43 protein-coding genes, 1 tRNA gene and 4 pseudogenes (2 of these 48 cut by a window edge) are annotated in these 57,671 nt (G+C 62.5%); 15 read left to right on the top strand and 33 right to left on the bottom strand.

Features of this window, described 5'->3' with window-relative positions; genetic code table 11:
- The 5 genes from fmt to rpoZ all read right to left on the bottom strand — a co-directional run.
- Nucleotides 1–543: the 5' portion of a methionyl-tRNA formyltransferase gene (gene fmt / locus BPSG_RS02920; protein ID WP_026643371.1), read on the bottom strand. Its footprint begins 426 nt before the window's first position; only the first 543 of its 969 coding nucleotides appear in the window; its start codon is at nt 541–543; the stop codon falls past the left edge of the window.
- A gap of 91 nt (nt 544–634) precedes the next feature.
- Nucleotides 635–2,842 carry a primosomal protein N' gene (locus tag BPSG_RS02915; RefSeq protein WP_026643372.1) on the bottom strand — a complete coding sequence of 736 codons (2,208 nt, stop codon included), beginning with the start codon at nt 2,840–2,842 and terminating at the stop codon, nt 635–637.
- 19 nt (nt 2,843–2,861) lie between these two features.
- A complete protein-coding gene (locus BPSG_RS02910) occupies nt 2,862–4,145 on the bottom strand; it encodes a class I SAM-dependent methyltransferase (RefSeq protein WP_026643373.1) in 1,284 nt (427 codons plus the stop codon).
- A gap of 54 nt (nt 4,146–4,199) precedes the next feature.
- Nucleotides 4,200–5,426: a methionine adenosyltransferase gene (metK, locus tag BPSG_RS02905; protein ID WP_026643374.1), complete on the bottom strand. Its 1,227-nt coding sequence runs from the start codon at nt 5,424–5,426 to the stop codon at nt 4,200–4,202.
- A gap of 160 nt (nt 5,427–5,586) precedes the next feature.
- A complete protein-coding gene (rpoZ, locus tag BPSG_RS02900; protein ID WP_026643375.1) occupies nt 5,587–5,871 on the bottom strand; it encodes a DNA-directed RNA polymerase subunit omega in 285 nt (94 codons plus the stop codon).
- A gap of 180 nt (nt 5,872–6,051) precedes the next feature.
- Between rpoZ and ilvD the strand changes: the two genes are divergently transcribed.
- Complete coding sequence (gene ilvD, locus BPSG_RS02895; protein WP_026643376.1) at nt 6,052–7,911, top strand: dihydroxy-acid dehydratase; 1,860 nt, start codon at nt 6,052–6,054, stop codon at nt 7,909–7,911.
- Between the two features lie 97 nt (nt 7,912–8,008).
- Here the strand turns inward: ilvD and gmk are convergent, their stop codons facing one another.
- The 6 genes from gmk to efp form a co-directional block, all read right to left on the bottom strand.
- Nucleotides 8,009–8,572: a guanylate kinase gene (gene gmk / locus BPSG_RS02890; protein WP_051591982.1), complete on the bottom strand. Its 564-nt coding sequence runs from the start codon at nt 8,570–8,572 to the stop codon at nt 8,009–8,011.
- 32 nt (nt 8,573–8,604) lie between these two features.
- The gene (pyrF, locus tag BPSG_RS02885) at nt 8,605–9,522 is read right to left on the bottom strand and encodes an orotidine-5'-phosphate decarboxylase (protein ID WP_026643378.1); all 918 of its coding nucleotides are present in this window, start codon (nt 9,520–9,522) and stop codon (nt 8,605–8,607) included.
- Between the two features lie 15 nt (nt 9,523–9,537).
- The gene (gene carB, locus BPSG_RS02880; protein ID WP_026643379.1) at nt 9,538–12,921 is read right to left on the bottom strand and encodes a carbamoyl-phosphate synthase large subunit; all 3,384 of its coding nucleotides are present in this window, start codon (nt 12,919–12,921) and stop codon (nt 9,538–9,540) included.
- Entirely contained in the window at nt 12,908–14,146 is a 1,239-nt protein-coding gene (gene carA, locus BPSG_RS02875; RefSeq protein ID WP_026643380.1) for a glutamine-hydrolyzing carbamoyl-phosphate synthase small subunit, read from the bottom strand. Before carA ends, carB begins: the two co-directional genes overlap by 14 nt.
- Before the next feature lie 81 nt (nt 14,147–14,227).
- A complete protein-coding gene (gene nusB, locus BPSG_RS02870; protein WP_022857766.1) occupies nt 14,228–14,656 on the bottom strand; it encodes a transcription antitermination factor NusB in 429 nt (142 codons plus the stop codon).
- Nucleotides 14,657–14,682: 26 nt separating this feature from the next.
- Nucleotides 14,683–15,246, bottom strand: a complete 564-nt coding sequence (gene efp / locus BPSG_RS02865; protein ID WP_022857767.1) for an elongation factor P — start codon at nt 15,244–15,246, stop codon at nt 14,683–14,685.
- Between the two features lie 267 nt (nt 15,247–15,513).
- Between efp and BPSG_RS02860 the strand changes: the two genes are divergently transcribed.
- Both BPSG_RS02860 and BPSG_RS02855 read left to right on the top strand, forming a co-directional pair.
- Nucleotides 15,514–16,065, top strand: coding sequence for a hypothetical protein (locus tag BPSG_RS02860; RefSeq protein WP_099309734.1), 552 nt, complete (start codon nt 15,514–15,516; stop codon nt 16,063–16,065).
- Between the two features lie 183 nt (nt 16,066–16,248).
- A complete protein-coding gene (locus tag BPSG_RS02855) occupies nt 16,249–16,929 on the top strand; it encodes a Pr6Pr family membrane protein (RefSeq protein WP_026643381.1) in 681 nt (226 codons plus the stop codon).
- 86 nt (nt 16,930–17,015) lie between these two features.
- Here BPSG_RS02855 and tuf read toward each other — a convergent pair whose 3' ends face one another.
- The 4 genes from tuf to rpsL all read right to left on the bottom strand — a co-directional run bounded on the left by tuf (nt 17,016) and on the right by rpsL (nt 21,394).
- Nucleotides 17,016–18,215: an elongation factor Tu gene (gene tuf / locus BPSG_RS02850; protein ID WP_022857769.1), complete on the bottom strand. Its 1,200-nt coding sequence runs from the start codon at nt 18,213–18,215 to the stop codon at nt 17,016–17,018.
- A gap of 168 nt (nt 18,216–18,383) precedes the next feature.
- Entirely contained in the window at nt 18,384–20,513 is a 2,130-nt protein-coding gene (gene fusA, locus BPSG_RS02845; protein ID WP_026643382.1) for an elongation factor G, read from the bottom strand.
- A gap of 33 nt (nt 20,514–20,546) precedes the next feature.
- Complete coding sequence (gene rpsG / locus BPSG_RS02840) at nt 20,547–21,017, bottom strand: 30S ribosomal protein S7 (RefSeq protein WP_003813834.1); 471 nt, start codon at nt 21,015–21,017, stop codon at nt 20,547–20,549.
- Nucleotides 21,018–21,022: 5 nt separating this feature from the next.
- A complete protein-coding gene (rpsL, locus tag BPSG_RS02835; protein ID WP_004269067.1) occupies nt 21,023–21,394 on the bottom strand; it encodes a 30S ribosomal protein S12 in 372 nt (123 codons plus the stop codon).
- 689 nt (nt 21,395–22,083) lie between these two features.
- Here rpsL and BPSG_RS02830 point away from each other — a divergent pair.
- Together BPSG_RS02830 and BPSG_RS02825 are read left to right on the top strand one after the other, a co-directional pair.
- Nucleotides 22,084–22,159: transfer RNA gene (locus BPSG_RS02830), tRNA-His, on the top strand.
- Nucleotides 22,160–22,358: 199 nt separating this feature from the next.
- On the top strand, nt 22,359–23,384 hold the full coding sequence (locus tag BPSG_RS02825; protein WP_026643383.1) for a threonine aldolase family protein: 1,026 nt from the start codon (nt 22,359–22,361) through the stop codon (nt 23,382–23,384).
- A 16-nt stretch (nt 23,385–23,400) separates the two neighbouring features.
- Here the strand turns inward: BPSG_RS02825 and BPSG_RS02820 are convergent, their stop codons facing one another.
- Nucleotides 23,401–24,588, bottom strand: a complete 1,188-nt coding sequence (locus BPSG_RS02820; RefSeq protein ID WP_026643384.1) for a glycosyltransferase — start codon at nt 24,586–24,588, stop codon at nt 23,401–23,403.
- 108 nt (nt 24,589–24,696) lie between these two features.
- Between BPSG_RS02820 and purT the strand changes: the two genes are divergently transcribed.
- The 4 genes and pseudogenes from purT to BPSG_RS02800 all read left to right on the top strand — a co-directional run bounded on the left by purT (nt 24,697) and on the right by BPSG_RS02800 (nt 31,251).
- The gene (purT, locus tag BPSG_RS02815) at nt 24,697–25,944 is read left to right on the top strand and encodes a formate-dependent phosphoribosylglycinamide formyltransferase (protein WP_026643385.1); all 1,248 of its coding nucleotides are present in this window, start codon (nt 24,697–24,699) and stop codon (nt 25,942–25,944) included.
- A 102-nt stretch (nt 25,945–26,046) separates the two neighbouring features.
- Nucleotides 26,047–26,798: pseudogene (gene purC, locus BPSG_RS02810) on the top strand (phosphoribosylaminoimidazolesuccinocarboxamide synthase).
- A 69-nt stretch (nt 26,799–26,867) separates the two neighbouring features.
- Nucleotides 26,868–30,599: a phosphoribosylformylglycinamidine synthase gene (locus tag BPSG_RS02805; protein WP_026643387.1), complete on the top strand. Its 3,732-nt coding sequence runs from the start codon at nt 26,868–26,870 to the stop codon at nt 30,597–30,599.
- Nucleotides 30,600–30,750: 151 nt separating this feature from the next.
- Nucleotides 30,751–31,251 (top strand): pyridoxamine 5'-phosphate oxidase family protein, encoded by a 501-nt coding sequence (locus tag BPSG_RS02800; protein WP_026643388.1) that lies wholly within the window; start codon nt 30,751–30,753, stop codon nt 31,249–31,251.
- A gap of 224 nt (nt 31,252–31,475) precedes the next feature.
- Here BPSG_RS02800 and BPSG_RS02795 read toward each other — a convergent pair whose 3' ends face one another.
- The 5 genes from BPSG_RS02795 to BPSG_RS08625 form a co-directional block, all read right to left on the bottom strand.
- Nucleotides 31,476–31,994, bottom strand: a complete 519-nt coding sequence (locus BPSG_RS02795; protein ID WP_026643389.1) for a hypothetical protein — start codon at nt 31,992–31,994, stop codon at nt 31,476–31,478.
- A gap of 27 nt (nt 31,995–32,021) precedes the next feature.
- Complete coding sequence (locus BPSG_RS02790) at nt 32,022–33,230, bottom strand: SPFH domain-containing protein (RefSeq protein WP_026643390.1); 1,209 nt, start codon at nt 33,228–33,230, stop codon at nt 32,022–32,024.
- Nucleotides 33,231–33,267: 37 nt separating this feature from the next.
- Entirely contained in the window at nt 33,268–33,846 is a 579-nt protein-coding gene (locus BPSG_RS02785) for a hypothetical protein (RefSeq protein ID WP_034878990.1), read from the bottom strand.
- Nucleotides 33,847–33,933: 87 nt separating this feature from the next.
- Nucleotides 33,934–35,361 carry a DUF308 domain-containing protein gene (locus BPSG_RS02780; protein WP_026643391.1) on the bottom strand — a complete coding sequence of 476 codons (1,428 nt, stop codon included), beginning with the start codon at nt 35,359–35,361 and terminating at the stop codon, nt 33,934–33,936.
- Nucleotides 35,362–35,561: 200 nt separating this feature from the next.
- On the bottom strand, nt 35,562–35,705 hold the full coding sequence (locus BPSG_RS08625) for a hypothetical protein (RefSeq protein WP_155266372.1): 144 nt from the start codon (nt 35,703–35,705) through the stop codon (nt 35,562–35,564).
- Between the two features lie 319 nt (nt 35,706–36,024).
- On the opposite strand from BPSG_RS08625, the gene BPSG_RS02775 reads away from it, so the two are divergent.
- The gene (locus BPSG_RS02775; RefSeq protein WP_026643392.1) at nt 36,025–36,654 is read left to right on the top strand and encodes a hypothetical protein; all 630 of its coding nucleotides are present in this window, start codon (nt 36,025–36,027) and stop codon (nt 36,652–36,654) included.
- A 124-nt stretch (nt 36,655–36,778) separates the two neighbouring features.
- Here BPSG_RS02775 and BPSG_RS02770 read toward each other — a convergent pair whose 3' ends face one another.
- From BPSG_RS02770 to BPSG_RS02750, 5 genes and pseudogenes are all read right to left on the bottom strand, one after another.
- The gene (locus BPSG_RS02770) at nt 36,779–37,429 is read right to left on the bottom strand and encodes a hypothetical protein (protein ID WP_051591964.1); all 651 of its coding nucleotides are present in this window, start codon (nt 37,427–37,429) and stop codon (nt 36,779–36,781) included.
- 352 nt (nt 37,430–37,781) lie between these two features.
- Nucleotides 37,782–39,005: a GTPase gene (locus tag BPSG_RS02765; RefSeq protein WP_051591965.1), complete on the bottom strand. Its 1,224-nt coding sequence runs from the start codon at nt 39,003–39,005 to the stop codon at nt 37,782–37,784.
- Nucleotides 39,006–39,070: 65 nt separating this feature from the next.
- Nucleotides 39,071–39,655 carry a DUF6591 domain-containing protein gene (locus tag BPSG_RS02760; protein WP_026643393.1) on the bottom strand — a complete coding sequence of 195 codons (585 nt, stop codon included), beginning with the start codon at nt 39,653–39,655 and terminating at the stop codon, nt 39,071–39,073.
- Between the two features lie 372 nt (nt 39,656–40,027).
- Nucleotides 40,028–40,216: pseudogene (locus BPSG_RS08965) on the bottom strand (hypothetical protein); the annotation flags it as partial.
- Nucleotides 40,213–41,754, bottom strand: a complete 1,542-nt coding sequence (locus BPSG_RS02750) for a Y-family DNA polymerase (RefSeq protein WP_026643395.1) — start codon at nt 41,752–41,754, stop codon at nt 40,213–40,215. The gene BPSG_RS02750 and the pseudogene BPSG_RS08965, both read right to left, overlap by 4 nt.
- Nucleotides 41,755–41,996: 242 nt before the next feature.
- On the opposite strand from BPSG_RS02750, the gene purF reads away from it, so the two are divergent.
- The 3 genes from purF (at nt 41,997) to purD (ending at nt 46,011) form a co-directional block, all read left to right on the top strand.
- On the top strand, nt 41,997–43,547 hold the full coding sequence (gene purF, locus BPSG_RS02745; protein ID WP_022857792.1) for an amidophosphoribosyltransferase: 1,551 nt from the start codon (nt 41,997–41,999) through the stop codon (nt 43,545–43,547).
- A gap of 108 nt (nt 43,548–43,655) precedes the next feature.
- The gene (gene purM, locus BPSG_RS02740; RefSeq protein ID WP_026643397.1) at nt 43,656–44,690 is read left to right on the top strand and encodes a phosphoribosylformylglycinamidine cyclo-ligase; all 1,035 of its coding nucleotides are present in this window, start codon (nt 43,656–43,658) and stop codon (nt 44,688–44,690) included.
- 55 nt (nt 44,691–44,745) lie between these two features.
- Nucleotides 44,746–46,011 (top strand): phosphoribosylamine--glycine ligase, encoded by a 1,266-nt coding sequence (gene purD, locus BPSG_RS02735; RefSeq protein WP_026643398.1) that lies wholly within the window; start codon nt 44,746–44,748, stop codon nt 46,009–46,011.
- Between the two features lie 90 nt (nt 46,012–46,101).
- Here the strand turns inward: purD and uriT are convergent, their stop codons facing one another.
- From uriT to BPSG_RS02720, 3 genes are all read right to left on the bottom strand, one after another.
- Entirely contained in the window at nt 46,102–47,532 is a 1,431-nt protein-coding gene (gene uriT / locus BPSG_RS02730) for a uridine transporter UriT (protein ID WP_026643400.1), read from the bottom strand.
- 52 nt (nt 47,533–47,584) lie between these two features.
- The gene (gene uriH / locus BPSG_RS02725) at nt 47,585–48,526 is read right to left on the bottom strand and encodes a uridine-preferring nucleoside hydrolase UriH (RefSeq protein WP_026643401.1); all 942 of its coding nucleotides are present in this window, start codon (nt 48,524–48,526) and stop codon (nt 47,585–47,587) included.
- Between the two features lie 217 nt (nt 48,527–48,743).
- Complete coding sequence (locus BPSG_RS02720; protein WP_026643402.1) at nt 48,744–50,813, bottom strand: LTA synthase family protein; 2,070 nt, start codon at nt 50,811–50,813, stop codon at nt 48,744–48,746.
- A 273-nt stretch (nt 50,814–51,086) separates the two neighbouring features.
- Here BPSG_RS02720 and BPSG_RS02715 point away from each other — a divergent pair, with 273 nt between their 5' ends.
- Nucleotides 51,087–52,502, top strand: coding sequence for an alpha/beta hydrolase (locus BPSG_RS02715; protein WP_236822934.1), 1,416 nt, complete (start codon nt 51,087–51,089; stop codon nt 52,500–52,502).
- Between the two features lie 62 nt (nt 52,503–52,564).
- Nucleotides 52,565–55,161: pseudogene (locus tag BPSG_RS08915) on the top strand (bifunctional lysylphosphatidylglycerol flippase/synthetase MprF).
- A 2-nt stretch (nt 55,162–55,163) separates the two neighbouring features.
- Here BPSG_RS08915 and BPSG_RS08810 read toward each other — a convergent pair.
- The 4 genes and pseudogenes from BPSG_RS08810 to BPSG_RS02690 form a co-directional block, all read right to left on the bottom strand.
- A pseudogene (locus BPSG_RS08810) lies at nt 55,164–55,556 on the bottom strand (Fur family transcriptional regulator); the annotation flags it as partial.
- Between the two features lie 28 nt (nt 55,557–55,584).
- A complete protein-coding gene (purK, locus tag BPSG_RS02700) occupies nt 55,585–56,748 on the bottom strand; it encodes a 5-(carboxyamino)imidazole ribonucleotide synthase (RefSeq protein ID WP_026643404.1) in 1,164 nt (387 codons plus the stop codon).
- Nucleotides 56,732–57,229 (bottom strand): 5-(carboxyamino)imidazole ribonucleotide mutase, encoded by a 498-nt coding sequence (purE, locus tag BPSG_RS02695; protein ID WP_022857801.1) that lies wholly within the window; start codon nt 57,227–57,229, stop codon nt 56,732–56,734. The genes purK and purE overlap by 17 nt, the downstream gene beginning before the upstream one ends.
- A gap of 105 nt (nt 57,230–57,334) precedes the next feature.
- Nucleotides 57,335–57,671, bottom strand: partial view of a zinc-binding dehydrogenase gene (locus BPSG_RS02690; protein ID WP_026643406.1) — the 3' end only. It continues 665 nt past the right edge of the window; the window shows 337 of its 1,002 coding nt (coding positions 666–1,002); the start codon falls outside the window, past its right edge; the stop codon is at nt 57,335–57,337.

Here is a 57,671-nt window from a genome sequence, read left to right as displayed (position 1 = left end):
CGAGGCCGCCAGCAGGTTCGCGCCATCTTGCGCCAGACGCTCGAGCAGTTCGCCGGCGTTCTCGTGCGCACCGATCTCCACGGTGGACTGCGCGAGCACCGGGCCTTCGTCCATGCCCTTGGTGATGCGGAAGACCGAAGCGCCCGTCAACGATTCCCCGGCCCAGATCGCGCGCTGCACCGGCGCCGCGCCACGCCATTGCGGCAGCAGCGAAAAATGCAGGTTATACCACCCCAACGGCAATGCGTCGAGCACCGGTTCCTTGAGCAGACGTCCATATGCCACGACCGCGCCGGCTTCGGCACCAGTGGCCTTGAGCGCCGCGAGGAACGCCTCTTCGCCCGGATCGCATTCCATGACCGGCAGTCCCAGTTCCAACGCGGCCTGCTTGACCGGGCTCGGCATGAGCTTGCGTCCACGCCCCGTGGGGGCATCAGGGCGGGTCAACACCGCCACCACTTCGAAATGCTCCGTGTCATGCGCCAGCTTGCGCAACGAAGGCACTGCCGCCTCAGGCGTTCCCGCAAACAGCACTCGTACCATACCAGTTCCTCCTCGTTCGGTTTCCTGGCCGTTGCCACGGCCGACGGTCTACCATCGTAGTCCACTGCCCTGCCGTGCCAGCCCGTTCATGTCACAGCAAATCCTTGGGATCCAACCGACAGCGCAATTCACCGCCGGCCCGCGATGCGACATGTCGGGCAAGCGCCACGCGCACCCGCTTCGCTAATTCGGCACGCCGGGAGTGCGGCACACGCACCACGGCCTTCACACGGTCGCCCATCTCCTCGATCTCGCGCGCATCCACCGTGCGCGCCTGCGGAATAGGCACCGGACCGAGCACACTGTCGATCTGCTGCCCCTGCCACTGCATCGTCGCCCAATCACCGCCGCGCACACCGATCTCATGCAACATCCACGTCACGGCGTCGTTGCGCCCCCATACGCATGCCGCGCTCAACGCCGGCGGCAACGCGGTCTCCTCACGCTCATGCAATTCCCGACTGGACAGCGCCCGCGAATCCCACGTCATCAGCGCCTGTGCAATAAGCGGATCGGTCTCACCAAGCAGCAGGCCGACCCCGCCGTCCACGCGCGCACTGCAATACGACATCGTGCGCATCCACGTGCGCAGCACATCGACGCGCGCATCCATGCGCTGCGAGTACAGACTTGTCCACGCGTCCAGGATCGCCACGGCCCGGTAACGTCCCCCGGACGCGCCACCCGGGCGCACGCGCGGCTCAGCGCCGGGCGTCGCGATCACGATGACCGGCGCGTCCGCGACCTGCTCAATCACACCTTCGGGCTGGTGCGGGCTCGACAGCACCATCGGCATCTCACGGAACAATCCGCGCAACTCGCGCGCGGTGCCGGCTGCCCCCACGCGGATCACGCGCAGCCGCTCCCCACCGCACCGCACGCAGCGCCAATGCACCGCCGCGGCCCCGCACCAGCGGCACCGCGGCGTCTGGTTCGCCCCCACACGCTCAAGCGGACCCGTGCAACGCACGCACCGCGCGAGCGTCAAACACTGCGCACAACTCAACGACTCGCTCACCCCGTCGCCCGGAATCGCCAGCAGCACCGGCCCCTGCTCAAGCGCTTTCGACAACACGCGCACCGCGGTGTGCGGCACGCGCGCACCGACGCTCGCGTCCGCAAGACGCATCAATTCGTCGCGATTGAGCCAACGCACCGGCGGCCTACTCGCCGCAAGCGCATCACGGTAGCCGTGGACCGCGGCGCTCGGGCCGCACACGCGCAACCCCACCGACTCCGCGCGCTCGCACTCCCATTGGCTGAGCACACTGCGCGCCTGCGCGTAGGCCACGAACACACCGTCATGCAATTGCGCACGCAGACGGCACACGCCGCGCGCGTTCGCATACGGCGCCAACCCGTCGGCGTACTGGTACGCGGCGTCGTCAAGCACCGCAAACAGCGCAGGCCCCTCGACCGGCGCATACATCGCCGCACGCAGGCCGACCACGCACCGCACCTGGCCCGCCAGCACGGCCCGGTACGCGCGGTAGCGTTCCGCCGGGCTAAGCGATGCGCTCAACACAGCCACGTCGCCGCTGAAGCCGCCGGATTCGTCGGGCGCCCACGCGCGCAGCCCCACGGCGTCCAACGTGTGCATGAGCGCCCACACCTCACGCATCGTCGGCACCACGAGCACCGCGGATTTGCCTGAGGTGAGCGCGCGCAACGCCATCCATGCGAAGTCCTCGCGCCACCGGCCCTCCCCCGGCAGCCCGTCGATGACGAACGAGGCGAATCCGTCCGCGGCGAGCGCCTCGTCGACAAGACGCGCCTGCTCGTATCCGCGCGCGAACGCCTTGTAGGCGTGGGCGGCGGACTGCGCACAGCGTTCGCGCAGCTCGGCGCCGTCCGCCGGTGCGAACGATTCACGGTCCACGGCTGCGACGCGCGTGGGCACCGCCACGCGCACGATGTTCGCGCGCGTGCCGCCGTAGGCGTACGCGATCGCCGTGATGTCGTCGCGCATGGATGCGGACACGATGGGGTGCGGTGAAAGCACGCGTTCGATGAACCGCAACGCGGATGGTTCGGTTTCACTCGTCTCGCCGCGCGACCAGATGATGCCCGACACACGTTGTCCGCCGAAGCGTACACGCACCAGGCAGCCGGGCTGCGCGGACGTGGACTGCTTCTCGTCAATCAGGTAGTCGAAGGGCTGGCCCAGATGCGCCGCCTGGATGTCAAGCACCACATGGGCGACAGGCAGATGCGCCGCAGCCGTGCGTTCCGTCTGACGGCGCCGGCGGTGGCGGGGTTCGAGCCCTTCGAACGCGGGTTGTTGTGCATCGGTCGTCATGCTGTACGAGGGTACACGCTCAGTGCCGCGGCCACCACGGGCGCAGCGGATACACGTCGGTCCCGGTCCTGTCCGGCTTGGCACACAGGAACTGGTGGATCTGGATGTTGTTGTGCTCGAAGTTGTACGCGCAGCCCGCCATGTACAGGCCCCACAGGCGCGCCTTCGGTTCGCCGACCATCGCCACGGCCTCACGCCAGTGGGCCGAAAGGTTCTCGTTCCAGCGGTGCAGTGTGAGCGCGTAATGCTGCCGCAGGTTCTCCTGGTTGATGACCTCGAAACCGGTGTCCTGGATCGTCATCTCGATTTCGGCCGGGCTCGACAGCTCGCCATCGGGGAAGATGTAACGGTCGATGAACTCGCCCGCCTTCTTGCCCTGATGCGAATTGCACCGCGTAATCTGGTGGTTGAGCAGCATGGCGCCGGGCTTGAGCTTGTTGTAGATCTCCTGGAAATACGCCGGGTAATGCTTGTAGCCCACATGCTCCATCATGCCAAGCGAGCAGATGCCGTCGAAATCGCCTTCCGGCACATCTCGGTAATCCATGAGGCGCACTTCGGCGAGGTCCTGCAGGCCTTCTTGGCAAATCCAGCGCTGGCCCCATTCCACCTGCTCTTCGGACAGTGTGACGCCGAGCGTATGGATGCCACGTTTCGCCGCCTCGATTACCATCGATCCCCAACCGCACCCGATGTCGAGCAGCCGGTCGCCCGGTTTGAGCGCAAGCTTGTCCAGCACCAGGTCGAGCTTCGCCTTCTGCGCCGCTTCGAGCGATGTGTCGGGCGAATCGAACACGGCGCATGTGTAGGTCATGGAGGGGCCGAGGAACAGCACGTAGAAATCGTTGGACTGGTCGTAGTAGTAGCTGACCGTGGCCGCATCGCCTTTGCGCGTATGCGGCAGCAGGCCCTCACTCATGCGGCGCATGCGCCCCGGTCCTTCGATCGCCGGCGGTTCGGGCCGGCGGATGCCATGCGAGGCGACCGACGCGAGCGCCTTCGCCAATTGCGCCGGGTTCGGCGTGCGCAGGTACGGCTTGACGTCCACGAGCTTGCCGAACAACGCGTACGGGTTGCCTGGGTCGAGTTGCGGCGAATCGATGTCTCCCTGCAGGTAGGCGCGGGTCAGGCCGAGTTCGCCCGGGGCGTTGACCAGATAGTAGATCGCCCGTGAATTCCTGATGACCAGGGTCACCGGGGCATCTTCACTGCCATAGGTGGAGCCATCGAAGGCCTTGACATATATCGGGGCTCCCGGCTTCACAAACAGTTCCACCATCTGTCCCACACTCATTGCCGCCATACCTGCCTCTTTCCATTGCGGTCCGGCCGGCCATGTGTGGCCGGCCGGTCAAGCTCAGGCCTCATCTTCGGCAATCGCGGCCTTGAGCTGTGCGACTTTGTTGGTGCGCTCCCAAGTGAAGCCATCTTCCTCGCGGCCGAAATGGCCGTAGGCAGCCGTCTTGGCATAGATCGGGCGCAGCAGGTCGAGCTCGTCCACAATCGCCGCAGGACGCAGGTCGAACACTCGGCGCACCGCACGCTGGATCTGGTCTCGCGTCACACCATCCATCTCGGTGCCATACGTCTCCACATTAATGCTCACCGGTTCGGCTACGCCGATTGCGTACGCAACCTGCACTTCAACTTTGTGTGCAAGCCCGGCGGCCACGATGTTCTTGGCCACCCAACGCGCGGCGTAGGCGGCCGAACGGTCCACCTTACTTGGGTCCTTGCCGGAGAACGCGCCGCCACCATGGTGTGCGGCGCCGCCGTAGGTGTCGACGATGATCTTGCGGCCGGTCAGGCCGGCGTCGGCGGCCGGCCCGCCCATGATGAACGATCCTGTCGGGTTCACGAGCACACGGTAGTCGTCGTGGCGCACACGGTCGCCCAACACCTCGTCGAGCACCGGCGTGATCACATGGTCGTTGAGCTGCTCACGCAGCCAGTCCTGGCGCACGGCTGGGTCGTGCTGGGTCGACACGAGCACGGTGTCCACACGCTGGGGCACATCATGCTCGTTGTATTCGATTGTCACCTGCGTCTTGCCGTCGGGGCGCAACGACGGCACCTCGCCGTTCTTGCGCACCTCGGTCAGACGCCGGGCGAGTTTGTGCGCCAAGTGGATCGGCAGCGGCATGAGCACATCGGTCTCGTCACTTGCATAGCCGAACATCACGCCTTGGTCGCCGGCGCCCTGCGACTCATAGCGTTCCTCGCGTGAGGCCGCGGTCTCCTCGTCGCGCGACAGACGCGACACACCTTGGTTGATTTCCGGGCTCTGCTCGGTGATCGCCACGAGCACGCCGCACGAATTAGCATCCAACCCCACTTCGGAGCTCGTGTAGCCAATGTCACGCGCCACAGAGCGCACAATGTGCTGGATGTCGCTGTAGCCTTCGCTCGTCACTTCACCGAACACAAAAAACTGGCCTGTTGTGGCTGAAGTCTCCACCGCCACATGCGAATGCGGGTCCTGTCGCAGCATGTCGTCGAGAATCGCGTCGGAAATCTGGTCGCAGATCTTGTCCGGGTGGCCTTCGGTCACCGATTCCGCGGAAATCAATTTGAGCTCTGCCATGTGTTTCTCCCCTTGGTACTCAATCAGTCACGTGTGTGCGTTGTGCGCAGGCGCATAAATGACCGGGGCCTGCGCTCCCAAGTGCGCATAAGTGCGGCGATGCCCCGGCACACGCAGGCAGGCGCCTCGCGTGCCGGGGCATCGCCAACGGATGCGCCGGTCAGTTGCCTTCGCTCAGGTCGTCTTCGCCAAGGGTCTCTTCGAGCAGGCCCTCGTTGATTTCACGGAACGCGATGGACAGCGGCTTTTCCTGGCTCTCGTACTCCACGAGCGGGCCCACGTTCTGCAGCAGGCCCTCGTTGAGCTGCGTGAAGTAGGAGTTGATCTGACGTGCGCGCTTCGCTGCGAAAATCGCCAGCGCGTACTTCGAATCAGCGTGCTCCATAAGATCGTCAATCGGCGGATCTGCAAGTCCGGTTGGTGTAGGCTCGGTGCCGAATACCATAGTAGAGATCTCCAAATCACTCGCAAATGCTTGTCTCAAAGAGTTCAGTCTACCGTAAGCCATTGATTTGCGCCACGGCAACAGACACCACGCATGCAATTGTCAAGATTTGTCAAATATTGCCCACCATGTGGCCCACGGTACTGACTTTTCGTCGGTATTCCGGTTGAATGGTGTCTTATGGAAATGCGATCTGCAAAAATCATGAATGGAAGAATCTTCGCCGGCGCGCGTGCGCTCTACCGTGCGGCCGGCGTGGACGGCAAGGACTTCGGCAAGCCGATCGTCGCCATCGCCAACTCGTTCGACGAATTCGTGCCTGGGCACGTGCATCTGAACAAGGTGGGACGCCTCGTCTCCGAAGCGGTCAAGCAAGCCGGCGGCATCCCGCGCGAATTCAACACGATGGCCGTCGACGACGGCATCGCCATGGGCCACACCGGCATGCTCTATTCGCTGCCGAGCCGCGAGATCATCGCCGACACCGTGGAATACCAGGTCAACGCGCACTGCGCCGACGCGCTCATCTGCATCTCGAACTGCGACAAGATCACGCCGGGCATGCTCATGGCCGCGCTGCGCCTCAACATCCCCACCGTGTTCGTCTCCGGCGGTCCGATGGAGGCCGGCACAACGGTGCTGCCCGACGGCACCGTCAAGGAGAACACCGACCTGATCGATGTGATGTACGCCTCGGCCGACGACAATATGACCGACGAGGACCTGCTCGCCTACGAACGCACCGTGTGCCCCACGTGCGGCTCGTGCGCCGGCATGTTCACCGCCAATTCGATGAACTGCCTCAACGAGGCGATCGGCCTCGCGCTGCCCGGCAACGGCACCGTGCTCGCCTCGCACGGCTACCGCAAGCAGCTGTTCGAGCGTGCCGCGCAGACCGTGGTCGACATCGCGAACCGCTACTACCAGCACGACGACGAGTCGGTGCTGCCGCGTTCGATCGCCACCAAGCACGCGTTCGAGAACGCGATGACGATGGACGTGGCGATGGGCGGCTCCACCAACACGGTGCTGCACATCCTCGCGATGGCGCAGAGCGCCGACGTCGACTTCACGCTCGACGACATCGAGCGCATCAGCCACACCGTGCCGTGCATCTGCAAGGCCTCCCCCTCCGGTGAATGGGAGATCTCCGACGTGCACCGCGCCGGCGGCATCACCGGCATCCTCGGCGAGCTCGACCGCGCGGGCAAGCTGCACCGCGACGTGCATTCGGTGGATTACCCCTCGCTTGAAGCCAAGCTCGCGGACTGGGACATCATGCGCGACACATGCACCGAGGAGGCGCGCGACTTCTTCAAGGCAGCGCCCGGCCACATCGTCTCGCCCGAACCGTGGACGCATGAAACGACGTTCGAGTCGCTCGACACCGACCGCGTCAACGGCGCGATCCACGACATCGACCACCCGGCGGTGACCGAAGGCGGCCTCGCCGTGCTGCGCGGCAACCTCGCGCCGGACGGCTGCGTGGTGAAGACCGCCGGCGTGCCGAAGGAGATCTGGACGTTCCGCGGACCGGCGCTCGTCGTCGAATCGCAGGAACAGGCGATCGAAGTGATCCTCAACGACACGCTCAAGCCGGGCCAAGCGCTGATCATCCGCTATGAGGGCCCCAAGGGCGGCCCGGGCATGCAGGAGATGCTCTACCCCACCTCGTTCGTCAAGGGCAAGGGCATCGGCAAAGAGGTCGCGCTCATCACCGACGGCCGCTATTCCGGCGGTTCCTCCGGCCTGTCAATCGGCCATGTGGCGCCGGAGGCGGCGAGCGGCGGTCCGATCGCCCTCGTCGAAAACGGCGACATGATTGTGATCGACATTCCGAACCGCACGATCAACGTGGAGCTGAGCGACGAGGAACTCGCCGAGCGCCGCGCCAAGCTCGAGGCCGGTGACGGCTATGTGGCGCACCGCGACCGTCAGGTGAGCCAGGCGCTCAAGGCCTTCGCCGCGTTCGCCCGCTCGGCGGACAAGGGCGCCACGCGTGACCCGGAGCTCATCAACAAGCTCTCCGGCCTCGCCTAATCGCGTACTCTGTGCAGATAAAGCCGTGGGGTTGGCCCGGAATGGTTTCCGGGCCAACCCCACACTGGTATATATGGCCAGACGGCCTATGCGGCAATCAATCGAGACCGTATTCCGCTGCGATGACGTTCCATAGGTCGTCGGCGGCCTGTTCGACGGTGTTGTTCACAATCGTCACATCGAACTCGGGCTCGGCGGCGAGTTCCACCTTCGCAGTCTCCAAGCGCTTCACCTGCTGTTCCGGCGTCTCGGTGCCACGCCCGACGAGCCGCTTCTTCAGTTCGTCGAAGCTTGGCGGGGCCAGGAACACATAGACCACGTCGAGGCCGAGTTCGCGCGCACGTTCCTTGACACGGCGCGCGCCCTGCAGGTCGATTTCGAGCACGGTGGGCACATTCGCCGCCAGATGCTCCTCTACCGGGGCAAGCGGCGTGCCATAGTGCGCCATGCCGTGCACAAGCGCCGTTTCAAGGAACTCACCGGCGCGCTCCTTGGTTTCGAACTCGTCTTCGCCCATGAACCAGTAGGTCACACCGTCCACTTCGCCGGGCCGAGGCGCGCGCGTTGTCGCGGAGACCGAGACCCACACCTCGGGATGCTGCTTGCGCAGCGCCGCCTCCACAGTGCCTTTGCCGACTGCGGTGGGGCCGGTCAGCACCATGAGACGGCCCCCTGTGCGTTCCTGCTGATTCGTCACGATTCGTCTCCTTCGAGCGTTGCCATCAATGCGCGCCGAATGTCGAGTGAAATGCTTTCGGTGGCTTGGATGAGATCCTGGATTCGCGGACCATGTTCCGAAATCGCGCGCGACACGGTCACGAGAACGTTGCCGTGTGTGCCGCGGAACACCGTGCGCAGGTCGTCCGCTTCGGCGCCTTGCCAGCCGTAGCCCGGCGACAGGATCGGACCGGTGAAGCTGGCGGGCGCCACGCCGCTTTCCTGCAACCACTGGCCGATGGTGGCACCGATGATCAGGCCGACGGAGCCGAGGCCCTTGACGTCCTCATTGTATTTCTGTGCGGTGTTGGCGATGCCGTAGGCCACGGTCTTGCCTTTGTATTCGCCGGTCTGGCGAATCGCCGTCTGCAGGCTCGCGCCTTCCGGGTTCGAGGTGAGCGACGCGATGAACACGCCACGTCCATGGTCGAGCGCGTCATTGATCACGCCGCCGAGCGAGCGAGCGCCATAATACGGCAGCAGGGTAATCGCATCCGCAAGCATCGGTGCGCCCTGCTTGAAATAGGCGTCAGCGATTGCGGAGATCGTGGTGGACAGACCGCCGTGCAAGCAGTCGACAATCGTGATGATGTCCATCTGCCGTGCGGCATAGAGCACACGCTCCAAGGCGGCGTAGCCTTTGGCGCCGTACCGTTCGAACATCGACGACTGGAATTTGACGGCGGCGGCGCGGCCGCTGGCCGCCTGCAGCATGCGCATGGCATACAGTTCCGCGCCTTCCGCGTTCACCTGATAACCCCACTCGGAGAGCACCTTGCGATGCGGATCGATGCCCACGCACAGTGGGCCGTTCTGCTTCATCGAATTGCTCAATCGCAGACCGAAATCGGACCGCAACGCAAATTGCTCTTCTGGAGTGAGACCGGAACTCATCGCTTCACCGCCTTGCTATGCCTGCTTGCTCTCCAATGCGAACAGTTCACGGGCATGTTCCTGAATGCTCATGACCTGGTAGTCATTGGCTTTGACTGCTTCGATAGCCAATAGTACCGCAGAGAATTCGGTCATCGTGGTGAACTGGGGCACATCGGCGGCAATGGCCGCGGCACGGATCGAGTATCCGTCGGAGCGCGAGCCGCGCGAGTTCGGCGTGTTGAGGATCAGGTCGATCGTGCCTTCCTCGATGAGCTCCACCACGTTCTTGCCCACGCTGCCTTCGGCCTTGTCGATCTGCACGGGGGCGTCCGGGTCGGAGTCCACGCGGGCCGTGATCTTGTCGACAATCTTCGATTCGATGCCATAGCGGCGCAACACCGAGGCCGTGCCTTCCGTGGCCCAGATCTGGAAGCCGAGTTCCACAAGGCGCACCGCGAACAGTGGCAGCTGGCGCTTGTCGGTGTCGTTCACCGAGATGAACACATTGCCGCTTGTGGGCAAGCCGCCTTCGTATGCGGAGAGCTGGCTCTTCGCGAAGGCGTGCGGGAAGTCGCGGTCGAAGCCCATGACCTCGCCTGTCGAGCGCATTTCGGGACCGAGCAGGATGTCGACGGTCTTGCCCACGGGCGTGCGGAAGCGCTTGAACGGCAGCACGGATTCCTTGATGGCCACCTGCTGGCCCAAGCGCACATCGCCACCGTCGCCGTGCGGCAGCAGCAGGCCGTTGGCGCGCTGCTGCGCGATTGTCTCCCCCGCCATGATGCGCGCGGCGGCCTTCGCGAGGGCCACACCGGTGGCCTTGGATGCGAACGGCACCGTGCGCGACGCGCGCGGGTTCGCCTCGATCACGTACAGCGTGTTGGCCATGAACGCGTACTGCACGTTGATCAGGCCGCATACGCCGCAGCCCTTGGCGATCGCGTAGGTGGCTTCGCGCAGGCGGCGAATCTGGTCGTCGCTCAAGGTGCTCGGCGGCAGCGTGCACGCGGCGTCACCGGAATGCACGCCGGCCTCTTCGATGTGTTCCATGATGCCGCCGATGTACAGCTCGTCGCCGTCGAACAGCGCGTCGACGTCGATTTCGATGGCGTCCTGCAGGAACTTGTCGATGAGCAGCGGCGAAGGCAGGCGCCCAGACACCACGGTGTCGGCCTTGGCTTCGTTGAGTGCGCGGTTCACGTACTTTTCGAGCTGCGCGTCGTCGTAGACGATCTCCATGCCGCGGCCGCCGAGCACGTAGCTCGGGCGTACGAGCACCGGGTAACCGATGGAGTGCGCGGCGTCGAGCGCCTCCTCGAGGCTGAGCGCGGTACCGAAACGCGGTGCGTTGAGCTTCTCCGCGCGCAGCACCTCACCGAACAGTTCACGGTTTTCCGCCAGGTCGATCGATTCGGGCGTCGTGCCCAGGATCGGCACGCCGGCGGCCTTGAGTCGCGCGGCGAGCGAAAGCGGCGTCTGGCCGCCGAGCTGCACGATCACACCCTTGATCGGACCCATCTTCTTTTCGGCTTCGTAGATCTCGATCACGTCTTCGAACGTGAGCGGCTCGAAGTAGAGACGGTCCGACATGTCGTAGTCGGTCGAGACGGTCTCGGGGTTGCAGTTGACCATGATTGTGTCGCAGTCCTTGCCGAGTTCCTGCACGGCGTGCACGCACGTGTAGTCGAACTCGATGCCCTGCCCGATGCGGTTCGGGCCGGAGCCGAGGATGATCACGGCCTCGCGGTCGCGCTTGCGCAGTTCGCTCTCGTCGGCGTAGCACGAGTAGTAGTACGGTGTGACCGCGTCGAACTCGGCGGCGCATGTGTCGACGGTCTTGTACACCGGGTGCAGCCCATAGTTCCAGCGCAGTTCGCGCACGGTGTTCTCCCCGGCGTCACCCAGTCCGCGCAGGCGCGCGATCTGCAGGTCGGACAGGCCGGCGAGCTTCGCCTTCTTGAGCAGGCGCGGCGAAAGCGTTTCGGCGTCGCGCACCTGCATCGCGGTGTCGTTGATGAGCATGAACTGCTTGACGAACCACGGGTCGATCTTGGTGGAGGCGAAGATCTGCTCTTCGGTCGCGCCGCCCCAGATGGCGCGCATGATCTGCAGGTAGCGGTGCTCGGTCGGCACCTTCATCGCTTCGAGCAGCTCGGCGACCTCCTGCTCGCCCGGCTTCTCACCGCTCCATGAGAATCCCATGTCACGTTTGTCGATGGAACGCATGGCCTTGCCGAGTGATTCCTGGAAATTGCCGGCGAGGGCCATCGCCTCGCCCACCGATTTCATCGAGGTCGTCAGTGTCGGGTCGGCGCCCGGGAACTTTTCGAACGCGAAGCGCGGCACCTTGGTGACCACATAGTCGATTGTCGGTTCGAAGCTCGCCGGTGTGGACTTGGTGATGTCGTTCTGGATCTCGTCGAGCGTATAGCCGAGCGCGAGCTTCGTCGCGATCTTCGCAATCGGGAAGCCCGTGGCCTTCGACGCCAGCGCGGACGAGCGCGAGACGCGCGGGTTCATCTCGATGACGATGATGCGGCCCGTGGCGGGGTGCATCGCGAACTGGATGTTGCAGCCGCCGGTGTCGACGCCCACACCGCGGATGATCGCGATGCCGATGTCGCGCAGCTTCTGGTATTCGCGGTCGGTCAGTGTGAAGACCGGCGCCACGGTGATCGAGTCACCGGTGTGCACGCCGACCGGGTCGACGTTTTCGATTGGGCACACGACCACCACGTTGTCGTTGCGGTCGCGCATGAGCTCGAGCTCGTATTCCTTCCAGCCCTCGATGCCCTCTTCAATCAGCACCTCGTCGGTCGGGGAATAATGGATGCCGGCGCCGGCGATGCGGTGCAGTTCCTCGGTGTTGTGCGCAATGCCCGAACCGAGGCCGCCCATCGTGAAGCTGGGGCGCACCACAAGCGGGAAGCCGAAGCGTTCGGCGATTGCGTCCACCTCCTCGAGCGTGTGCGCGATGTCAGAGCGTGCGGATTCGGCGCCGGCCGCCTCGACGACCTCCTTGAACGACTCACGGTCCTCACCGCGGTCGATGGCTTCGAGCGAGGCGCCGATGAGCTCCACGTTGTACTTCTTCAGCACGCCCGCCTCACCGAGGGCCACCGCAGCGTTGAGCGCGGTCTGGCCGCCGAGCGTGGGCAGCAGTGCGTCTGGGCGTTCCTTGGCGATGATGCGTTCGAGGATCGGCGTGGCGATCGGCTCGATGTAGGTGGCATCCGCCATCTCCGGGTCGGTCATGATTGTGGCCGGGTTGGAATTCACGAGGATGACACGGATGCCTTCTTCGCGCAGCACGCGGCACGCCTGGGTTCCCGAGTAATCGAACTCGGCGGCCTGACCGATGACGATCGGGCCCGAGCCGATGACCATGACCGACTTGATGTCGTTACGCTTGGGCATTCGTGGATTCCTCCTTGGCATTCTTTGCATTGGCGTCGTTCATCATCGCGACGAAGCGGTCGAACAGATATGCGGCATCGTGCGGGCCGGCCGCGGCCTCGGGATGGTACTGCACCGAGAACGCGGGAATGTCGACGCACTGCAGGCCTTCCACAACGTCGTCGTTGAGGTCGACATGGCTTACGAACACCTTGCCGAATGCGCCATCCTGATAGGGGGCGTCCACGGTCTGGCCGAGCGGGGCGTCCACGGCGAACCCGTGGTTGTGGGCGGTGACCTCCACCTTGCCGGTCGTCACGTCCTTGACCGGCTGGTTGATGCCACGGTGGCCGAACTTGAGCTTGTAGGTGCCGAAGCCAAGGGCCCGGCCGAGCAGCTGGTTGCCGAAGCAGATGCCGAAGAACGGGTAGCCGGCGGAAAGCACCTCACGCAGCATGGCGACCATGTCATCGGCCTGTTCCGGATCTCCCGGGCCGTTCGAGAAGAAGACGCCGTCGGGATTGAGTTGCTCGATTTCCTCGAACGTGGTCGTCGACGGCAGCACGACCACGCGGCAGCCGCGCTCGGCGAGGCGCTGCGGGGTCATCGCCTTGATGCCCAGATCAACCGCGGCCACCGTGGCCACCGGTTCCTTGCCTTCGAACGCGCCGGCGGGCTCGACCACGTAGCGTTCCTTGGTGCTCACCTCGTCGTAGAGGCTCATGCCCTTCATCTGAGGGGTCTGGCGCACGTCGTCGAGCAGCGCGTCGATGCTGCGCGGCTCGCCTTGGCCGTCGAGCAGGGCGTCGCCCGAGAAGATGCCCGCGCGCATCACGCCGGCCGTGCGCAGATGGCGCACAAGCTTGCGGGTGTCGATGTGGCTGATGCCCACGATGCCGTTGTTGACGAGCGCGTCATCGAGGCTGCCTGTGGCGCGCCAGTTGCTCACATTGACGCTGGGGTCGCGCACCACATATCCAGCGACCCAAATGCGCGAGGACTCCGGGTCGCTGGGGTTCACACCGGTGTCGCCGATGTGCGGGAAGGTCTGCACCACGATCTGGCGGTCGTAGCTCGGATCGGTAAGCGTCTCCTGATAGCCGGTCATGGCCGTGGAGAACACAATCTCTCCACGGGTGGCCCCAACGGCGCCGTATGGTTCACCGATGTAGACCTGCCCATCTTCGAGGACGAGCACAGCATCCTGTGCGGTGTAGTTGTCGGTTGCCGAGTCGAGCTGGTTCACCCAAACCCCCAATTCATCAAGGTAGTTGTACCGTGGATAGCGGCCGGTTGAGACTCGCGACCCGGCCTAACGCGCTTGAATTCAGTTGGTCTGATCGGTAGGTGCCCCATGCGGCTTGCTTGCGCAGATGGCGCTGAGCAAACCATGGATGAAGGCGGGTGCGTCGTCGTCGCACAATTGCTTGGCGAGATTCAGCGCCTCATCGATGGCCACCTTGTCGGGCACATCGTCGTTGTAGACGATCTCCCATACCGCAATACGTAGAATATTACGGTCGACCACGTGCATGCGTTTGACTTTCCAACCTGTGGAATGCTCATTGAGCAGGCCGTCGATGTCTCGCCGGTTGTCCGCCACCCCACGCACGATTTCGATGGCGTATTCGGGGAGGGGTGTCTGTGCGCCGGGTTCGGCGATGCGCTCATCGAGAAGGGACAGGATGCTCTGCCCCTTCTCGTCAGCTTCATACAGTGTGTTCAGAGCCCGTTTGCGAGCGGTGGAACGTGCCATGGAACAGTGGGTCCTTTATCTGCGCGTCAGTTCTCGCGGCCCAGGTAGGAACCGTCTTCGGTGTTGACCTTGACCTTCTCGCCTTCGCCGATGAACAGCGGCACCTGGATCTCGGCGCCGGTCTCCACGGTCGCGGGCTTGGTGCCGGCGTTGGAGCGGTTGCCCTGCAGGCCGGGCTCGGTGTGGGTCACGGTCAGCACGACGGATGCCGGCAGTTCGACGGAGAGCGGGGTGCCGTCGTGGAAGGAGACGATGCAATCGGTGCCTTCGAGCAGGTACTTCGCCTTGTCGCCCACGAGGCTCTTCGGGATCATGATCTGGTCGTAGGTCGTCATGTCCATGAAGACGAAGTTGTCGCCATCGTCATAGGAATACTGCAGCGTGCGGTTGTCGACGGTCTCGAAGTCCATCTTCATGCCGGCATTGAAGGTCTTGTCCACGATCTTGCCGGACAGTACGTTCTTGATTGTCGTGCGTACGAAGGCGGGGCCCTTGCCCGGCTTGACGTGCTGGAACTTGATGACCTGCCACAGCTGGCCGTCCAGATTGAGGATGGATCCGTTCTTGATGTCGTTGGTAGTCTGTGCCAAAATACTCACCTATTCGTTCGCTCGTTGGAAAGCTATTGTGTTGAAAGCCATATAGAGCCTACGACATTATGCCAGAAGCCCCCTACAGCTGCAACCACGCCGTCATATCGTGCGCGATTGCCGCCATGCAAGCCTGTTCGCTCTTGACATCATTTGCGCCCACGCTCCTCCACTCCCCCCATGTTTTGCGGTATATCGGAAAGTGTTTGCGGTCGGCGCGTTTCGTGTCCGACCGCCCAGACCGCATGGATTGCATAGGAGGAAACCATGAACAATCCAATGATCACCGACGCGCTGCTCGACGGCCGTTCCATCATCGTCGTGGGCCACGCGCCGCTCGACAGCAAGGTCACCGCTTTCCAGTCGCTCGTCGACGCCTTGGCGAACAAGCGCAAGCTCGGCGTGATCGATGAGCACCATGTGCTGCCGACCGTGCCACCGTCCGCGACGGTTATCGATGCCGATGGCAAAGGTGTCGACGCGATCCACCACACCATCCGCGAGGATAACATCACCGCCGTCGCGTTCCCCACGATGCGCCGCGGCGACATTGTGCGCATGCTCATGGATTACGCCGGTCAGGAGAACGGGCAGGTGCTGATGATCAACGAGGGCATGTCCGACGCGGTGCAGACCCTGCGCGGTGACCTGCCGATGATGCTGCTCAAATCCTCGCCGTCAGGGCATACCGAGTTCTCCGATGCTGCGATCAAGGCCATGGACCCGGTTGTGGTGACGCTGGACCGCAACGGCAATGTGGAGTCGATCATAACCGTCGACAAGCATGCCGAAGGCATTGTGGCGATGCCGATGCAGTGACGGGCACGCTCTACGCGGCACTTGGCGATGGCACGGATTTGTGGCGTTCCACAAGTCCGTGCCATCGATTTCTTCGGTATGCACATGGCGCGCACCACATGCCATTGCCGTAGACTGGTGCTTGCGGCCCGTTGCCGCCCAGCGGCGGCAACGGGCCTTATCGTCTGCCCACGAAAGGTGATTATGGTACGCAGCAGAACAGCCCAACTCATATTCCAATCGTTCTATGTGGCGATCGGCCTCGTCGGCATCGTCGGCAGCCTCGGTTTCTACGAGCATTCGTTCGACGATGTCTTCTACGTGTATTTCACGAATCTTTCCAACTACCTGTGCATCGCGGTCATGCTGCTTGAGCTGATTCAGACCGCGCAACGCAAGGCCGACGGATTCGTCACGCTCAGCCCAGCGGTCAAATTCATCAGCGTCACAGCGATCCTGCTGACATTCTTCGTGTTCAACATCCTGCTCGCCGGGGCGCCTGACCGCGATCCGGCCCAGAACTTCACGATCACAAGCATCTCGTTCCATGTGGTACTGCCGCTGCTGTTCGTCTTCGACTGGATTCTGTTCTACGAACACGGCCGTGTCAAGTGGACGTATCCGCTGTATTCGACGATCTTCCCTCTCATGTATCTGGCGTTCGTCTACATCCGTGCATGGATGGTGGGATTCGACCTCAACGTGCCCAAGCTCTATCCTTACTTCTTCATCAACCTTGACGAGCAGGGTGTGGCGGGCGTTGTACGCTGGGTGGTCATCCTGCTTGTCGCGTTCATCGTACTCGGCTATGTGCTGATGGGCATCGACCGCGCGCTCGGGTCGGCCAAGCGCAACGGCGGCATTGAAGTCACGGCCAACGTCTGATTTTCCCCGCATATACCAAGAGGGGGCTTCCCATCTGGGAAGCCCCCTCTACGCTAGTTCAGCGTGTCAGATCGCGTCTGATGAGATCAGGCGAGGATCTTGGTGACACGGCCCGAGCCGACGGTGTGGCCGCCTTCACGCACTGCGAAGGTGAGGCCCTCTTCCATAGCGATCGGCTGGATCAGCTCGACCGTGAAGGTCGCGTGATCGCCAGGCTGAACCATCTCGACGCCTTCCGGCAGCGTGATGACGCCGGTGACGTCGGTGGTGCGGAAGTAGAACTGCGGACGGTAGTTCGAGAAGAACGGCGAGTGGCGGCCACCCTCGTCCTTGGTCAGAACGTAGACTTCGCCCTCGAACTTGGTGTGCGGGGTCACGGAGCCCGGAGCAGCCACAACCTGACCACGCTCCACGTCGGTGCGGCCGAGGCCACGGAGCAGCAGACCGGTGTTGTCGCCAGCCTCGCACTCATCCATCTGCTTGTGGAAGGTCTCGATGGAGGTGACGGTGGTGGTCTGGGTCGGGCGGATGCCGACAATCTCAACGTTGGTGTTGATCGGCAGCTTGCCACGCTCGACACGACCGGTGACGACGGTGCCACGGCCGGAGATCGTGAAGACGTCCTCGATCGGCATCAGGAACGGCTTGTCGAGGTCGTGGACCGGGGTCGGGATGTAGTCGTCGACATCGTTCATGAGTTCCTTGACGGTCTCGACCCACTTCTCGTGGTCCGGAGCGTCGTCGTGCAGCGCGCCGTAGGCGGAGGTGTGCACGACCGGGCAGTCACGGTCGAAGCCGTTCTCGTCGAGGAGGTCGCGGACCTCTTCTTCGACGAGCTCGATGAGCTCCTCATCGTCGACCATGTCGCACTTGTTCAGGGCGACGAGGATCTTCGGGACGCCCACCTGACGGGCGAGCAGCACGTGCTCGCGGGTCTGAGCCATCGGGCCGTCGGTCGCGGCCACAACCAGGATGGCGCCGTCCATCTGAGCAGCGCCGGTGATCATGTTCTTCACGAAGTCGGCGTGGCCCGGGCAGTCGACGTGAGCGTAGTGACGCTTCTCGGTCTGGTACTCGATGTGGGCGATGTTGATGGTGATACCACGCTGCTGCTCTTCCGGAGCGGCATCGATCTGGTTGAAGTCATACTCCGGGTTGAGATCCGGGAACTCATCGTGCAGCACCTTGGAGATGGCTGCGGTCAGGGTCGTCTTGCCGTGATCGACGTGACCGATGGTACCAATGTTAACGTGCGGCTTAGTACGCTCGTACTTTTCCTTTGCCATGTGTGTTGTCCTCCTGGACGTTTCTCGTAGTAAGCCTTGAGCGATCAAGGCACTTGCTACATTTTACTGGGTTTCTGGGTTGTCGCCACTTATCGAGCCCGAACCCAGTCAGCGCTACAAAATATTAGCGCTGACTGGAGACAGGTTCAAGTCCGGTGGCGGCGCGTGTCACTCGCCGCGCTGGGCCTTGATGATCTCGTCCGCGACGGCCTTCGGGACCTCCGCGTACGAATCCATCTGCATGGTGAACATCGCACGGCCCTGCGTCTTGGAACGCAGGTCGCCGATGTAGCCGAACATCTCGCTCAGCGGCACCTTCGCGTCGATGACCTTGACGCCGGTGGCGTCGTTCATCGACTGGATCTGGCCACGGCGTGCGTTGAGGTCGCCCATGACGTCGCCCATGTACTCTTCCGGAGTACGGACTTCGACAGCCATGATCGGCTCGAGGATGACCGGCTTCGCCTTCGGCGCGGCCTCCTTGAAGCACATGGAGCCTGCGATCTTGAAGGCCATTTCCGAGGAATCGACGTCGTGCACCTGGCCGTCGACGACCGTTGCCTTGACGCCCACGACCGGGAAGCCTGCGAGGATGCCGGATTCCATGGCCTCCTGCACACCAGCATCGATCGAAGGGATGAATTCCTTCGTGATGTGGCCGCCGGTGACCTCGTTCGCGAACTCGTAGACCTCGCCGTTCTCGGTGTCGAGCGGCTCGAAGTTCATGAGCACCTTTGCGAACTGGCCGGAACCGCCGGTCTGCTTCTTGTGCGTGTATTCCTGGTTCATGACGGCCTTGCGGATCGTCTCACGGTAGGCGACCTGCGGCTTGCCGACGTTGCACTCGACCTTGAATTCGCGGCGCATACGGTCGACGATGATGTCGAGCTGGAGCTCGCCCATGCCCGAGATCAGCGTCTGGCCGGATTCCTCGTCGGTCTTGACCTGGAAGGTCGGATCCTCGTCGGAGAGCTTCGCGAGGGCGATGCTCATCTTCTCTTGGTCGGCCTTGGTCTTCGGCTCCACGGCCACCTCGATGACCGGGTCCGGGAAGGTCATCGACTCGAGCGAGATCGGGTGCTTTTCATCGCACAGCGTGTCGCCGGTCGTGACGTTCTTGAGACCCACGAAGGTGTAGATGTTGCCGGCCTCGGCGGAATCCACCGGGTTCTCCTTGTCGGCGTGCATCTGGAAGATCTTGCCGACGCGTTCCTTCTTGCCCTTCGTGGAATCGAGCACGTTGTCGCCCGGCTTGATAACGCCGGAGTAGACGCGCACGAACACGAGCTTGCCGTAGAACGGGTGGGTCGAGATCTTGAAGACGAGGGCCGAGAACGGGTCGTCGAAAGTGGGCTTGCGGTCGATCTCGACGGATTCGTCGGACGGATCGAAGCCAACGATCGAAGGAACGTCCTCAGGGCTCGGCAGGTAGTCGACGACGGCGTCCAGCATCGGCTGCACGCCCTTGTCCTTGAACGCCGAACCGCACAGGACCGGGTAGGCCTGACGGCTGATGGTCAGCGTGCGGATGCCCTTGCGAATCTCCTCTTCCGAAAGCTCGCCGCTCTCGAGGAACTTCTCGAGCAGCTCTTCGTCGGACTCGGCGACCTGGTCGAGCAGTTCGGAACGGTACTGCTCAGCGCGGTCCTTGAGGTCGTCCGGGATGTCCACGGTGTCGTAGTGGGCGCCCATGTCGTCCTTGACGTCGTTCCAGACGTAGGCCTTCATGCGAATCAGGTCCACAACGCCGGAGAAGTCGTTCTCAGCGCCGATCGGCAGCTGCACGACGAGCGGGGTGGCGCCCAGCTTCTCCTTGATGGTGTCGACCGAGTAATAGAAGTCAGCGCCCAACTTGTCCATCTTGTTGATGAAGCAGATGCGCGGAACGCCGTACTTGTCGGCCTGACGCCATACGGTCTCGGACTGCGGCTCAACGCCCTCCTTGCCGTCGAAGACGGCCACGGCGCCATCGAGCACGCGCAGCGAACGCTCCACCTCGGCGGTGAAGTCGACGTGGCCCGGGGTGTCGATGATGTTGATCTGGAACTGCTCGCCCGTGTCGTGGGTCTGACGGTTCCAGAAGCAGGTGGTCGCAGCGGACTGGATCGTGATGCCACGCTCCTGCTCCTGCGCCATGAAGTCCATCGTCGAAGCGCCATCGTGCGTCTCGCCGATCTTGTAGTTCTTACCGGTGTAGTACAGAATACGCTCGGTGGTGGTGGTCTTGCCGGCATCGATGTGCGCCATGATGCCGATGTTGCGAACCTGATTCAGGTTGCTAAGCACGTCCTGTGCCATAAGTGTTCCCTGGCCCTTTCTGGTCTGGTGTGATTACCAGCGGTAATGAGCGAAGGCCTTGTTGGCCTCTGCCATCTTGTGGGTGTCTTCGCGGCGCTTCACGGAAGCGCCGAGACCGTTGGAGGCGTCGAGGATCTCGTTGGCGAGACGCTCGGCCATCGTCTTCTCACGACGAGCACGGGAGAAATCGGTCAGCCAGCGCAGCGACAGCGTGTTCGCGCGGGCGGGCTTGACCTCGACCGGCACCTGATAGGTGGCGCCGCCGACGCGGCGGGAGCGCACCTCGAGGGACGGGCGGATGTTGTCGAGCGCGCGCTTGAGCACGGCGACCGGCTCCTGGTCGGTCTTCTCCTTGACCATGTCAAGTGCCGAGTAGACGATGTCTTCGGCGATCGACTTCTTGCCGTCGAGAAGAATCTTGTTGATGAGCTGCGCGACTACGGTCGAGCCGTAGATCGGGTCCGGCAGCAGCTGGTGTTTCTTGGCGGGTCCTTTACGTGACATATCTCTTACTTCGCCTTCTTTGCTCCGTACAGGGAACGGCCCTGCTTACGATCCTTGACGCCCTGGGTATCGAGTGCACCGCGCACGATGTGGTAACGCACACCCGGCAGATCCTTGACACGGCCGCCGCGCACGAGCACGATGGAGTGCTCCTGCAGGTTGTGGCCCTCACCCGGAATGTAAGCGGTGACTTCGATGCCGGAGCTCAGACGCACACGGGCAACCTTACGCAGAGCCGAGTTCGGCTTCTTCGGCGTGGTGGTGTACACACGGGTGCATACGCCGCGGCGCAGCGGGCTTCCCTTGAGAGCCAAAGTCTTGGACTTCTTCGGCTTTGCCTTACGTCCCTTACGGACAAGCTGTTCAATAGTAGGCAACTTGAATTCTCCGATTCAGTGGTATCTGTTCTTCACTCGTGAAGCCGCCTCACTGCAGCCCCACTCCCCCTGATCCGTTGCGAATCGGAAAAGACAGCCACTGTTCACCGGCCCGATGACCCTCCGTTCTCTCACCGCCGCATTGCTGCGCGTGATCCAAACGAACTCGGGGATATCCCAGCCCGCGCTCCTGTCACATAAGGTGCACGGCTGGCACACACAAGGAACCAAGATACCACAGGCACAGAAAAAAGGCAACCCCCGGAGTGTCTAGGTACCTCCGGGGGTCGCCTCGCTTCTCTATACCCATTGTTCGCGCCATTGCCTCGACGCTACCGCGGTTGCATTCTATCTCCTACCAATCGCCGCGGTGGCGTCTGCCGCATCCATCGCATCCATTGTGTGTGCCATCACCCACGGCGCGCATCCCTTGCGCGCGATCATGCCATGCGCCGAATGCTCCGGCAGCCCATGCTATCTGCTGTTACGTTGCGCAATGTTGTAATCGTCCGGCGCCACCCTGCGCCGTCTCGGTGTTGTAACCCTTGTGTCCTTGCACTTACGAGTATAGTCCAAAATCGCGCGCGACACGACCCCGCCACCACCCGACACGCCGTGTGCACACATTGGCCCGGCATTCGTGTATAGTGTTCACCTGTTGTCCGGTTCCCAACGGAACCGCTGCAATGGTGGCTATAGCTCAGTTGGTAGAGCATCTGATTGTGGTTCAGAAGGTCGCGCGTTCGAGCCGCGTTAGCCACCCCATCAACCCCGGCCTTTCCTTCGATGGAAGCCGGGGTTTCTTGTTACGTCACGCCGGCAGGCGGCGCACGCGTCCGCCCACGGAAGGCATCGCCCCGTGCCCCACGTTCACCGTGCGCGGCAATCCGCGCCCTTCCAAGGCCCAGCAGGTAGACTACTCAGCAGTACACGCTGCCCGCCTACGAGCACTAAGGAGCCCGCCATGCTGTCTTTTGAAAACGATTATTCCGCCGCCGCCTGCCCGCAGATCATCGCGCGCATGCAGCAGGTCCAAAACGAGACGCACCCCGGCTACGGCACCGACGACTACTGCAAAGCCGCCGCCGGCAAGATCCGCGCACTGTGCGACAGCCCGGAAAGCGACATCTGGTTCCTCACCGGCGGCACGCAGACGAACCAAGTGGTCATCGACTCGATCACCGCGCAATATGCAGGCGTCGTCTGCGCGGACAGCGCGCACATCAACACGCATGAGGCCGGCGCAATCGAGGCGACCGGGCACAAGGTGCTCGCATTGCCGCAGCAGGGCGGCAAGATCAGCGCGCCGCAGCTCGACGACTATTGCGAGCGCTTCAACGCGGACGCGAACCATACGCACATGGTGCGCCCGGGCTGCGTGTATGTCTCGCAGCCGACGGAATACGGCACGGTGTACACGCGCGCCGAGCTCGCCGCGCTCGCGCAGGTGGCGCACGACCACGGCATGCCGCTGTTCATCGACGGCGCACGCTTGGGCTACGCGCTCACATGCGACGCGAACGACGCGAATCTCGACGACCTTGCGCGCATCACCGACGTCTTCACGATCGGCGGCACGAAGGTCGGAGCCATGTTCGGTGAGGCTGTCGTGTTCACGCGCGGCAACACGCCCGAGAACTTCACCGCGCTCGTCAAACTGCATGGCGCTCTGCTCGCCAAGGGCTGGCTGCTCGGCCTGCAGTTCGACACGCTGTTCACCGACGACCTGTATTTCCAGTTGTCGAAGCACGCGAACGCGCAGGCGGACAAGATTCGTCAGGCGCTGCTCGACAAGGGGTACGACATCGCGTTTGTGTCGCAGACGAACCAGATCTTCATCACGGTGACCCATAGCCGCGCCCAGGAGCTGCAGCAGCAGGTGAAGCTGGGGTTCATGGAGGCCGTGGACGCCAGCCATGTGATGCTGCGCATCTGCACAAGCTGGGCCACGACCGACGATCAGGTGGCGGCGCTCATCGCGCTGCTGTAGGCGCTGTGTACGCGGTTCAGCGTGTGGCGCAGTGTGCCGCGATCGTCTCGCGTTCCATCTGCACGAACTGGTGGACCGACGATTCGACGGAGTAGTGCTCCTTCGTGTGGTCGGCATAGGTCTGCCCCCACTCGTTGAGTTCGCGCGGGTGTTCGATCCACCAGTCGATGTGCGCGGCGAGCCGTTCGGGATGCCCGACCTCATACAGCGATTCCGGGCAGAGCGCGAACTGGCTCGCCGCGCTCTGCGGCGACTTCGCGATGACCGGCACGAGCCCGCACGCCATGCCTTCGATCACACTGACCGATTCGAGGTCGGCAATCGACGGATGGCACAGCAGGTCGCACGACTGCAGCAATGCGGGCATGTCGCTGTTGCGGTGAAAGCCGATGGACGCGGGGCGCGCGAGTTTCTTGCGGGCGAGCCGTTCGAGTTTGCGTTTGATCGGCCCGGTGCCGGCGATTGTCAGATGGATGTCTTCGGCGTGCGTGCTGCGTGCGATCGCCTCGATGAGCTCCACATGGTTCTTTTCGTTCGACAGGCGGCCGGACGCCACGATCTTGAACGGCACGCCCGCCGCTTCGTCGTCCGGGCGCTGCCGCTTGGGAGTAAACCGCGCCTGGTAGCCGTTTGAAATCACATGGATCGGCGCCGTGTAATGGTGCTCGCGCAACAACCGGGCCCCCAATTCCGTCGGCACATGGATCGCGTCGACGTTGCGGTACAGCCAGTGCTTGAACAGCCAATAGATGAACGAATCAGCGCCAGGCACATATTTGAGCGGCCCCGCGGAATACGTCACGTTCTCCGGCTGCACATGGTAGCCGGCCGTGACGGGCAGGCCCTTGGCCCGCGCCGCGGCGAGCGCGTGCCGCCCGAATTTGAATGGCGTGTAGATGTGCACGATGTCCACGCCGTCGAATGCACGGTCGAACAACGTGGCGCTCGGCTGCGCGAATTGCATCTGCTGTTTCGCCGCCACCCAGCTGACGAGCGGCACCCGGTTAACCTTGGCCGGGTATTCGGGGGCATTGATGCCCACGAGGCGCACATGGTGCCCTTGCCGTTCCAACTCCTGAGCCCACTGCAACGCCGAATTCGACGTCCCGTTGCCGCGGTTGCCGAAGGTGTCCACCACCATGGCGATCGTCAACGGCCGTTCGGTGGTCTGCTGCGGGCTTTCGCCGTTCTTTGCTGCGCACATGGAAGTTCAGTCTAACCATGGCGCATGTCAAAGCGCGGCGCATGTCAAAGCGCGGCGCATGTGGACGGCGCGCGTGCGCTGGGCGCCGCCGGTGGCAATATGGGAGGCATGGCAAATCAAGATCGTGCTTTAGGCACACCGTACGGCAAACATCCCACCCGCGCACTGCTCCTCGGCTCCGGCGAACTCGGCAAAGAGGTCGCCATCGCGCTCACCCGGCTCGGCGTGCGTGTCATCGCCGCCGACTCCTACGAAGGCGCGCCGGCGCAGCAAGTGGCGCATGAGGCGCATGTGCTCGACATGAGCGACGCGCAGGCTCTGACCGAACTCATCGCGGGGGTCCAGCCTAACATCATCATCCCCGAGATCGAGGCGATCGCCACGCAGGTGCTCTTCGACGCCGAGCGCGCAGGCATCCATGTGGTGCCGAGCGCCACCATCGCCTCGATCTGCATGGACCGCGAGGCGCTGCGCCGTTTGGCGAGCGACGACCTCGGCCTGCCCACCTCGTCCCACCGGTTCGCCGGTTCGCTCGAGGAACTGCGCGCCGGCGCCCAGGCGGTCGGGTTCCCGTGCGTCGTCAAGCCGGTCATGAGCTCTTCAGGGCACGGACAGTCGGTCGTACGGTCCGCCGACGGCATCGACGCCGCGTGGCAGGAGGCGCAGCAGGGACGCCGCGCGCACCACGACGGCGACGTCTCGCGCGTGATCGTCGAGCAGCTCGTCGACCTCGACTATGAGCTCACGATGCTCACCGTCAGCTCGAGCGCGGGCATCGTGGTGTGCACGCCGATCGGCCAACGCCAGCAGGACGGCGACTACCGTGAATCCTGGCAGCCGGCGGACGTGCCGGCGGACGTGCTGCAAGAGGCCGGCCGCATCGCGCGCGAAGCGGTGCGCGGTCTCGTGCAGCGCGCGAAGACCGATACCGCGTGGGGCGTGTTCGGCGTCGAACTGTTCGTGCTGACCGACGGCAGCGTGCTGTTCAACGAGGTCTCGCCGCGCCCACACGACACCGGCATGGTCACGATGATCAGCCAGCGGCTCAGCGAATTCGACCTGCACGCGCGCGCGATCCTCGGCGTGCCGGTCACCGAAGGCCATGTGGCGCTCGCCATGCCCGCGCACACCGCGGCGGCGAGCCACGCGATCGTGGTCAGCGGCGAGGGCGAAGTCGAGTTCTCGGACCTCGACGCCGCGCTCGCGCGCCCCGGCACCGACGTGCGCATCTTCGCCAAACCGCGTGTCGCGGGGCACCGCCGCATGGGTGTGGCGCTCGCGCTCGGCCAGGATGTGCAGGAGGCGCGCATTGCCGCCACGCAGGTCACGCAGGCGCTGCACACCGAGATTGTGTGAAATGTGAGAAACGCCGAAGAGATGTTACGAATCATTGGTACCCTGATTGCGTCAGTTCATCAGCGCTCCAATCTTGGGTAACCAGAAGGGTGAAGCAACACTATGCAGAAACTGGACAAGCTCTACGAGGCAAGGCCAAAAAACTGTACGCAACCGACGACCCCGACGTGCTGTGGGTCGAATATATGAACCAGGCGACCGCCGGCAACGGTGCCAAAAAAGCACAGATCGAAGGCAAGGGAAGCCTGAATAACCGCATCACCTCGGTCCTGTTCGACCTGCTGGCGGCGCGCGGCGTCGATTCGCATTTCGTGCGCCGTATCTCCGACACCGAACAGCTCGTGCGTGCGATGGACATGTACCCGCTCGAGATCATCATGCGCAACACCGCCGCTGGTTCGTTCGCCAAGCGCTACGGCGTTGAGGAAGGCACCGAGCTCAAGCAGCCGATCCTCGAATTCTGCTACAAATCCGACGATCTGGGCGATCCGTTCATCAACGATGACGGCATTGTGGCGCTCGGCCTGGCCAGCAAGGAAGAACTCGATGAGATTTCCCGGCAGGCGCGTGCGGTGAACGACGCGCTGCGCGACATCTTCTCCAAGATCGACGTGCAGCTCGTGGACTTCAAGATCGAGGAAGGCAAGACCTCGGACGGCACGATCCTGCTCGCCGACGAGATCACGCCCGACACCTGCCGCCTGTGGGACCTGCGTGACGGCTCCGGCCAGATCGAGCACCTCGACAAAGACCTCTTCCGCCGCGATCTGGGCAACATCATCCCTGCCTACGAAGAGATCCTCGACCGTCTTGAGGCGCTCGCCGACGCCGAGGGCGTCGCGCGCGCCGAGTGACCTTGGCGTAACGCACCCATCCCGTCCGTCCACCACCCGAGCCACCACACAAGAAGCGAAGGAACAATCGTGGTTTTCCGCGTCTATGTAGAGAAGAAACCCGGATTCGATGTCGAGGCCCAGCAGCTGACGAACGAGCTGCGCACCATCCTTGGAATCCGCACCCTCAAGGGCGTTCGACTCGTCAACCGTTACGACGTCGAGGGCATTGACGAACAGCTGTTCGAGCAGGTCGTGCCCACCGTGTTCAGCGAACCGCAGTCAGACAATGTGAGCTTTGACCTGCCGGATTTCGGCGAGAACGCCGTGTTCGCCGTGGAGTACCTGCCCGGCCAGTTCGACCAGCGCGCCGATTCGGCGAGCGAGTGCATCCAGCTCATCAGCCAGGGCGAACGCCCCACCGTGCGCACCGCGACCGTCTACGCGCTCGATGGCGCGTTGGACACGCCCGACGTGGACGCGGTGAAACATTACGTGATCAATCCGGTCGAAGCACGCGAGGCGGGCCTCGAGACGAAAGACACGCTCACCGCGCAGGTGCCCACCCCGGGCAAGGTCGAGGTGATCGACGGGTTCCGCGCGATGGAGACCGAGCAGATGGAGCGTTTCATCGCGGACCGCGGTCTGGCGATGGATGTGGCCGACCTCGAGTTCTGCCGCCGGTATTTCGAGGAGGAGGGCCGTGACCCGACCATCACCGAGATCCGTGTGATCGACACCTATTGGTCCGACCACTGCCGCCACACCACGTTCGGCACGCAGCTCGACTCGGTGACGATCGACGACGCCGTGGTGCAGGCCGCGTTCGAGCGCTATCTGGCGATGCGCGACGAGCTGGGCCGCTCCGACCGCCCGGTCACCCTGATGGACATGGGCACGCTCGGCGCCAAGTGGCTCAAGGCCAATGGCGTGATGACCGGCCTCGACGAGTCCGAGGAGATCAACGCGTGTACCGTCAAGGTGAAGGTCGATGTGAACGGCGAAGACGAGGATTGGCTGTTCCTCTTCAAGAACGAGACGCACAACCACCCAACCGAGATCGAACCGTTCGGTGGCGCGGCCACCTGCATCGGAGGCTGCATCCGCGACCCGCTCTCGGGCCGCGCCTACGTGTATCAGGCAATGCGCGTCACAGGCGCTGCTGACCCGCACACGCCGGTCGATGAGACGCTTGAGGGCAAGCTCCCCCAGCGCAAACTCGTCACCACGGCGGCCCACGGCTATTCGTCGTACGGCAACCAGATCGGTCTGGCCACCGGCCAGGTCAACGAGATTTACCATCCCGGCTATGTGGCCAAGCGCATGGAGGTCGGCGCGGTCGTCGCGGCCACTCCCGCCGACCATGTGCGCCGTGAGACCCCGGCCCCGGGCGACAAGATCATCCTGCTGGGCGGCCGCACGGGCCGCGACGGCATCGGTGGCGCCACCGGTTCGTCGAAGGCGCACAATGTCGAATCGCTCGAGCTTGACGGCGCCGAGGTGCAGAAAGGCAACGCGCCCGTGGAGCGCAAGCTGCAGCGCCTGTTCCGCCGTGGCGACGCCACGCGCCTGATCAAGCGGTGCAACGACTTCGGTGCGGGCGGCGTCTCCGTGGCCGTGGGCGAGATCGCCGACGGCCTGGACGTGGACCTGAACAAGGTGCCGAAGAAATACGAGGGCCTCGACGGCACCGAACTGGCGATTTCCGAATCCCAGGAACGCATGGCCGTCGATGTGGCCGCCGAGGACGTGGACGAGTTCCTGCGCTACGCCCAGGAAGAGAACCTCGAGGCCGTGGTGATCGCCACCGTGACTGAGGACCCGCGCATGGTGATGCGTTGGAATGGCGACGAGATCGTCAACCTCTCCCGCGAGTTCCTCTCATCGAACGGCGCTGACAAGCACCAGGACGCCCATGTTGCGCAACAGGGCACGTATGTGACGCCGTTCAACGAAGGCACACTCGCCGAGCGGTTGGACGCGATGCTCAACGACCTCAATGTGGCTTCCAACAAGGGCCTCGCCGAGCGCTTCGATTCCACGATCGGCGCCGGTACGGTGCTCATGCCGTTCGGTGGCCGCGAACAGCTCACCGCCCCGATGGCCATGGTGGCCAAGCTGCCGGTGTTCGGCGAGACGACAACGGCATCAGCCATGGCATGGGGCTTCAACCCCTACATCATGGAGCGCAACCAGTTCACCGGCGCATACCTTTCTGTCGTGGAATCACTCGCCAAGCTCGTGGCCGCCGGCTTCGAGCATGAAAAGGCGTACCTGAGCTTCCAGGAATACTTCGAGAAGCTGCGCGACGAACCCGACCGTTGGGGCAAGCCGGTCGCCGCCGTGCTGGGCGCGCTCATGGCCCAGGTCGACCTGGGCGCGGGCGCGATTGGCGGCAAGGATTCCATGTCCGGCTCGTTCGAGGACCTGGATGTGCCGCCCACGCTGATCTCGTTCGCCGTGGCGGTCGGTGACATGCGCCGCGCCACTTCCCCCGAGTTCAAGGCGCCGGGCCACCGTGTGGTCCGCATCGCCCCCGTCTACCATGCCGATGGCCTGACACCGGACAAGGACGGCCTGCTCGAGGCCTTCTCCACGGTCGAACAGCTCGTGGACTTCCATGACGCGGTGGCCATCTCCACCCCGGGCTATGGCGGCACCGCCGAAGCGCTGTTCCGCATGACGCTCGGCAACCACATCGGTGTGCGTTTGGACGACGCGATCAGCGTCGACGACCTGTTCGCCCCGGCATACGGTTCGTTCATCGTCGAACTCGCCGATGACGCGAAGATCCCCGCCACGTCGAACCTCGTGGAGATCAGCGAAATCGGCGAAACGACCGAGGACTACACCTTCCATGCCGCTGGCGAGGATTTCGCCCTCGCGCCGCTGCAGGAGACATGGGAAAGCGCGCTTGAAGACGTGTTCCCCTACCGCCACACCGAACACCAGACCGACGAACTCGTGGAGACCGTGGTCTTCGACGCCGGCCGGCGCGCGCCGTACACCGGGCCGAAGATCGCCAAGCCGCGCGTGGTGATCCCGGTGTTCCCGGGCAACAACTGCGAATACGACACCGCCGCCGCGTTCGAGCGTGCTGGCGCGGAGGTCACGACGCTCATCGTCAACAACCTCACCCCGCAGTCCGTCACCGAATCGACGCAGGCGCTCGTCGAGCAGATTGGTCGCAGCCAGATCGTCATGATCCCCGGCGGTTTCTCGGGCGGCGACGAACCGGATGGTTCGGCGAAGTTCATCACCGCGTTCTTCCGCGCGCCCGCGGTCACCGAAGCCGTGCGCGATCTGCTCAAGAACCGCGATGGCCTCATGCTCGGCATCTGCAATGGCTTCCAGGCCCTCATCAAACTGGGTCTTGTGCCGTACGGCGACATCGTGCCGATGACCGACGAGTGCCCCACGCTCACGTTCAACGAGATTGGACGCCACCAGAGCCGCCTTGTGCGCACGCGCATCGCGTCGAACCTCTCCCCCTGGCTTGCCAAGACCCAGGTGGGCGACGTGCACACCGTGGCGATCTCGCACGGCGAGGGCCGGTTCGTGGCGAGCCCCGACCTGCTCACGCAGCTTGCCACCAACGGCCAGATCGCCACGCAGTATGTGAGCGAAGACGGTGTGCCGAATATGAACCTTGCGGTGAACCCGAACGGTTCGATGATGGCGGTTGAAGGCATCACGAGCCCCGACGGGCATGTGTTCGGCAAGATGGGCCACTCCGAGCGTTCGGGCAACGGCCTGTATGTGAATGTGCCGGGCAACACCTACCAGCCGATCTTCGAGGCGGGTGTGGAATACTTCGCGTAGATGGCGGCATGACCCAATACAACTGATGTGGCCGGCTCCAATCATGGAGCCGGCCACTCTTATACAAGCTCACCCATTGGGGGAACCAGCAACAACACGATGAAAAGAGGACCCTACCATGGAACAGCCCGCTGTCCCGTGCCCACGCCCTATGCGCAGGGCCGACCGCGAAGTGCATGATACGGCGGAAATCGAGGGGATACTGCGCGACTGCGCCGACGTACGCGTCGCGTATCAGGACGCCCAGGGCCTGACGATTGTGCCGGTGAATTTCGCATATGTGCTTGAGGATGGCAAGTTGACGCTCTTCATGCACTCGGCGCTAGCAGGACGCAAGATTGACGCGATCCGCTCGGCGGGTAACGCTTTGCCTGTCGCATTCGAGATGGATTGCGATGCGGAAGTGTACACGGGGCGCACACCGTGTTCGTCGACGACGGCGTTCAGATCAATCATCGGCACCGGCGTGGCCGGCCTCATCGACGAAACTGGCAAGAAAATCGAAGCGCTCACACTGCTCATGCGGCAGCGTACCGGCATGAAGGATGTCAAATTGCAGCCCCGGCAAGTGGGCAAGGTGGCGGTATGGCGGATTGCATCCACTGAATTCACCGCAAAGCGGCATCCGGCACCGGCCATGCATCAGGACTGATCCCTATCTTCGATTGTGGGGTGAGTCCCCAGTCGACCGCAAGTCCCAAAAGCCTGTAATTCGCAGGACAAATGGAAGATAGGACTGCAATACGCCTTTGTGCGCCATGGACCCCACCCCACAATCGAAGATAGATCCAACCATGGTTCTCATGTTGACGAAAAACGGGGTTTCACGCCTCTTCCCCAGATACGTGAAACCCCGTTTTTCGTATTCCTCTACGGTCACTGTTCCCTGCGCTTGGACACAATCATCCAGATTGCGCCTACGACTGCCACAAGAGCGGCTGCATAGAACAGGTAATAGCCAAATCCCCAGCTGTAATCGTCAGTGGGAACAACGCCGCGGTCACTGAAGTCCCAGTTCAGCACCAAGAACAGAAGGAAGCCGATGATGCTGAACACCAGCGCCGGAATACCCTTCGAAACGCATGCAAAGATCAACGCGATAATTGCCGTGATGGCGATGGCCGCAACGAGCGCCATCACAATCATCGCGATTTCGGAACCGTTGGACGTCTGATCCTTGAGCTTGTTGTAGAGCGTGGCAAACTTGAACATTGAGGGATCGGCCAATTCGCCTGCGCGAACACCATCGACCATCTCATCGGCGTATTCACGGTACGGCGAGTCCTTTGCCACCGAAGCGTATGGAAGGAACACGCACAGCAACATGAGCACGTTGCCCACGATTGCCACAATCTTGGGAACCGTCAGGTTCCGGGTTGTTGTTTGATTGGACATACTGCCCTCCTTTATTGTTGAGACGTACTACAGCCCCAGAACCTGTTTCTTCTTGAGGTCGAACTCCTCTTGGGTGAGGATTCCGGCGTCAAGAAGCTCCTTGAGGCTCTTCAGTGTCTCCATCTGTTCCGCCACGGACATCGCGGGAGCCGGCGCAGGCTGCGACGCGGCTTGGGCGACGACCGGGTGCGCATCCGCTGCAGCGGCCATCGCATTCGCCGGATTCACCTGCTGGCCCGGCATCGCCCCGGTCATCGGGTTGACCCCCTGAGCGAAGCCGACCCCGAGCATCATGCCGCCCATATCGCCGAATCCATTGTTTTGCACGCCTTGGGCGATTTTCTGCTGGGCGGCGATGTTCGACGCCTGCTGCGAGATGTTCTCGTACGCCGTCACGTTCATGCGGTTCGACGAATACTGCTTGACGAGCTCACGCGATTCCGGAGTGAACTCGATGCTTTCGATGCCGATGCCCGCCAGATGGATGCCGAATCGTGACTCCCATGTACCCGCGTTTGTGGGGTCCTCGCTGATCGCGAGCGCGATTGCGTTCGCTTGGCTCGGCAACGCGGAGATGCGGTATTCGTTGCTCAACGAGTTGAGCGCGACCGAGAACGACTGCATGAATTCACTGAGCAGCTGCGACTTCGTTTTGGGGTCATCGAAACTGATGTAATCCACGTTCGGAGGCACGAATTGCCGGATGAACGCGGTCGGGTTCGTGATGCGCAACGACATCATGCCACGCGCGCGAATATCCAGATCGGTGTCGTAAAACTTGTCATGGTACATGAGCGGTGCCGGCGTGCCGAACTTGAGGCCGCGGATCTCGCGAAGGTTCACAAACGCGACGCGTTTGTTCGCCACGGGTTCACCACCGTATTTGAAGCGTTCGCCGATCTGGCCGAAGATGGATTTGCCTATGCCGTCGCCCGCGAACACGCTTTCGGTGCCGCCGGTACGGTATTCGTACCCGCCGGACTCGGTGATGATGCTTTCGATGCCCGACTGGTCGAAGATGAACGCGGCCGTGTTCTCAGGGACATAGATGCGCGAGCCGTTGGAGATGACGGCGGCGGAATGCTTGGTGTTCGATCCCCGCCCTTGATTCGTTTCCTGGTAGACGCCCGGCATGAGCGCCACATGTTCGCCGAATTGGCCGACCGTGATGATGTCGAGCCACTGATCGGCGAAAGTGCCACCCAATGCGCCCGCGAATGCTTTGATCAATGCCATGGTTGCCTACTTCCCTCCATGCCTTACGGTGCGATAGTTACAGCTGACGCGAAGCAGTGCAATACTCACAGATGACTGTCTTCCCATGCCATCCAGTGAGTGTGGCTCCGCAGCCCGGGCATGATATACTCACTTTTTCAGCCACGGCTTGCTGTGGGACTGTTTTCTTGCTGAATGCTGTTGTGAACTGATTGGTGACACTACTCAATGCATTTGCAACGTCTGAGACCAATGTCTGCTTGGGACCGACCAAAGGATTGGGGTCTCCTGTGATTTCCGCATTGAGCAGGTTGACAAACGGCGCAAAATCCTCATATCGAGGGGCACTGAAGTGAATGACCCCATTCGACAAGTATGCTTTGCATTTATACCACGTATCATCTCGACTGTTCTTCGGCAGCTGCGTCACTTCAATGTGATCTATCGAGGAAAGTGGATATGAATACGAGTATTCCTCATCGGCACGGAACACATGAAGCTTCACATAAGACAACACAAGACGTTTCGTTGTGATATAGACATGACCGGACTCGGAGATGCTCTTTATTTTGTCATCCCAAAATAAGCCATAGTCACCAATGATGGTTTCGCCATATTCGAGCCTTATATTCTCCATAGGAACCTCAATTCGATTGATATGGGAGGGTGGGAATGTTCTTCATCACAGAGCATTCCCACCCATTACCGTTCAGCGCATGCGTTACTACTGCGCCGTGAATTGTGCAGTCTTCTTCTGGAAACGCTCGATGGCCTTCGAGAAGTCATAGTTGTCTTTCCACACATCCGAATTGACATCGGAATACAGTGTGTATACCGCCGACTTCATGTCCGACCATTCCGAATAGAAGTCGGACTTGGAATCCGACCATGCCTTGTACGCATTGCTACGCAGGTCAAAGTACTCGGAGTATTCCATGTTCTCCGGCTTGTCCTCAAGCACGCCTCCGTAATACTTGTCGTACATATCTTCATAAGACGTGTCATAAATATCGTCGTAATAGGTTTCAAAACCATCTTCATAGACGGTCTTATAGAAATCATCGAGCAGGGCGTCGGCATCCAGATACTTATCCGCGCTCGCCTTCTGCGACAGCGTCTGCATGTACTTGACCGAGCTGTCGGTCACCTTGCCATACAGGGCTTTCGACTCACTGGCCACAAATGCATACCAATCAGTGAGCGCCGACTCGTTGGCCTTGTAGGAATCAAACGTGTCACCGAGCTTGGTTTCAGTTTCCTGCTGCTTGGCGGTGATGGCATCCAAACTGGACTGAATGTCTTTTTCGATGGAGGAAGCAATCTCATCCAATCCCGCGGCAACACTCCCCTGATTCTGAGAGTCACCATTCTGCCGCTCATTCGACTGTTCATCTCCAGTATTGGACGATTCCGCACTCGAAGATGACGACTCACTGCTCGCAGCGGGTGAAGAGGATGATGACGAAGGCGTTTTTGTCGCAGTTGTCGTGGTGGCCTTCGGCATGTTCACACAGCCGAAGACGATGGCAAGCACCGATATGCCTACAGCCACGCCGGAGAGGATGCGGTTCACAAGATTCTTATCAAGCATGAGCGAGGCATACAGCGAGAATCCCGAGAGAGCCAGGGAAGCGATACCGAGCACCCATACAAGCCACGCACCGGTTTTTGGAGTGAGCACAATAAGCAGAATCAACGCAATCACGGATACGGCCAACGCGCCGATCGCCAGATAGAGCACCCATGACGCAGGCTTCTTCGGTGTAGATGCACCACCGTTTGTAGGCTGGGCATTCCACGTCTGCTGGATCGGCTGCTGCTGGGCGGCATTCATCTGCTGCATCATGAGCTCCCGGTTCAGTTCACCGAAGAAGACCATGGATTCCATGTGCAGGCTTGGGGTCGGCTGGCCTTGCGGAACAAACTGTACGACCGATCCAGACTGGGCTCCCGGCACGACCTGCACCTTGTAGGGTGTGCCAGCGTTACGCGAGACGAAGGATGCAGTCTTGGCGACATCATCAGCCATATTCAACCCAAATGACTGGCTATGCATGAGCGTGTTCTTCACAGCTTGGTAGACGTCTTCCACCGACTGCGGGAATTGCTGTGCAGGAATCTGCGGCAGAGGTTGTGTTGCGGCGTTCTGCATAGATGTGGCGCCTGTCGCCGTTGCGGCTGGCTGCGCAGATGCTCCGGATGGCATTTGTACTGTGGGCTGCTCCGGCTGTGGAGTTGAATCTGGTGTGGACATTTTACTGTTCCCTTCTTCATACTTCCTTCATATTTGGCCACGAAAACATACAGGGTGATGCAGCAACACATCACCGCATCACCCTGTAATGCCTGTCGTCAGTCGGCCTGTGTGGAAGACCCGTCAGGTCTTCCTTCGTGGTCGTCGACGCGGTGCACCTCGCCTTGTTGCTCCGGTTCCTGCACCGCATCCTCGAACGCTCGTACACCGCGCAGTATCATGCCTGCCAATTGCATAAACATGACTGCACTCCTCTCTGACGAGACATTCCCTTGTACGCAACCGACCTTCGGCTACACAGCGAGCGGATGGCACCGCTCACAGGAACTCGTCATTAAGGGGCATGTTTTATTCGCGAATCAGCACTCCTTCCCCTACGCAATCCAGTGCGAAACAGTTGTAATGACGAGCGTTTCACGCTAGAACCATTCTCGAATCTTTGATTTATAGTGTCAATGACATAACATGATATAAATCTGGAATAAATGTGCTATGTTTTATGCCATGGATACTATAAACGAGGCGAGTGCGCAGGCGTGGAGAACACGCCTGCGAGCATGTATGGACGAACGGGGACTCACCCAGTTGGGATTGGTCAGTGCGCTCAACCGCCAGTACCTCACGAAATACCATCAAAAAGACGTCAGCCGCTGGCTCAACACCGGCAACCGCACCACGAGCGGTGTCATCGGCTTCCCCAAGTACGAAACAATGTCCATTCTCGCGGATTTCTTCGGTGTGGACGTGGGGTATCTGACCGGCGAAACCGATGAGCGTAGTTTTGACATGGCACACGCCTGCGAATACATAGGGCTCAACCACAACGCGATCCAAGCCATACGCGAGTGGATTGGTACCGGCGGCGATGGACAAAACGCCAATACCGGCGAATCATCCATGCGCGAGTACCGCGCCCAGACACTCAACGACATGCTGTCTTCGAGCACATTCGCCGTCTTGGCTCCCAAATTGCTCACACTGCATGAGATGTCGGTGATCTGGCGCACCAACCCCAGTCGCTTCGACTCTCTGATGTCATCGTTGGCTTCGGAAAGCGACCTGCCGAATACTCTGACGTTCCAACTGGTCACTGAGGCGTTCTACGGCATGGCGATCGAATCGTTCTCTGCATTATTGCGCGATGCCTATCCGGCCCCCACCGAGCGGCAGTTCACGCAGATTCAGGATTGACGGCTCACCAGACATCATTCCTTAATATAGTGTGGCGTCATATATAATGATGCCGCCGGACCGCATTGGGTCCGACGGCATCACTCGCCTGCACTGCATGCAGGGCTGTAGGCGCTGTGAATCATCACGAACCCTCAGCCTGTTTGAATATGAAGTTGAGTTTCGTATCCGGACTGACGCTCTGCACAATGGATGTATAGAACGATTTCGCCTGCTCTTCGAGAATGTCGCGGTTCGAGTCGACATACTCCTTCTTCGCCTTGTCCGTGAGAATGTTGTTCACCATGTCGAGGGTATCGATCTGCTGCGTTCCGAAACTCAACGCACCGTTCTGCGCCACGACCACACGGTATTCGGGATGGTCGTATCCGATAAATTTGAACTCCGGAATTGCCACATCAAAGGTGTTGTCGCCCGCCTCTTTTATGACGACATCCTTGCCCTCGAATCCCAGCTTCGCGTCAAACGTGTACTGAATGAACTGCGCACGCTCCGATCCAGGAATCTCCATGCTGAAGAAATGGCTCTTGTTCTCCCGCGAAATGATTCCGGTAACACCCAATCGCAGCAAGGACACTTCTTTTGTACGCTGCATCGAATGGATGACCTGCGTGTCGGTTCGCCCTTTTTCTCTCAATGATTCAGGCATCGCACTCGGAAATGCAGAATAGAATTGTATCGAACCCCACCAGCCAACCAGTAAAAACAATATTGCAACGACAATCAAAATGACTATATTCTTTTTATTTAAGAATTTCTTAAAAAACTTCTTCATCTTTTATTCCATCCCGTCAAATGACCATCAGAATTGCCATCGTGCTTATATTTGGGGGCTATCACAAAAACTACTGACGCGACAACCACCATCATTTAGCCCCACAGCTTCTCCTGTTCATCTTCTCTCAGCACTTATGACAGTGTGAAGCGACCATTGCTCCACATTGCATGTCACGCGTTTACTCTATCAGAGAAATCAAGAACAGGGCGTCGTTCAACCATTCTGCTTGCGCCGTCTAGCATGTATAGGAAGGAAAGTAAAAGCGGCCATAAGAATAATTCGACAGCATTGACGCAGTACAGCCAATTTTCCCCCGGCCAAGAAAGCACCGCGTCATAGATGGCGCCATTCACCGCTTGCGGTTGAGGAACGCGGCTTTGACCAGCTCGATGATCATCTGCCGCATGTCTTTGCCGCCACCGGCTTGGGACGCTTGCGCGATGCCGCTGACCTTGCCAAGGAACCCTTCGCCGAACTGCTCTGCCATCAGCCGCTGCACCCAGCCGATGTCGCGCACACTGCGCTGCCCGGTATACACTTGCTCGAACGCGAGCACCGCGCCTTCACCGAGCGCCGCGATGATGCTCGCGGCCACAATCGCATTGAGTACACTGGCCGCGATGTTGATGCCCGGAATCGCCTTGACCGCGCTGATCGCCGAATGTGCGACGACGCTCGCCGTGCCCACCTGCACAATCGAATCAAGGAACTGCTTGGAATCCTCCCGCTTGTCGATTCCATACAGGCGCGCCAATCCGTTGAGTTCGGCGAGCTCGAGCGGCGAGAGCACGAGCGAATCAGCAATCGGAATCGGCACTGCGCCCACGGTCGCACCGGCCGCCACGCTCGCCCCAATCAGGCCTTGCGCAAGCACGCGCTTGCGGGTGAGTTTGAACTGCATCAGGTCGTGTGCGCCGCCCTGCATGCCTTCGGGCATCGCGCGCATCGTCGCGTCGATCAGGTCGGTGATGCCTTCCGGCGGCGCGAACGCCGTCTCGTTGATCACGAATGTCTGCGCGACGACCGGCACGATCGCGCGCAGGTTGCGTTCTACGCGCTGCCCGCGGAACGCCTGTCGCACCATCTCGATGTTGCGCGCGCGATCTGCCTGCGAATACGACTTGGTGATGACGGCGATGATCGGCACAGACTTCCACATCGCGATCGAGTTGGAGAAGTTGCGGATCGTCTCCGGGAACAGCTTCGCCGCCGTGCCATCCACACAGAACCAGATCACGTTGATGCGGCTGTTCTCATTGCCGTCTTGCGCACTCGACCGTGACCATTTGCGTACGGCGTGGATCGCTCGCAGGCTCTTGATCGGCGAAGGCTCGAATCCGATGGAGTCGATGACGCGGAACGGGACCATCGGGCTTTCGTACACGGCGAGTTCTTCGGTCGTGCCGCGCGTGCCGAAACTCGTTTTGGCGATGTCGTCGCCAATCACCGCGTTGATCAACGTGGACTTGCCCACCCCGGAGTTGCCCAAAACGAGCACATTGCCCTTGCGCGCAGGCTGTTGCGGCGCAGGCGCGGGCTGCACGTCGATCACATTGCCGTTGTCGTATGTCATGCCGTCATCATAGGCACATCAGACACGTCTGCGCCCTTGGCGTTGTCGGCACTGCGAAGCATCAGTCAGTTGCTTGACGCGGCATCCGAATCGGCGCCATCCGAGCTGGTGCGCCCTGCGGTGCGATCGGCTTCCTTCTGCCGCTCCTCCACCTGCTTCTCGGCCTCCTCGGCACTGCGCGGAATGCCGGCGAGCTCAGAGCCCGTGGCTTCCTTCATGCGCTTGTCGACCTTGTCGATGACCTCGTCGAAGTACTTCTCCTGTTCGGGGGTGAGCTTCGAATTGCTCACTGCGTCGAACTGCGCCATCATGTCGTCGAAGCTCGCGAGCCAATCGGTATACTCCTCGGCCTTCGATGCCGGCATGCCGTCCTGGCTGTTGAGCATCTCCGCGAAATCAGCGTACTTCATCATGAAGTCCTCGTAATTGCGGATGACCTCCATCGGATCGGTCGTGGACGGCGTGACCTTGGTGGATTCCGAGGGAGACGGCGATGCCTCCGCCGCCGCCGTCTCGGCCGAAGCCTGCGGCTCAGCGCCACGCTGCGGCAGATAGAACACGAACACCGCCACACATGCCGCCACGACGGCCACGACAACACCAATGATGCCGATGATCCACGCCGTTTTCTTGGATTGCGCTCGCTGCATCTCAACTCCCTGACATCGTTTGCAAAACCTGTACAATCACGTAATTCCATGGTAGCAACGAACAACGCCCACCACCACCATACAACGCAGAAAATCCACTAAAATACACACGAAATTCACGTCTTGCGTTGCTCGTTATACTTCACTCAGCTCAATGCGCACGATGTCAACCACGGGGACCACTCTACCGTCCGCCATCTCGAGCGCATTGGTTTCGGCATGGTATTTCACCACCACACCGCCTTCAATGCACTGGTATTCCCCGCCGGCACCCTCGTCATCCATACGGAAAAAGGTCATATCCACGCGCGGGTGCTCACCCAAATGCGCCAACACCGCCGCGAGTCGCGCATTGAGCGCCTCCTGCGCGTCTTCGCCCAGTTCGATATGCCGCTGGCGCACCTTGGCCGTCTCCCGAAGCAGGTCCTCATACCCGGCCAACGCCGCGAACGGCATGAATTGCGCGGCGCGCTGCTCCATGGCCATGGGCCGGTGCCGTTTGGATTGATGATGCGGCATGTCGATGATGTCGTCGTACCGGTGGGTGTTTTCGATGTTCATGCCGCATGGCCCCCTATCTGCCGGTTGCGTTCCACGCCCGTGGCGCCTTCTTCGAGGTTGAGGCCCTTGATCACCGCGTTGCCACCGAACCGCTCTTTGACATGCAGCAACGTCTCTTGCATCTTCATCTCACGCTCCTCCTGCCGTGTGCGACTCTCATCACTGCGGCCCCCTTCATCCTGCACAAGGAACGAGAACAGATCGGGCTGCTCGGTCTCGGCGGCACTAGCCCCACTCACATCCCCCGGATCATGCACGGCATGCACCTGCGATGCCTCCACATTGAGCCGCCGCACGAGCAGCGAGCGGTCGACGATGCGGTCGTACAGCGAGCCAATCGCCTCGCGCAACACCGAGGACGCGGCCGTGCGCCGCCCCAGATTCAATGATCCATGCGCGCTTTTGGGGCGCCGGCGGCCGTATCGATCTCGCGAGACCGGCCCGGTGTACCCCGCCGCGCCCGGCTGATCCAGACTCGTCACGTCGTACCCCACCGACAAAGTCACCTGACTGGTCAGGATGCCACGCTTGACCATGCCCAACGCCAGTTGATCCGCCATCTCGCAGGCCACGATGCGTGCATGCTCCCAGTCGTACGGCTCATGGAGCACCTGCCCCGACCCCATGCTGGAATGCTCCGGCCGGTATTGCTTGACGTCGGCAATCGTGCATGGTTCCCATCCCCACGCGTGATCGATGAGCAGCTCGGCGTTCACACCAAACAGCCGGTATAGCAGGTCTTCATTGTAATAAGAATCGGCACCACCCACCGAGCACCGTGCCACATCGCCCATCGTCAACAGTCCGTGGCGCTCCAGTTGACGCGCGGTGCCCGGACCCACACGCCAGAAATCGGTGAGGGGCCGGTGAGCCCACAACAGCCGCCGGTACGCCGCCTCGTCGAGCTGCGCGATGCGCGCTCCGTCAGCCCCGGCAGCGGTGTGCTTCGCCACGATGTCCATAGCGACTTTGGCCAGATAGAGGTTGGTGCCTATGCCTGCGGTGGCCGTGATGCCGGTTTCCGCATAGATGCCGGCCACGATGCGCCGCGCAAGCTCATGGGCGCTGCCTCCCGCGAACCGCAAGTACCGCGTGGCGTCGATGAACACCTCGTCGATCGAATACACATGGATGTCCTCTTGCGCGGCGAACCGCAGATAGATGCCATAGATGCGCGCACTCACATCAAGGTAGTACGCCATGCGCGGTTTGGCGGTGACGTACGCAAGCGCCAAACCGGGCGAGGCCGCCAACTCCGCGGCATGCACGGAGGACCCTGAAAAGCGGTGCCCAGGTGCGCGCAACCGCCGCTCCTCGTTGACCTGCGCCACACGCTGCTCGACCTCGAACAGACGCGGACGCCCACCGATGCCGACGGCCTTGAGCGATGGAGAGACCGCGAGACAGATGGTCTTGCTCGTCCGGCTTGCATCAGCCACCACCAGGTTCGTGTCCAGCGGATCGAGTCCCCTCGCCACACACTCGGCCGAGGCATAGAACGATTTGAGGTCTATGGCTAGGTACGTGCGGTCTGTCATGGCAGCATTTTCGAACACCTGTTCGAAAATGTCGAATCACCGGCGCGTCGGGCCGGCCAGTCCCACGAGCCATCCCGATGCCCGCGCCACCGCACGTCCACGATGCGAACTCACCGCCTCTGGATTTTTGCTGGAACTCCGCCGTTTTTTGCATTGCTCCGGTTGGCAATGTAGCACGCGCTTGCTAGGGTTTATCTCGTAGCGAATCCCTTTCTCCATACTTTTCCGGAAGGAGCTCCAGCTTGTCAGCTGAACTCGAAGAGATCCACGAAGAATGCGGTATTTTTGGCGTCTGGGGTCATCCGGATGCGGCTCGACTCACCTATTTCGGTCTGCATGCGCTGCAGCACCGCGGGCAGGAGGGCGCCGGCATCGTGGCCAACGACCACGGCCATCTTTCCGGGCATCGTGGGCTCGGCCTGCTCACACAGGTGTTTCAGAACGAAAAAGACATCGAAAAACTCAAGGGCGAACATGCGATCGGCCATGTCCGCTACGCGACCGCCGGCTCCGGCGGCATCGACAACATCCAGCCGTTCATCTTCCGTTTCCATGACGGCGACATGGCGCTGTGCCACAACGGCAATCTGACCAACTGCTTCTCGCTGCGCCGTGCGCTCGAGAACGAAGGCGCCATCTTCCATTCGAATTCCGACACCGAGGTGCTCATGCACCTGATTCGCCGATCGGTGCGCAGCACGGTCATCGACAAGCTGCAGGAAGCCCTCAACACCGTGCACGGTGGATTCGCGTACCTGATCATGACAGAGAACGAGATGATCGGCGCGCTCGACCCCAACGGCTTCCGGCCGCTCTCCCTGGGCCGCATGTCCAATGGCGCCTATGTGCTCGCCTCCGAGACCTGCGCGCTCGACGTTGTGGGTGCAGAACGCATCCGCGACATCCAACCGGGCGAGATGATCGTGATCAACGACGAGGGATACCGCATCATCACCTACACGAGCAACACGCAGCTTTCGATCTGCTCGATGGAGTTCATCTACTTCGCACGCCCCGACTCGGACATCTACGGCGTGAACGTGCATTCGGCGCGCAAGCGCATGGGCGCGCGTCTGGCCCAGGAGGCACCGGTGGACGCCGACATGGTGATCGGCGTGCCGAACTCCTCGCTGTCCGCCGCCTCGGGCTATGCGGAGGAATCCGGACTGCCCAATGAGATGGGCCTGATCAAGAACCAGTACGTGGCGCGCACATTCATCCAGCCCACGCAGGCGCTGCGCGAACAGGGCGTGCGCATGAAGCTCTCCGCCGTCAAATCGGTCGTCAAGGGCAAGCGCATCATCGTCATCGACGATTCGATCGTGCGCGGCACCACGTCACGGCGCATCGTGCAGATCCTCAAAGAGGCGGGCGCGGCCGAAGTGCACATGCGCATCAGCTCACCGCCGCTGAAATACCCGTGCTTCTACGGCATCGACATCTCGACGACGCAGGAGCTCATCGCCGCGAAGAAATCGGTCGAGGAGATCCGCGAGTTCATCGGCGCGGATTCGCTCGCGTTCCTCTCCGTGGACGGCCTGATCGAGTCGATTGGCCTGCACGCCGACGCCCCGTACGGCGGCCTGTGCGTCGCGTACTTCAACGGCGACTACCCCACCGCGCTCGACGATTACGAGCAGGACTTCCTCGATTCGCTCTCCCCCGACGACTTGGTGCGCCTGCCGGGGTATGACCATCAGAAGACGATGTACGAGGGCACCGAATACACGCACAAAGTGAACGGTCGGCACGCTTCGGTCGATCCGACCGACTACTGCATCGCGAACGAATGATCCATGGGACCGGCTGGCCGCGCGCGCAGCCGGTCCCGTGCCTTGTTCGCGCGCCCCACCGGTCCGCAAGCCATCCCAACGGCATACCCAGTTCAAGAAAGGTCGAACATGCCACAAGCATATGAGAACGCCGGCGTCAGCGTCGAAGCGGGATACGAGGTCGTCAAGCGCATCAAGTCGCATGTCGCGCGCACCGACCGCCTCGGCGTCGTGTCGGGCATCGGAGGGTTCGGAGGACTCTTCGACCTCGCCTCACTCAACTACAAGGAGCCCGTGCTCATCTCCGGCACCGACGGCGTCGGCACCAAGCTCGTGATCGCCAAGCTCATGGGCAAACATGACACAATCGGCGTGGACTGCGTGGCGATGTGCGTCAACGACGTGGTGGCGCAGGGAGCGCAGCCGCTGTTCTTCCTCGATTACATCGCCTGCGGCAAGAACGACCCGGCCGTGCTCGAACAGGTCGTCTCCGGCGTGGCCGACGGCTGCGTGCAGGCGGGCGCCGCGCTCATCGGCGGCGAGACCGCGGAGATGCCCGGCATGTACGACGAAGATGAGTACGATCTGGCCGGGTTCACCGTGGGCTGCGTGGAGCGCTCGAAGATCGTGGACGGCTCCGCCATCGCCGAAGGTGACGTGCTGATCGGCCTGCCGTCCACCGGCGTGCACTCCAACGGCTTCTCGCTCGTGCGCAAGGCGCTGTTCGAGCAGGCCGGTTACACCGTGGAGACGCGCCTGCCCGAGCTCGGCGACCGTACGCTCGGCGACGTGCTGCTCACGCCCACGAAGATCTACGTGAAGGCGCTCATGCCGCTGTTCGAAGCCGGTTTGGTGCACGGCGTGGCGCATATCACCGGCGGCGGGTTCATTGAGAACGTGCCGCGCATGCTGCCCGAGGGCCTCGCCGCGCGCATCGAGCTCGGCTCGTGGCCAGTGCCGCCAATCTTCGATGTGATTGAGCGCGCGGGCAGCGTGGACCATATGGAGATGTTCAACATCTTCAACATGGGCATCGGCATGGTCGTGGCTGTGCCTGCCGACCGCGAGGACGAGGTGATGAACCTGCTCGCGAACGCCGGCGAACAGGGCTACCGCATCGGATCCGTGGTCGCGCGCGGCAGCGACGATGTGGAGCTCGCCTGACGCGGCATTGACCGACTATTGATTGATTCCAACAATTCCTGAGGAAAGAAGCATTATGAAGGTTTTGGTAATCGGTTCGGGCGCACGTGAACACGCCATCGCGCACACGCTGCTGCGGGGCGCGAGCGTCGACGAGGTGACTGTGGCCCCGGGCAATCCGGGCATGGAGCTCGATGAAGGCATTCGCACACTGCAGCTCAACCCTTCCAACCAAGCCGCGCTCATCGACTTTGTGCGCAACAACGACTACGACTGGGTGTTCGTGGGTCCCGAAGTGCCGCTCATCGAAGGCATTGTGGACGCGTTCAAGGAGGCCGGCATCAAGGCGTTCGGCCCCGGCAAAGCCGCCGCGCAGATCGAAGGCTCCAAGGACTTCGCCAAGCAGCTCATGGAACGCCACGGCATTCCGACCGCCGCCTACCGCACCTTCGACGACCTTGCGTCAGCGATGCTGTATGTGCAGGAACATGGCGCGCCGATCGTGATCAAGGCCGATGGCCTAGCCGCGGGCAAGGGCGTGACCGTAGCGATGGATGAGGACACCGCGATCGCCGCGCTCAACGACATCTTCGTGGACCACCGCTTCGGTTCGGCCGGCGCGAAGGTGGTCATCGAGGACTTCCTCGACGGCCAGGAGTTCTCGCTGATGAGCTTTGTGAACGGCACCGAGTTCTGGCCCATGCCGATCAGCCAGGATCACAAGCGCGCGTACGACGACGACAAGGGGCCGAACACCGGCGGCATGGGCGCATACAGCCCCGTGCCGCAGATCGGCGACGATGTGGTGCAGCAGGCCATCGAGACGATCGTGAAGCCGACCGTCGAGGCGATGGCCGCCGAGGGCACCCCGTTCACCGGCATCCTCTATGCGGGCCTCATCGCCACACAGGACGGCCCGAAGGTCATCGAGTTCAACGCGCGCTTCGGCGACCCGGAGACCGAGGTCGTGCTGCCGAAGCTCACGAGCGACCTTGGCGCAGGTATCACGGCGATCCTCAACGGCGAGACCCCCGAGTTCACGTGGGACGAAGACAACGCCACGTTGGGCGTCGTGCTCGCCTCCGACGGCTACCCCGGGGAGATCGTCAAGGGCGCGCACATCCCGCAGATCGCGACCGACGCCGATTCCCACGTGTACTATGCCGGCGTGGCCCGCGGCGAGGACGGGCTTGAGGCCAACTCCGGCCGCGTGCTGCTCGTCGAGGCGAGCGCCCCGGACCTGGCCACGGCACAGCGCAAGGTGTATGGGATCCTCGACGCGGTGAACACCGAAGGCATGTTCTACCGCCACGACATCGGAGCCAAGGCGCTCAAGGCCTGACCACACCAGCGCATATATATTAAGGAGGCCGGCACCTGATTAGGGTGCCGGCCTCCTTACTCTGAAAAGCCGGGTGCCGCGCCGATCAGATCAGCGTTGTTCCTGCTGCGGCTTGGGGATCAGGAACGAGCAGGCAAGCGCGAGGGCGAGCAGGATAATGCCGCCGACCATCGACGCCATGTATCCGGAGGTGGCGCCGCCGGAGGATGTGAACGCCTTCTGCAGGCCGTACAGGATCGCATAGCTCAATCCGGAGCCCAGGTTGAACGCGCCCGCGTTCAGGCCCGGCAGATAGCCCGGGTTGTCCTCTGGCGAAAGCACGATGCCGAGTCCGTTGAGCATGATGTTCGCGGTGCCCGCATACGACACGCCGAGCACGACTGACAGGACGATGAGGTTCCAGATCGCCGGGCCGTGGCAGACGAAGATGCCGAAGACCATCGCGATTGCGGAGACGACAAGGCCAGCGCGCAGCACGAAGCGGTATCCGCGCTTGGACGCGAGCACACCGGCGACGGGGCCGAAGGCCAGGCCGACAAGCGCATACGGGGTCAGGGTGAACAACGACACGGTGTCCGTGGAGATGCCGGCGCCGAACTGTGTGTCCTGTGCGAGCGCGGGGACGATGCCGTTCATGATCGCAAAGACGCCGGTCATCGTCAGCAGCGTGGTGAGCAGCAGGCCCCATGTGCGGCGCTGCTTGAGGTACTTGGTGGCGACCATCGGGTTTTTCTTGTGGTTCTCGACCTGCCAGAAGCCGATGAACAGCGCGGCGCCGGCGATGAGTTCGACCGCCACAAGCCACCAGTTGGCGCCGGCAAGCTTCTGGATCTGATCGATGGCGAGGTAGATCGACAGGAAGGCCGCGGACAGCAGCACCACGCCGAGCCAATCCATCTTCGGGGTCTCTTCCGCGTGGCTTTCGTTGGCGAAGATCCACACGAGGATGATCGCGAGGAGTGCGACACCCGCCATCACCCAGAAGATCGAGCGGAAGCCGAAGTGGCCGGCGAGCCAGCCACCGAGCAGCGCGTCGACGCCGCCGATGCCGCCGTTGACGGCGGTCAGGATGGCCATGAGCCGCGCATAGCGTGCATCATCGGTGACGCGCTCGTGCAGCATGAGCAGCGTCATCGGCACGACCGGGCCGGCGACACCTTGGATCACACGCCCCACCATGAGCATCGGCACGTTGACGGCGAGCGCCGAGATGCAGCAGCCGATGCCGGTGAGCGCGAGCATGCCGATGAGCACCTTCTTGCGCCCGGCGAGATCGCCCAAACGTGGCAGGAACAGCGAGAACACCGCGCATGCGGTGAAGAACACGGTCTGCGTCAGACCGATCTGGGCATCGTCGCTGCGCAGCTGGTTGGCCATCGTGGTGAGGGCCGGGGACAGCATGGACGCATTGAGTTGAAACGCGAAGATGGCCGCCATGAGCGCGACCATCAGTGCGACGATGGATGTGCCGTCGCCGCCGTGCTTCGCGGGCACGGCCGGCTTCATCGATGTGCTGGACATGATGGGTTCCTCTTTCCTTGAATCTTCGTTGATTCCTTTTTATGCGCTACGTTCAGCCAAGCGCCTTGATGGCGTCGATGACGAGGTTCCAGAACTTCTCGACATCCAGATGGACCGCCACTTGGGTATGGCATTCCTCCGGGCTGGGTTCGGCGCCGCGGAAGTCGGCGACGGTCATGCCCAGCGTCAGGTCGCCGTGGATTTCCACATCCACTGGGCAACGCCGCGTCGTGATCACAGTGGGGTCGATGAGGTACGCGACTGTGCACGGGTCGTGCACCGGAGGGTTGACGAAGTCCTGGTTCTCGCGGTAGGACGCGCGGAAGAAGTCCATGAGCCCACTGACGAACGTGGCCAGATCGGTGCCGATGTCCTCCATGCGGCGTTGGACAGCGGGCGTGCACAGCGCCTGATGTGTCAGGTCGAGGCCCACCATGGTGAGCGGCCAGGTTTCGTTGAATACGATATGCGCCGCTTCGGGGTCGACCTTCACGTTGAATTCGGCGACGGCACTCCAATTGCCCACATGGTAGCCGCCTCCCATCAGGACGACCTCCTTGACGCGGTCGACGATGCGCGGCTCAAGGCGGGCCGCGAGCGCGATGTTCGTCAACGGTCCGGTCGGCACGAGTGTGATGGTCTGCGGCGGATTGGACATGATCGTATCGATGATCCAGTTGACCGCGTGCCCTTCGTCGAGCGGTCGGCTCGGCACGGGCAGTTCCACGCCGTCGAGGCCGCTCTGCCCATGGATCGTCGCCGCGGCTTCGGGCTCGCGGATGAGCGGGCGGCCGCAACCCATATGCACCGGTACATCGGTGGCGTGCGCTTTTTCGAGGACGGCGCGGGCGTTGTACGTCACCTTGCCGAGGCTTTGGTTGCCGCCGACGGTGGTCACACCCAGCAGATCGATCGTGGGGTTGCCCAAGGCGAGCAGGATGGCCACGGCGTCGTCGTGCCCGGGATCGCAGTCGAGGATGATCTTCTTTCCCATGGTATTCTCCTTTGAATCCAATCTCAGTGCCGCGGTGGGGAGCTGCAAGATTTCCTCACCATGTCATCAAAAACGCTAGTAAAACGTTTTATCAATGTCTAGAATAGCCATATCACGCAAAAATCCTCTGACATTTTACCGAGAGTAAAATGTCAGAGGACTCTGGCCGGCGGCTGCTACCCGGCCATGGCGCGCCGCGAAAAGGCGATTGCTGGCCTTACTTCGGCAGTTCCATGAACTCCATGTCTTTGAGGTAGTTGTTGCCGGCCGTGATGTCGTATTGGATCAGCTTGTAATCCTCGAGCAGCTGCTTCGTGGCCGCATCCATGTCGGCCACGCTCATCGGCTCGCCCTGTTGGTTCAGGTAGATCGCCTGCCCTTCGGGGATGCGGTCCCAACCTTGGATGGTGTTGACGACCGGTGGCTCCATGGCGGCGATATGCCCGTGCATGTCGGTCAGGAACGCCAGATAGGGGCTCACTTTCGCGTCCATCTGTTCGGCGGCCTGCGCGATGAAGAAGTTAGGTGAGGTGTAGGCGCTGTCGTCGAGCTTGGTGCCCTGCACTTCGCTCGCCTGGTTCGACCAGATGAAGTAGTCGGTCAGGTGCAGTGCGATCGAGTTCTTCTCGTCGGCCCCGGCGGTCTTGTAGATGCCGGGCAGATGGTCGCCGTAGAACACGACGGTAATCGGCTTGTCGATCGCATCGAGCTCTTCGAGGAACTTCTTGGTGGCTTCGTCGGTCAGCTCCATGCCCTTGGCGTAGGTGCGGATCGATTCCTTCTCCTTGTCGGTGAGCGGGTGCTCGGCGCCGGCGGAGTCGCTCACCGTGAACTCGTTGTTCTTGTACCAGTCGTTGTATGGCATGTGGTTCTGCATCGTGATGACCTGCAGGAACTGGTTGTCCTCGGTCTTCTTGATCTCCTCGACCGTGCTTTGGTAGGTCGCCTCGTCGGAGACGTACGGCGAATTGTCGATCTTGTCCTGATGCGCGATGATGTCGTCGCCCTTGAGCGCGTAGAAGTGCGAGAAGCCAAGCTTCTTGTAGTTCGTCTCGCGCGCGTACATGCTCGGCTCGTACGGGTGCAGGCCGATCGAGTATTCGGGCGCGCCCCACAGCTGGTTCACGCTCGGCGCCCAGCACGCCCCGGGCAGCAACTGCTGGTACGGGCTCGTGAGCGAGGAGTCGAAGTTGGCCATGCTCAAGCCGGTGAGCCCCATGTATTCCATGTTCGCGGTGCCGCCGCCGTACCCGGAGCTGAGCATGAGGCCGGACGTGGTCTCACCCTTCACCTGCCGGATGGCGGGCATGGGGTCGGCGTTGAGCTGCACGCCGGGCACGCGTGTGGGGTCGGAGAACGATTCGGACAGCACATACACCACCGTGCTGTCGGTGAGCGAACGCTCACGCGTCTTGTTGATGTCCGCCGCGCTCTTGCGGTAACGTTCCGCGATCTGCCGCATCGTGGCCTCGCTGTAGGTGGTGGGCTCGTCCATGACCTTGGGGTCGATCTGACGCAGGAACGAGACGACCGGGCCGTTGCGCTGCGCGTCGTAGACCGAATCCCACATCGACGGCTTGTCGCCCATGCCGCGTGACACCCGGTAGCCCCACGAGTCCACGGTGCCCACACTGCCCACATACAGGGCGATCGCGAGCGCGGGCAGCACAGTGAACAGCACGCGCAGGCCCGCGCCAAGTGACTTGTTGCCGCCACGGATCATCGAGCCATGCCTTCCGTCGAAGTGCGCGCAGACGATCGACAGGGCAACCGCCAGCACGCACACGCCCACCGCCATGCCGATGACCGCGGGCGCCTCGGGCGGCAGGAAGCTCATCACGTCGCCGGTGTTGCCTTTGAGGAAGTTCAGGTCGGAGGGCAGGATCACCTCGTAGCGCGCGCTGATCTTGAGCTTCTCGATGGCTGCGATGACCGCGGCGAGGCACAGCAGTATCGGTGAGGCCACCCAGAACCGGTTGCTCACCATGAGCAGAATCAGATACACGAGTCCGATGGCGAGCATGTTGAGCAGAAGCACGAAGTTGCCCTGGCCCATTTTGCCGATCATCGTGCCGAGGCTGTCGAGCGAGCTGGACAGCTGCACGCGCGTCGACGACTGTGTGACGCCATACTGCAGGATCGCGAGAGCGAGGAAGTCGACGACGATGAACACGACCGCGTACAGCCAGCTGGGCCAAGCGCGGTGTCTGGGCTTCGGTGCCTTCGTGGGGTCGACGGTGGTGATGCGCAGTTCCTCCACGTCTGTGGTGGCCGCCGCCGCTGGCATGGACGGGCTGGATGCCGGTGTGGTGTCTTGTGATGGATCATTCAACGCATGGGGTTCGTTGTGCACGATGTGAGTCGCTCCAAATCCGTGAACGGCAATGGTATGCGGGTGCCGTTAGTCATGTGTATGTTTGTGTGTCGTCGCCCCATTTTCCTCCACCAAGCTGACAATCGGCTTAGCTCATGGAAATACCGGCGCTGGGCCATCGTCGCGGCCATGTTCGCGCTGCGCGGTACCCCGCGTCGCGGTGACGCCGTTTGTGCGACTATCGAAGTGCATGCAGGGAAGAAGGCAGGAGCGAACACGGTGCAGGCCACAGGCTGGGACGCGGTATACCAGACCCGTATCACCCACGGGTGGCTCCCCTATGCCGTGTGGGCGATGCTCGGTGTGGGGCTTGTGGTGCTCGCCGCCGCGCAGATCGCCGCCGGCAAGCGCCGCAACGTGGTCAAACAGGCGGTGGCCGCGCTCGTCTGCGCGTGTGCGGGCGGCGCCATCACGTGGTTCATCTCCGACGGCATTGTGCTGTTCGGTGTGGAGCTCGGCTGGGAGGTGATCGGGGCCGCAGCCAGCGGGTTCTTTCTGGCCGGCGCGTTCATCGCCGCCGCGGTGATGACGCGCGGGTGGAAGCGCGTGCTCGCGATCGCCATGGTGCCACTCACTGTGCTCGGTGCGGGATTGCGCATCAACGCGATCTACGGTGAATTCCAGACCGTGGGCAGTCTTGTGGATTACTCCCCGTATCCGCCGCTCGAGTCGGCGCATGTCTCACGCGCCACGGTCAGCGTGGCGCAATGGAACGCCCAGGTGCGCTCCGGATCGGTGCGCCCGGAGACGGAAGGCAAGCTGTTCAACGCCACGATTCCCGCCACGCGCTCGGGGTTCCGGGCGCGCCACGCCGTCGTCTGGCTGCCGCCGGCGGCGCTCGCGGCCCATCCGCCCGTGCTGCCCGTGCTCGTCATGCTTTCGGGTCAACCCGGCAGCCCCTCGCGCTTCTTCGGCGCGAGCAATGCGGTCGCAGTACTGACGCGATATGCACGTGAGCACAACGGGTTGGCGCCGATTGTGGTCTCGCCGGACCAGAACACAGGCATGATGACCAACAGCCTGTGCGCCGACACCACCAAAGTGGGCAAGGCGCAGACCTATCTGACCCAGGATGTGCCCGATTGGATCCGAGCCACCCTGCCGGTGAGCGGCGATGCGACCGACTGGGTGATCGGCGGATTCTCGCAAGGCGCCACATGCTCCACACAGCTGGCGCCGAACTTCCCTGCGGTCTACGGCAACGTGCTCGCGGTGGACGGCGAACTCGCCCCCACCGCCGGCAGCAGACAATCAATGATCAGCGACTACTTCGGTGGTGACGAAGCCGCATACGACAGGCAGGTGCCAGTGAACGCGATCAAGGCGCACGCGCCGTCACGCCAGGTCATGGTCCTCGGCGCGGGTGCGCGTGATCACACGTCGTTGGCCAATGTGGTCACGATCGGCGAGGCGGCGCGCGAGGCGTGCTGGACCGTGCACATGGTCAAGGCCACCGGCAGCGGGCATGATTGGCGCGCCGTCAACGCCACGTTCGCGGTGGCGCTCCCCTGGCTGTGCGATCGCATGGGTCTGAGCACCACGCCCGCTGCATTCGAAGACTATGCACACGACCACGCACAGAAAGTTGAGGTACTCCAGTGAATGCCAACCAATCATCCAAGGCACGGCCACAACGCCGTGCCGGCAGCGGCGTCGGCGCGCAGCTGCTCGCCGACCTGCGCCAATGGGTGCATGAGCAGCGGTTCGCGCTCTGGGTCACCGCCGGGTTCGTGGCCATCAACCTGTGCTGGTGGCTGTTCTACGCGGTACAGCACAAGAGCCTGCCCTATGCCGAGCTGAGCACCACGCTGGGGGCGTTCGACCTGGCGCGCCTGCTCCCCTCGCTCGTGTTGACGCGCGGGGTGCTCCAGCTCATCGTCGAGGCGGTGCTCATCCTATGCGTACTGTGTGTGGCCGAGCCGCGCATGGGCGCCATGCGCACAACGCTCGTCTCGTTGGGCAGCGCGATCATTGGCATCGGCGGCGGCCTGCTGTTGTGCGCGGGCATCAGCACCCTGTTCGGCGACCGCGCGCTGACCTCGCAGATCGTGTTCTCGTTGAGCCCGGTGACACTGGTGACAGGCGCGCTGATGGCCTCCACCGCGTTCTCTTACGCGCTGTGGTGCCACCGCGTGCGCCTCATCGGCTACACCGCCGTGCTCGTGGTGATCCTGTACGGAGGCAATCCCGGCGACTACTGCACGCTCATCGCCGCCGTGGCCGGCCAGCTAATCGGCACGGCGATCGCCGGGCGCCCGCATGAATCCGAACGGTGGCATTGGCAGTACAGTTCGTCGCGCGAAAAAAGGCGCATCTTGGGTGCGATCGGCTTTGTGCTCGCACTCGGGCCGGTCGTCACCGCCACTTCGCGCATCCATGCCGGCCCGCTCACCTCGCTCGCGTGGATCATGGGCCCGGGGTCGGCGCATTCCAGCCGCCTCGCGGCATGCCTCAACGGCGGGGCCTCACTCGGCTGCTTCCAGCAGAACTCGTTCACCGCGGGCCTGTTCCCCGGCGACGTGGTGCGGTCGGTGCTGTGCGTCCTCGTCATGCTCACGCTCGCCTGGGGCGTCATGTTGGGCAGGCGCGCCGCCGCGGTGGCGAACATTGTCTTCTATGCGCTGACCGCGCTCACCGCCGTGGTCTATTACCTAATCGTGCCGATCCGCAGTTTCTTCACACCGGTCGATGGCAATGCGTCGGCTGCGCTGCCGCCGGGCACGCTGCTCACATGCGCGGTCAGTGTGCTCGTGCCGCTGATCTACGCGATTGCCCTCGGCGTGGCGTTGCGCAATTTCTCGGTGCGCACCCACCGCCGCACGCTGAGCTTGAGCGTCACGGTGCTCATTGTGACGCTGCTCGTGTGCCTGACCGTCTATCTGGTGTTCGGCTTCACGCACGCGCAGGACTTCGTGCCGCACCCTGACGCGCGCATGCTGTTCGAGGACCTGCCGGCGCGTCTGCTGCCGGCGGGCTATCTTGCGGCCACCTCACTGACCTTCGCGCCGGCCACGGCGCTCGCCTCGGTGATCTACCAAGGGGTGGGCATGGTGTTCTGGCTCGTATTGCTCGTGGTCTCGCTCGCATGGCTGCACTCGTCGATCGACTACGACCACGCGGCGCACGAACAGGCCGAGACGCTTGTGGAGCATGGCGGCGAATCGATGAGTTTCATGGCCACGTGGGAAGGCAACGAATACTGGCTTTCCCCAACCGGCCGTTCAGCGGTGGCCTACCGTGTGCTCAACCACATCGCGCTCACCACGACCGGCCCGTTCGGCGACCCGGAAGGATGGTTCAGCGATCTGGACGATTTCTCGCGCTTCTGCAGCGACCATACGTGGGCGCCGGTGTTCTACGCGGTGCATGAAGAGCAGAAGGACTACCTGCAGGAGCAGGGCTGGCATTCGATCATGGTGGGCGAAGAGATGCTCATCGACCCGCAGGCGTGGAAGACGACCGGCAAGAAGTGGCAGGATGTGCGCACCGCCATCAACAAGGCGAAGCGCGAAGGCATCGTCGATGTGATGACCACGTTCGACGAGGCGCCGGCTGACGTGCAGTCGCAGATCGAGGGCATTTCCGAACAGTGGTCGCAGGGCAAGGCGCTGCCTGAGATGAAGTTCACGCTCGGCGGCGTGGAGGAATTGAAGGACCCCCGTGTCAAGATCCTCTACGCGATCGACGGCGACGGTGTGGTGCAGGCCGTCACGAGTTGGCTGCCCACGTGGCGCGGCGGCCATGTGATCGGTTGGACGCTCGACTTCATGCGCTACAACCATGGCAGCTACAACGGCATCATGGAGTTCCTCATCGCGCGTATGGCCCAGCGCATGCACGATTGGGGGGAAGCGCACCCGGACGAGCAGGTGCGGTTCGTCAGCCTATCGGCGGCGCCACTCAGCGGCCTGCAGCATTCGTCGGACGCCACGAGCGACGACACGTCGAACATCGACGGCACCACGGTGCTGCAGCATTCGCTCGCACTTGTGGCCGACCTGCTGGAGCCGGCGTACGGGTTCAAGTCGCTGTACCGGTTCAAGCTCAAGTTCCAGCCGATCCAACGGCCGGTGTACATCTGCTACCGCGATTCGGCGTTGCTGCCGAACCTGGCGATCGCGATCATCCGCGCTACCTACCATCGCTCACGTTCCGCGAGGCGCTCGGCATGCTTTCGTCGTTCAAGCCGAAGGACGACGCCTCCGCATCGACCGCTGCGCCGGCATCCGCGTCGTCGACTGCGTCCACGCCGTCCGACTGAGCGCGGGCGGCGCGGCACTGCGCGCACAGCCCGAACACCTCGAGTGTGTGCGATTCGACCGTGAACCCGTGCTCCTCGGCGATCGAACGCAGCCACGTCTCGCTCGGCGGGTCGATTTGCACGGTCCTGCCGCACGCGACGCAGACCAGATGGTGGTGGTGGCGTTCATCGCCGCATAGGCGGAACATCTGCTGGCCGTTCATACGTACGGTGTCCGCCTGACCGCTGTCGGCCATCGCATTGAGACGGCGGTAGACGGTGGCGAGTGAGATATGCTCGCCACCGTCCACAAGCCGTTGGTGAAGCGCTTGCGCCGAAATGAACACGTCGCACGCCCCCAACGCCTCACGGATGACGTCTTTCTGTCGTGTGTTGCGCCCACTCTGTGCGGCCACGGTGCTCCTTTCCGTTGTGTCGGCGCCGCTACTGACCGCTTTCGCCGCTCCAGCAGCCGGTGGCCTCAAGGTCGGCCGCCGTGCGTGCGGGGTCGTCGGTCAGCACGGTGATGTGCCCCATCTTACGGTTGTGTTTGACCTGCGCCTTGCCGTAATCGTGCATATGCCACTCGGGGTGGTTGGCGCGTGCGGCGCGCGTGGGCGCCACATGCTGCCCGAGCACATTGACCATGACGGCCGGGCTCAGCAGGCGCGGCTGCTCAAGCGGCCAGCCGGCGATGCCGCGGATATGCGTGTCGAACTGGTCGGACGAGCACGCCTCGATCGTGTAGTGGCCCGAATTGTGCGGGCGCGGCGCCAGTTCGTTCACCAGCACGCCGCCGTCGTTTGTCACGAACAGCTCGATTGCGAGCGTGCCGGCGAGCCTGAACCCGCGCGCCAGCTCGATGGCGAGCGCGCGTGCGGATTCCTCGAGCGCCGTGCCGACCTCGGCCGGCGCGAGCGTCATGTGCAGGATGTTGTTGCGGTGAATGTTGCGCACCACCGGGAACGTGACGTAATGCTCGCCGTCGCCCGACACTAGGATCGACGCCTCGTACGCGAAATCGACGAACCCCTCGAGAATCGCCTGCGGGAATTCGTCGGCGGCCCACACCTGCGCAAGGTCGTCCTCGCTGTGCAGCACGATCTGCCCGTGGCCGTCATAGCCGCCTTCGCTCGTCTTGAGCACGGCCGGGTAGCCGATCTCGGCGAGCGCCGAGTCGAGCTCATCGCGCGACTGCACGGCGCGCCATGGCGCGGTGCCGATGCCATGGTCGTTGATGAACGTCTTTTCGGCGATGCGGTTCTGCGTCACGCGCAACAGGTCGGTGCCCTGGGGGATCGCCACACGGTCGCGCACTGCATCGAGCGCGTCGGCGTCGACATTCTCGAATTCATACGTCAACACGTCGCTGTGGTCGGCGAGCGCGCGGATCGCCGCGGTGTCGTCGTAGTCTGCCACGATCTGGAAGTCTGCCACCTGCGCGGTGGGGCAATCGTCGGTCGGGTCGAGCACGCCCACGCGGAACCCCATGTATTTGGCGCTCAGCGCCATCATGCGGCCGAGCTGGCCGCCGCCCACAATGCCGATTGTCATGCCCGGCTCGAGGGCGGCGAGCGCGCCGTTGGTTTCGTCAGACAAGCTTGGCATTGGATTCATCCACCTTCTGCTTGAGGTCGTCGCGGTACTCCTGCAATTCGTTCGCGAGGCGCTCGTCGGTCATGCTCAGCATGCTGATGGCGAGCAGGCCCGCGTTCGTGGCGCCGGATTTGCCGATCGCCGTGGTGGCCACGGGAATGCCACCAGGCATCTGCACAATCGACAGCAGCGAATCCCAGCCCGACAGCGCATGGGACTGCACCGGCACGCCGATGACGGGCAGCGTGGTCTGCGCGGCGACCATGCCGGGCAGGTGCGCGGCCCCGCCGGCGCCGGCGATGATGACCTTGATGCCGTTGGCGCGCGCGTTGTGCGCGAATTCGCCCATGAGCTCCGGGGTGCGGTGCGCCGAGATGACCTGCTTCATGTACGGCACCGTGAACTGGTCGAGCATGGCGCATGCGTGCTTCATCGTGTCCCAATCGCTGGCCGATCCCATGATCACGGCCACTTGCGGAGTACTGGCTGTCATTTGCTTCCTTACGCGAGAAGGTGTGGTGTGTACGCCACTACTGTACGCCACGCGGCGGGCGCAGACGGGCACGCATGGCGGCCCATCTCAGATATTGGCGCGGCGTCAGGCGAAGGTGAGCGCCACCTTGCCGAACACGTCGCCGGCGATCACGCGTCCGAAGGCGGCACGTGCGTCGGCCGCGGCGTATACGGCGTCGATCGGCGGATGCAGGTCGGCGTGTTCCACGAAGCGCAGCAGGCGTGCGAAGTCCTCACGTGAGCCCATCGTGTTGCCTTGGATGCGGATGTCCTGGAAGAACACACGCGTGAGCTCCGCGCCCGGCTGGTCGCCGCTTGTGGCGCCGCATGTGACGACGGTGCCGCCGGGACGCACCGATTTGATCGAATGGCTCCATGTACCCGAGCCGACCGAGTCGAGCACGGCGTCCACTTTGTGCGGT

Origin of the sequence: Bifidobacterium pseudolongum subsp. globosum (assembly GCF_000741295.1) — a bacterium.
GTDB classification, from domain to species: Bacteria; Actinomycetota; Actinomycetes; order Actinomycetales; family Bifidobacteriaceae; genus Bifidobacterium; species Bifidobacterium globosum.
The sequence above is the reverse complement of the archived record's forward strand: the minus strand, read 5'-3'. Positions and strand labels throughout refer to the sequence as shown.

Excerpts from the sequence above, each read along its gene's own strand:
- nusB (WP_022857766.1), bottom strand. The coding sequence starts at position 14,656 with ATGGCACGTTCCACCGCTCGCAAACGGGCTCTGAACACACTGTATGAA.
- gmk (WP_051591982.1), bottom strand. The coding sequence starts at position 8,572 with ATGGTGCTGACCGGCCCCACCGCAGTCGGCAAAGGCACTGTGGAGGCG.
- BPSG_RS02825 (WP_026643383.1), top strand. The coding sequence starts at position 22,359 with ATGCTGTCTTTTGAAAACGATTATTCCGCCGCCGCCTGCCCGCAGATC.
- BPSG_RS02790 (WP_026643390.1), bottom strand. The coding sequence starts at position 33,230 with ATGGCATTGATCAAAGCATTCGCGGGCGCATTGGGTGGCACTTTCGCC.
- BPSG_RS02760 (WP_026643393.1), bottom strand. The coding sequence starts at position 39,655 with ATGCAGCGAGCGCAATCCAAGAAAACGGCGTGGATCATCGGCATCATT.
- purK (WP_026643404.1), bottom strand. The coding sequence starts at position 56,748 with ATGCCAAGCTTGTCTGACGAAACCAACGGCGCGCTCGCCGCCCTCGAG.
- tuf (WP_022857769.1), bottom strand. The coding sequence starts at position 18,215 with ATGGCAAAGGAAAAGTACGAGCGTACTAAGCCGCACGTTAACATTGGT.
- BPSG_RS02855 (WP_026643381.1), top strand. The coding sequence starts at position 16,249 with ATGGTACGCAGCAGAACAGCCCAACTCATATTCCAATCGTTCTATGTG.
- BPSG_RS02820 (WP_026643384.1), bottom strand. The coding sequence starts at position 24,588 with ATGTGCGCAGCAAAGAACGGCGAAAGCCCGCAGCAGACCACCGAACGG.
- pyrF (WP_026643378.1), bottom strand. The coding sequence starts at position 9,522 with ATGAGTTCCGGTCTCACTCCAGAAGAGCAATTTGCGTTGCGGTCCGAT.
- BPSG_RS08625 (WP_155266372.1), bottom strand. The coding sequence starts at position 35,705 with ATGTTTATGCAATTGGCAGGCATGATACTGCGCGGTGTACGAGCGTTC.
- fusA (WP_026643382.1), bottom strand. The coding sequence starts at position 20,513 with ATGGCACAGGACGTGCTTAGCAACCTGAATCAGGTTCGCAACATCGGC.
- ilvD (WP_026643376.1), top strand. The coding sequence starts at position 6,052 with ATGGAAATGCGATCTGCAAAAATCATGAATGGAAGAATCTTCGCCGGC.
- metK (WP_026643374.1), bottom strand. The coding sequence starts at position 5,426 with ATGGCAGAGCTCAAATTGATTTCCGCGGAATCGGTGACCGAAGGCCAC.
- BPSG_RS02785 (WP_034878990.1), bottom strand. The coding sequence starts at position 33,846 with ATGGAGAATATAAGGCTCGAATATGGCGAAACCATCATTGGTGACTAT.
- BPSG_RS02910 (WP_026643373.1), bottom strand. The coding sequence starts at position 4,145 with ATGGCGGCAATGAGTGTGGGACAGATGGTGGAACTGTTTGTGAAGCCG.
- BPSG_RS02860 (WP_099309734.1), top strand. The coding sequence starts at position 15,514 with ATGAACAATCCAATGATCACCGACGCGCTGCTCGACGGCCGTTCCATC.
- rpsG (WP_003813834.1), bottom strand. The coding sequence starts at position 21,017 with ATGTCACGTAAAGGACCCGCCAAGAAACACCAGCTGCTGCCGGACCCG.
- BPSG_RS02720 (WP_026643402.1), bottom strand. The coding sequence starts at position 50,813 with ATGCCAGCGGCGGCGGCCACCACAGACGTGGAGGAACTGCGCATCACC.
- purD (WP_026643398.1), top strand. The coding sequence starts at position 44,746 with ATGAAGGTTTTGGTAATCGGTTCGGGCGCACGTGAACACGCCATCGCG.
- BPSG_RS02795 (WP_026643389.1), bottom strand. The coding sequence starts at position 31,994 with ATGTCCAATCAAACAACAACCCGGAACCTGACGGTTCCCAAGATTGTG.
- BPSG_RS02750 (WP_026643395.1), bottom strand. The coding sequence starts at position 41,754 with ATGACAGACCGCACGTACCTAGCCATAGACCTCAAATCGTTCTATGCC.
- carB (WP_026643379.1), bottom strand. The coding sequence starts at position 12,921 with ATGCCCAAGCGTAACGACATCAAGTCGGTCATGGTCATCGGCTCGGGC.
- BPSG_RS02915 (WP_026643372.1), bottom strand. The coding sequence starts at position 2,842 with ATGACGACCGATGCACAACAACCCGCGTTCGAAGGGCTCGAACCCCGC.
- uriH (WP_026643401.1), bottom strand. The coding sequence starts at position 48,526 with ATGGGAAAGAAGATCATCCTCGACTGCGATCCCGGGCACGACGACGCC.
- BPSG_RS02800 (WP_026643388.1), top strand. The coding sequence starts at position 30,751 with ATGCGCAGGGCCGACCGCGAAGTGCATGATACGGCGGAAATCGAGGGG.
- purE (WP_022857801.1), bottom strand. The coding sequence starts at position 57,229 with ATGACAGCCAGTACTCCGCAAGTGGCCGTGATCATGGGATCGGCCAGC.
- BPSG_RS02770 (WP_051591964.1), bottom strand. The coding sequence starts at position 37,429 with ATGAAGAAGTTTTTTAAGAAATTCTTAAATAAAAAGAATATAGTCATT.
- BPSG_RS02775 (WP_026643392.1), top strand. The coding sequence starts at position 36,025 with ATGGACGAACGGGGACTCACCCAGTTGGGATTGGTCAGTGCGCTCAAC.
- BPSG_RS02780 (WP_026643391.1), bottom strand. The coding sequence starts at position 35,361 with ATGCAGAACGCCGCAACACAACCTCTGCCGCAGATTCCTGCACAGCAA.
- purT (WP_026643385.1), top strand. The coding sequence starts at position 24,697 with ATGGCAAATCAAGATCGTGCTTTAGGCACACCGTACGGCAAACATCCC.
- BPSG_RS02765 (WP_051591965.1), bottom strand. The coding sequence starts at position 39,005 with ATGACATACGACAACGGCAATGTGATCGACGTGCAGCCCGCGCCTGCG.
- purM (WP_026643397.1), top strand. The coding sequence starts at position 43,656 with ATGCCACAAGCATATGAGAACGCCGGCGTCAGCGTCGAAGCGGGATAC.
- rpoZ (WP_026643375.1), bottom strand. The coding sequence starts at position 5,871 with ATGGTATTCGGCACCGAGCCTACACCAACCGGACTTGCAGATCCGCCG.
- uriT (WP_026643400.1), bottom strand. The coding sequence starts at position 47,532 with ATGTCCAGCACATCGATGAAGCCGGCCGTGCCCGCGAAGCACGGCGGC.